This window comes from Ureibacillus chungkukjangi, from assembly GCF_003217295.1.
Classification (GTDB): domain Bacteria; phylum Bacillota; class Bacilli; order Bacillales_A; family Planococcaceae; genus Ureibacillus; species Ureibacillus chungkukjangi.
The window spans coordinates 1-57,671 of the sequence record NZ_QJTJ01000009.1; the positions used below are offsets into that span (position 1 = coordinate 1).

The 57,671-nt window shown below is 37.5% G+C and carries 54 protein-coding genes (1 of these 54 running past the window's edge); 17 read left to right on the top strand and 37 right to left on the bottom strand.

Features of this window, described 5'->3' with window-relative positions; genetic code table 11:
* Window positions 1-136 precede the first annotated feature (136 nt).
* From BJ095_RS08570 to coxB, 4 genes are read right to left on the bottom strand one after another with little or no spacing between them, the layout of a single operon-like run.
* Window positions 137-478 carry a cytochrome C oxidase subunit IV family protein gene (locus BJ095_RS08570; protein WP_107934922.1) on the bottom strand — a complete coding sequence of 114 codons (342 nt, stop codon included), beginning with the start codon at window positions 476-478 and terminating at the stop codon, window positions 137-139.
* Window position 479: 1 nt separating this feature from the next.
* Window positions 480-1,109: a cytochrome (ubi)quinol oxidase subunit III gene (locus BJ095_RS08575; RefSeq protein ID WP_107934923.1), complete on the bottom strand. Its 630-nt coding sequence runs from the start codon at window positions 1,107-1,109 to the stop codon at window positions 480-482.
* Window positions 1,109-3,004 (bottom strand): cytochrome c oxidase subunit I, encoded by a 1,896-nt coding sequence (locus tag BJ095_RS08580; RefSeq protein ID WP_107934924.1) that lies wholly within the window; start codon window positions 3,002-3,004, stop codon window positions 1,109-1,111. Before BJ095_RS08580 ends, BJ095_RS08575 begins: the two co-directional genes overlap by 1 nt.
* A 38-nt stretch (window positions 3,005-3,042) precedes the next feature.
* Window positions 3,043-4,113 (bottom strand): cytochrome c oxidase subunit II, encoded by a 1,071-nt coding sequence (gene coxB / locus BJ095_RS08585; protein WP_107934925.1) that lies wholly within the window; start codon window positions 4,111-4,113, stop codon window positions 3,043-3,045.
* Window positions 4,114-5,352: 1,239 nt separating this feature from the next.
* Between coxB and BJ095_RS08590 the strand changes: the two genes are divergently transcribed.
* Window positions 5,353-6,279 (top strand): COX15/CtaA family protein, encoded by a 927-nt coding sequence (locus tag BJ095_RS08590; RefSeq protein WP_107934926.1) that lies wholly within the window; start codon window positions 5,353-5,355, stop codon window positions 6,277-6,279.
* Between the two features lie 183 nt (window positions 6,280-6,462).
* Here BJ095_RS08590 and pyc read toward each other — a convergent pair whose 3' ends face one another.
* The 3 genes from pyc to BJ095_RS08605 all read right to left on the bottom strand — a co-directional run bounded on the left by pyc (window position 6,463) and on the right by BJ095_RS08605 (window position 11,478).
* Window positions 6,463-9,897 (bottom strand): pyruvate carboxylase, encoded by a 3,435-nt coding sequence (gene pyc, locus BJ095_RS08595; RefSeq protein WP_107934927.1) that lies wholly within the window; start codon window positions 9,895-9,897, stop codon window positions 6,463-6,465.
* A gap of 11 nt (window positions 9,898-9,908) precedes the next feature.
* Window positions 9,909-11,078 (bottom strand): FtsW/RodA/SpoVE family cell cycle protein, encoded by a 1,170-nt coding sequence (locus tag BJ095_RS08600; RefSeq protein WP_107934928.1) that lies wholly within the window; start codon window positions 11,076-11,078, stop codon window positions 9,909-9,911.
* A 118-nt stretch (window positions 11,079-11,196) separates the two neighbouring features.
* A complete protein-coding gene (locus tag BJ095_RS08605; protein ID WP_107934929.1) occupies window positions 11,197-11,478 on the bottom strand; it encodes a YlaN family protein in 282 nt (93 codons plus the stop codon).
* Window positions 11,479-11,655: 177 nt separating this feature from the next.
* Between BJ095_RS08605 and BJ095_RS08610 the strand changes: the two genes are divergently transcribed.
* Both BJ095_RS08610 and BJ095_RS08615 read left to right on the top strand, forming a co-directional pair.
* Window positions 11,656-12,156, top strand: a complete 501-nt coding sequence (locus BJ095_RS08610; RefSeq protein ID WP_107934930.1) for a hypothetical protein — start codon at window positions 11,656-11,658, stop codon at window positions 12,154-12,156.
* Window positions 12,157-12,170: 14 nt separating this feature from the next.
* Window positions 12,171-12,374, top strand: coding sequence for a YlaI family protein (locus tag BJ095_RS08615; RefSeq protein WP_107934931.1), 204 nt, complete (start codon window positions 12,171-12,173; stop codon window positions 12,372-12,374).
* 45 nt (window positions 12,375-12,419) lie between these two features.
* On the opposite strand, the gene BJ095_RS08620 is transcribed toward BJ095_RS08615, so the two are convergent.
* The 6 genes from BJ095_RS08620 to typA all read right to left on the bottom strand — a co-directional run bounded on the left by BJ095_RS08620 (window position 12,420) and on the right by typA (window position 19,089).
* Window positions 12,420-13,214: an ABC transporter permease gene (locus BJ095_RS08620; protein ID WP_107934932.1), complete on the bottom strand. Its 795-nt coding sequence runs from the start codon at window positions 13,212-13,214 to the stop codon at window positions 12,420-12,422.
* A complete protein-coding gene (locus tag BJ095_RS08625) occupies window positions 13,207-13,974 on the bottom strand; it encodes an ABC transporter ATP-binding protein (RefSeq protein WP_107934933.1) in 768 nt (255 codons plus the stop codon). The genes BJ095_RS08620 and BJ095_RS08625 overlap by 8 nt, the downstream gene beginning before the upstream one ends.
* A complete protein-coding gene (locus BJ095_RS08630; RefSeq protein ID WP_107934934.1) occupies window positions 13,975-14,973 on the bottom strand; it encodes an ABC transporter substrate-binding protein in 999 nt (332 codons plus the stop codon).
* Between the two features lie 109 nt (window positions 14,974-15,082).
* The gene (locus BJ095_RS08635; RefSeq protein ID WP_107934935.1) at window positions 15,083-16,336 is read right to left on the bottom strand and encodes a Bcr/CflA family multidrug efflux MFS transporter; all 1,254 of its coding nucleotides are present in this window, start codon (window positions 16,334-16,336) and stop codon (window positions 15,083-15,085) included.
* A 471-nt stretch (window positions 16,337-16,807) separates the two neighbouring features.
* Window positions 16,808-17,113 carry a YlaH-like family protein gene (locus tag BJ095_RS08645; protein ID WP_107935029.1) on the bottom strand — a complete coding sequence of 102 codons (306 nt, stop codon included), beginning with the start codon at window positions 17,111-17,113 and terminating at the stop codon, window positions 16,808-16,810.
* A 134-nt stretch (window positions 17,114-17,247) separates the two neighbouring features.
* Window positions 17,248-19,089 carry a translational GTPase TypA gene (typA, locus tag BJ095_RS08650; protein ID WP_107934936.1) on the bottom strand — a complete coding sequence of 614 codons (1,842 nt, stop codon included), beginning with the start codon at window positions 19,087-19,089 and terminating at the stop codon, window positions 17,248-17,250.
* Between the two features lie 143 nt (window positions 19,090-19,232).
* Here typA and BJ095_RS08655 point away from each other — a divergent pair, with 143 nt between their 5' ends.
* A complete protein-coding gene (locus BJ095_RS08655) occupies window positions 19,233-19,418 on the top strand; it encodes a DUF5325 family protein (RefSeq protein WP_107934937.1) in 186 nt (61 codons plus the stop codon).
* 140 nt (window positions 19,419-19,558) lie between these two features.
* Here BJ095_RS08655 and BJ095_RS08660 read toward each other — a convergent pair whose 3' ends face one another.
* Together BJ095_RS08660 and BJ095_RS08665 are read right to left on the bottom strand one after the other, a co-directional pair.
* Window positions 19,559-20,350, bottom strand: coding sequence for an inositol monophosphatase family protein (locus tag BJ095_RS08660; protein ID WP_107934938.1), 792 nt, complete (start codon window positions 20,348-20,350; stop codon window positions 19,559-19,561).
* Between the two features lie 153 nt (window positions 20,351-20,503).
* Window positions 20,504-20,701, bottom strand: a complete 198-nt coding sequence (locus BJ095_RS08665) for a hypothetical protein (protein ID WP_107934939.1) — start codon at window positions 20,699-20,701, stop codon at window positions 20,504-20,506.
* 120 nt (window positions 20,702-20,821) lie between these two features.
* Here BJ095_RS08665 and BJ095_RS08670 point away from each other — a divergent pair, with 120 nt between their 5' ends.
* Both BJ095_RS08670 and BJ095_RS08675 read left to right on the top strand, forming a co-directional pair.
* The gene (locus BJ095_RS08670) at window positions 20,822-21,448 is read left to right on the top strand and encodes a YktB family protein (protein WP_107934940.1); all 627 of its coding nucleotides are present in this window, start codon (window positions 20,822-20,824) and stop codon (window positions 21,446-21,448) included.
* Between the two features lie 378 nt (window positions 21,449-21,826).
* On the top strand, window positions 21,827-23,065 hold the full coding sequence (locus BJ095_RS08675; protein WP_107934941.1) for an NAD(P)/FAD-dependent oxidoreductase: 1,239 nt from the start codon (window positions 21,827-21,829) through the stop codon (window positions 23,063-23,065).
* A gap of 100 nt (window positions 23,066-23,165) precedes the next feature.
* Here the strand turns inward: BJ095_RS08675 and BJ095_RS08680 are convergent, their stop codons facing one another.
* Window positions 23,166-23,435 carry a UPF0223 family protein gene (locus BJ095_RS08680; RefSeq protein WP_107934942.1) on the bottom strand — a complete coding sequence of 90 codons (270 nt, stop codon included), beginning with the start codon at window positions 23,433-23,435 and terminating at the stop codon, window positions 23,166-23,168.
* Window positions 23,436-23,457: 22 nt separating this feature from the next.
* The gene (locus tag BJ095_RS08685) at window positions 23,458-24,417 is read right to left on the bottom strand and encodes an NAD(P)H-dependent flavin oxidoreductase (protein ID WP_107934943.1); all 960 of its coding nucleotides are present in this window, start codon (window positions 24,415-24,417) and stop codon (window positions 23,458-23,460) included.
* A 143-nt stretch (window positions 24,418-24,560) separates the two neighbouring features.
* Between BJ095_RS08685 and BJ095_RS08690 the strand changes: the two genes are divergently transcribed.
* Window positions 24,561-26,030 carry an aminotransferase class I/II-fold pyridoxal phosphate-dependent enzyme gene (locus BJ095_RS08690; protein WP_107934944.1) on the top strand — a complete coding sequence of 490 codons (1,470 nt, stop codon included), beginning with the start codon at window positions 24,561-24,563 and terminating at the stop codon, window positions 26,028-26,030.
* A gap of 91 nt (window positions 26,031-26,121) precedes the next feature.
* Here the strand turns inward: BJ095_RS08690 and BJ095_RS08695 are convergent, their stop codons facing one another.
* The 6 genes from BJ095_RS08695 to pdhA all read right to left on the bottom strand — a co-directional run bounded on the left by BJ095_RS08695 (window position 26,122) and on the right by pdhA (window position 32,549).
* The gene (locus tag BJ095_RS08695) at window positions 26,122-26,808 is read right to left on the bottom strand and encodes an LrgB family protein (RefSeq protein ID WP_107934945.1); all 687 of its coding nucleotides are present in this window, start codon (window positions 26,806-26,808) and stop codon (window positions 26,122-26,124) included.
* A complete protein-coding gene (locus BJ095_RS08700) occupies window positions 26,774-27,328 on the bottom strand; it encodes a CidA/LrgA family protein (RefSeq protein WP_235867620.1) in 555 nt (184 codons plus the stop codon). Before BJ095_RS08700 ends, BJ095_RS08695 begins: the two co-directional genes overlap by 35 nt.
* 325 nt (window positions 27,329-27,653) lie before the next feature.
* Entirely contained in the window at window positions 27,654-29,066 is a 1,413-nt protein-coding gene (gene lpdA, locus BJ095_RS08705) for a dihydrolipoyl dehydrogenase (protein ID WP_107934946.1), read from the bottom strand.
* Window positions 29,067-29,070: 4 nt separating this feature from the next.
* On the bottom strand, window positions 29,071-30,426 hold the full coding sequence (locus BJ095_RS08710; RefSeq protein WP_107934947.1) for a dihydrolipoamide acetyltransferase family protein: 1,356 nt from the start codon (window positions 30,424-30,426) through the stop codon (window positions 29,071-29,073).
* 29 nt (window positions 30,427-30,455) lie between these two features.
* The gene (locus tag BJ095_RS08715) at window positions 30,456-31,433 is read right to left on the bottom strand and encodes an alpha-ketoacid dehydrogenase subunit beta (protein WP_107934948.1); all 978 of its coding nucleotides are present in this window, start codon (window positions 31,431-31,433) and stop codon (window positions 30,456-30,458) included.
* 3 nt (window positions 31,434-31,436) lie between these two features.
* Window positions 31,437-32,549 carry a pyruvate dehydrogenase (acetyl-transferring) E1 component subunit alpha gene (pdhA, locus tag BJ095_RS08720; protein WP_107934949.1) on the bottom strand — a complete coding sequence of 371 codons (1,113 nt, stop codon included), beginning with the start codon at window positions 32,547-32,549 and terminating at the stop codon, window positions 31,437-31,439.
* A gap of 486 nt (window positions 32,550-33,035) precedes the next feature.
* Between pdhA and def the strand changes: the two genes are divergently transcribed.
* The gene (def, locus tag BJ095_RS08725; protein ID WP_107934950.1) at window positions 33,036-33,593 is read left to right on the top strand and encodes a peptide deformylase; all 558 of its coding nucleotides are present in this window, start codon (window positions 33,036-33,038) and stop codon (window positions 33,591-33,593) included.
* A 231-nt stretch (window positions 33,594-33,824) separates the two neighbouring features.
* On the opposite strand, the gene BJ095_RS08730 is transcribed toward def, so the two are convergent.
* Entirely contained in the window at window positions 33,825-34,595 is a 771-nt protein-coding gene (locus tag BJ095_RS08730) for a Cof-type HAD-IIB family hydrolase (protein WP_107934951.1), read from the bottom strand.
* A 622-nt stretch (window positions 34,596-35,217) separates the two neighbouring features.
* On the opposite strand from BJ095_RS08730, the gene BJ095_RS08735 reads away from it, so the two are divergent.
* Together BJ095_RS08735 and rnjA are read left to right on the top strand one after the other, a co-directional pair.
* Window positions 35,218-35,427 (top strand): DNA-dependent RNA polymerase subunit epsilon, encoded by a 210-nt coding sequence (locus tag BJ095_RS08735; RefSeq protein ID WP_107934952.1) that lies wholly within the window; start codon window positions 35,218-35,220, stop codon window positions 35,425-35,427.
* A 6-nt stretch (window positions 35,428-35,433) separates the two neighbouring features.
* A complete protein-coding gene (gene rnjA / locus BJ095_RS08740) occupies window positions 35,434-37,101 on the top strand; it encodes a ribonuclease J1 (protein WP_107934953.1) in 1,668 nt (555 codons plus the stop codon).
* Between the two features lie 109 nt (window positions 37,102-37,210).
* Here the strand turns inward: rnjA and BJ095_RS08745 are convergent, their stop codons facing one another.
* Together BJ095_RS08745 and BJ095_RS08750 are read right to left on the bottom strand one after the other, a co-directional pair.
* Window positions 37,211-38,779, bottom strand: coding sequence for an IS1182 family transposase (locus BJ095_RS08745; RefSeq protein WP_107934954.1), 1,569 nt, complete (start codon window positions 38,777-38,779; stop codon window positions 37,211-37,213).
* Between the two features lie 377 nt (window positions 38,780-39,156).
* Entirely contained in the window at window positions 39,157-39,816 is a 660-nt protein-coding gene (locus BJ095_RS08750; protein WP_107934955.1) for a potassium channel family protein, read from the bottom strand.
* A gap of 119 nt (window positions 39,817-39,935) precedes the next feature.
* On the opposite strand from BJ095_RS08750, the gene BJ095_RS19010 reads away from it, so the two are divergent.
* The gene (locus BJ095_RS19010) at window positions 39,936-40,097 is read left to right on the top strand and encodes a hypothetical protein (protein ID WP_181418009.1); all 162 of its coding nucleotides are present in this window, start codon (window positions 39,936-39,938) and stop codon (window positions 40,095-40,097) included.
* Window positions 40,098-40,743: 646 nt separating this feature from the next.
* Here BJ095_RS19010 and BJ095_RS08755 read toward each other — a convergent pair.
* Both BJ095_RS08755 and BJ095_RS08760 read right to left on the bottom strand, forming a co-directional pair.
* The gene (locus tag BJ095_RS08755) at window positions 40,744-41,178 is read right to left on the bottom strand and encodes a TlpA family protein disulfide reductase (protein ID WP_107934956.1); all 435 of its coding nucleotides are present in this window, start codon (window positions 41,176-41,178) and stop codon (window positions 40,744-40,746) included.
* A gap of 45 nt (window positions 41,179-41,223) precedes the next feature.
* Entirely contained in the window at window positions 41,224-41,766 is a 543-nt protein-coding gene (locus BJ095_RS08760; RefSeq protein ID WP_107934957.1) for a peroxiredoxin, read from the bottom strand.
* Between the two features lie 232 nt (window positions 41,767-41,998).
* On the opposite strand from BJ095_RS08760, the gene BJ095_RS08765 reads away from it, so the two are divergent.
* From BJ095_RS08765 to BJ095_RS08790, 6 genes are all read left to right on the top strand, one after another.
* Entirely contained in the window at window positions 41,999-42,541 is a 543-nt protein-coding gene (locus tag BJ095_RS08765) for a helix-turn-helix domain-containing protein (RefSeq protein ID WP_107934958.1), read from the top strand.
* A gap of 16 nt (window positions 42,542-42,557) precedes the next feature.
* Window positions 42,558-43,661, top strand: a complete 1,104-nt coding sequence (locus BJ095_RS08770; protein WP_107934959.1) for an ABC transporter ATP-binding protein — start codon at window positions 42,558-42,560, stop codon at window positions 43,659-43,661.
* Entirely contained in the window at window positions 43,651-44,454 is an 804-nt protein-coding gene (locus BJ095_RS08775; RefSeq protein WP_107934960.1) for an ABC transporter permease, read from the top strand. The genes BJ095_RS08770 and BJ095_RS08775 overlap by 11 nt, the downstream gene beginning before the upstream one ends.
* A complete protein-coding gene (locus BJ095_RS08780) occupies window positions 44,454-45,254 on the top strand; it encodes an ABC transporter permease (RefSeq protein ID WP_107934961.1) in 801 nt (266 codons plus the stop codon). Before BJ095_RS08775 ends, BJ095_RS08780 begins: the two co-directional genes overlap by 1 nt.
* Window positions 45,251-46,327 carry an ABC transporter substrate-binding protein gene (locus BJ095_RS08785; protein ID WP_107934962.1) on the top strand — a complete coding sequence of 359 codons (1,077 nt, stop codon included), beginning with the start codon at window positions 45,251-45,253 and terminating at the stop codon, window positions 46,325-46,327. Before BJ095_RS08780 ends, BJ095_RS08785 begins: the two co-directional genes overlap by 4 nt.
* A gap of 167 nt (window positions 46,328-46,494) precedes the next feature.
* The gene (locus tag BJ095_RS08790; protein ID WP_107934963.1) at window positions 46,495-47,700 is read left to right on the top strand and encodes an MFS transporter; all 1,206 of its coding nucleotides are present in this window, start codon (window positions 46,495-46,497) and stop codon (window positions 47,698-47,700) included.
* A 38-nt stretch (window positions 47,701-47,738) separates the two neighbouring features.
* Here the strand turns inward: BJ095_RS08790 and BJ095_RS08795 are convergent, their stop codons facing one another.
* The 9 genes from BJ095_RS08795 to BJ095_RS08835 form a co-directional block, all read right to left on the bottom strand.
* The gene (locus BJ095_RS08795; RefSeq protein ID WP_107934964.1) at window positions 47,739-48,860 is read right to left on the bottom strand and encodes an N-acetyldiaminopimelate deacetylase; all 1,122 of its coding nucleotides are present in this window, start codon (window positions 48,858-48,860) and stop codon (window positions 47,739-47,741) included.
* Window positions 48,861-48,872: 12 nt separating this feature from the next.
* On the bottom strand, window positions 48,873-49,589 hold the full coding sequence (gene dapD, locus BJ095_RS08800; RefSeq protein ID WP_107934965.1) for a 2,3,4,5-tetrahydropyridine-2,6-dicarboxylate N-acetyltransferase: 717 nt from the start codon (window positions 49,587-49,589) through the stop codon (window positions 48,873-48,875).
* Between the two features lie 106 nt (window positions 49,590-49,695).
* A complete protein-coding gene (locus BJ095_RS08805) occupies window positions 49,696-50,586 on the bottom strand; it encodes a LysR family transcriptional regulator (protein WP_107934966.1) in 891 nt (296 codons plus the stop codon).
* A gap of 86 nt (window positions 50,587-50,672) precedes the next feature.
* A complete protein-coding gene (gene cbpB / locus BJ095_RS08810) occupies window positions 50,673-51,116 on the bottom strand; it encodes a cyclic-di-AMP-binding protein CbpB (RefSeq protein WP_107934967.1) in 444 nt (147 codons plus the stop codon).
* Window positions 51,117-51,261: 145 nt separating this feature from the next.
* Complete coding sequence (locus tag BJ095_RS08815) at window positions 51,262-51,501, bottom strand: short-chain dehydrogenase (RefSeq protein WP_107934968.1); 240 nt, start codon at window positions 51,499-51,501, stop codon at window positions 51,262-51,264.
* A 130-nt stretch (window positions 51,502-51,631) separates the two neighbouring features.
* Window positions 51,632-52,399, bottom strand: coding sequence for a 2,4-dienoyl-CoA reductase (gene fadH / locus BJ095_RS08820; RefSeq protein ID WP_107934969.1), 768 nt, complete (start codon window positions 52,397-52,399; stop codon window positions 51,632-51,634).
* A gap of 431 nt (window positions 52,400-52,830) precedes the next feature.
* Entirely contained in the window at window positions 52,831-54,483 is a 1,653-nt protein-coding gene (locus BJ095_RS08825; protein ID WP_235867621.1) for a putative bifunctional diguanylate cyclase/phosphodiesterase, read from the bottom strand.
* Window positions 54,484-54,719: 236 nt separating this feature from the next.
* Window positions 54,720-56,879: an RNA degradosome polyphosphate kinase gene (locus BJ095_RS08830; protein WP_107934971.1), complete on the bottom strand. Its 2,160-nt coding sequence runs from the start codon at window positions 56,877-56,879 to the stop codon at window positions 54,720-54,722.
* Window positions 56,880-56,881: 2 nt separating this feature from the next.
* Window positions 56,882-57,671 carry the 3' portion of a Ppx/GppA family phosphatase gene (locus BJ095_RS08835; RefSeq protein ID WP_107935031.1) on the bottom strand. Its footprint extends 749 nt past the window's final position, so only the last 790 of its 1,539 coding nucleotides appear in the window; its start codon lies beyond the right edge, outside the window; its stop codon occupies window positions 56,882-56,884.

Below are 57,671 nucleotides of genomic sequence, written 5' to 3' on the forward strand. Positions count from 1 at the left end.
CGCCACGGACACCCTTGCTCTTGGCTAACCTCTACTTCTGTCTTCGGGGTTCGGGACTTACACCCTATAGTTCATGCGCATGCCGGGCGCACAAGAAAACAAGCCGCTCAAAAATGAGCGACTTGTTTTTATATTCTTACCACCAAATGATTGTTAAGAACGTTAAGAACATCGTAAATGCGATTACCGCACCAAACCATACAAATGTCGAAATAACACCCATGTGGCTTGCTTTTTTATCATCCATGTGCATGAAAGAATATAATTGTAATACAACTTGAACACCAGCTAAAAGCAGAATAACAGGTTTAATATAATAAGCTGAGAAATCTGCTACTACTACAGCAAATGCTAAGAATGTTAAGAAAATCATAATCGCAAAATTAATTACTTGCTTACGCATGTGAACAGCGTTGTGATGACGGTCATACTCAAACTGTTTTTTTGATTTTGCTTGAACTTGTGTATCGTGTCCCATATTATCCTAACACCCCCATCAAGTAAACTACAGTAAAGATGAATACCCAAATTACATCAATAAAGTGCCAGAAGATAGCAGCAGCATAGTATTTTGGAGCATTGTATAAGCTTAGTCCGCGTCTTGCATTACGAACCATTAAACAGATAATCCAAACTAAACCTACTACTACGTGCAATCCGTGCGTTCCTACTAAAGTAAAGAATGCAGATGAGAACGCAGAATGTGTGTAACCAAAACCAATGTGTACATAGTGATAGAACTCATAAATTTCTAGAGCAAGGAATCCAAGACCTAATAATACAGTAATACCCATCCAGATTTGAACGCCTTTGAAATTATGGTTTTTCAAATGATACATTGCATAAACAGAAGTTAATGATGATGTTAAAAGTAACATTGTCATTATAAATGCTAATGGTAACTCAAATAAGTTAGCAGCAGTGAATTCTGCACCCATACCTGCTGGACCTTTATCTTTTAAAGAAAGGTAAGTAGCAAATACACTGGCGAAAAGCGTAATATCACTACAAATGAAAATCCAAATTCCTACGAATTTATTTTTCCCTTCCATTGTTGCTTGTTCTGGCTTATCTGGCCAAGTTTGTGGGGTGAATTTTGTTTCTTCCATTATTTGTTACCCCCTTTTCCATAAAGCTCTTCTTCAGTTGCAATAACTTCTTCAACGTGTACATGGAAACCATGATCATCCTTCACAGAACGAACTATCATAGCACCAACAGTGATAGCTAAACCAAGAATCAATACTGGAATTGCCCATGGTTTGTCGCCATCTGGGTGATATAAAGCACCAAATGCTGCTACAAAAGTACCGATTGACATGATTAAAGGTAAAATTGAATTGTTAGGCATGTGAATGTCACCAAGTGGCTCTGCATAAATCATACCTTCTTCGTTACCATCATGCTTTTCTAACCAATATGGGTCATACCCACGTACAAGCGGTGTTTGTTTAAAGTTATAGAATGGTACTGGAGTTTTAATCGCCCACTCAAGTGAACGTCCATCTCCCCAGTAGTCGCGGCAATTTAATGGTTTTGATTTAGCACTCAAAATAATATTGATTACTAATAAGATTACACCAATTGCCATTAAGATAGCACCGATTGATGAGATAAAGTTAAATAAATCCCATCCTTGATTTGCTTGGTAAGTGAATACACGACGTGGCATACCCATTAAACCTAAGAAATGTTGAATGAAGAATGTACAGTGGAACCCGATAAAGAAGATCCAGAATGTCCAAACCCCTAATCTTTCGCTTAACGCACGGTTAAACATAATTGGCCAATAGAAGTGCATTGAACCAAAGATCGCTGTAACAATACCACCTACGATTACGTAGTGGAAGTGAGCAACGATAAAGTATGAATCGTGTAATTGATAGTCAAGTGGTGCAGCTGCCTGCATTACACCTGTTACCCCACCTGCTACGAATGATGGAATAAATCCTAATGCATATAGCATAGGTACTGTTACTTTTACTGAACCGCCCCAAATGGTCATAATCCAGTTAAATACCTTCATACCTGTAGGAACGGCAATAGCCATTGTTGCAACGGCAAAGATTGCATTAGCTGTAGCACCAAGTCCAGTTGTGAACATATGGTGGGCCCAAACCATGAATCCTAGGAAACCGATTAAGATTGTAGCGAATACCATTGAAGAGTATCCGAATAAACGTTTACGAGCAAATACCGGAATGATTTCAGAGAATAATCCGAATGCAGGTAAAACTAAGATATATACTTCAGGGTGACCGAAAATCCAGAATAAATGCTCCCAAATTACTGTGTTACCACCCATAGTATGGTCGAAGAAGTTTGCTCCGAACATACGGTCAACTAACATTAAGAATAAACCTACTGTTAATGGAGGGAATGCGAATAAAATTAATGCACTTGAAATTAATGAAGTCCAAGTAAATAATGGCATACGCATAAATGTCATACCAGGTGCACGCATAGTGATAATTGTTACGATAAAGTTAATACCTGAAATTAACGTACCAGCACCAGAAATTTGTAAACCTAATACATAAAAGTCAATACCATGTCCAGGTGAGTATATAGCTAATGACGCATAGTTTGTCCAACCAGCATCAGGTGCTCCACCTAAAAAGAATGATAAGTGTAAGAAGATTGCTCCTAAAAAGAACAACCAAAATCCTAAAGAGTTCAGGAATGGGAATGCAACGTCACGTGCACCAATCTGTAACGGTACGATAGCATTCATAAATCCAAATAGCAATGGTGTTGCTGCTAAGAATAGCATTGTCGTACCATGCATTGTTAATAATTCGTTAAAAGTACCGGCTGAAACAAAATCACTGTTTGGAATCATTAACTGAAGACGCATTAAAAGTGCTTCAAAACCTGCGATTGCAAAGAATAAAGTACCGGCAAATAGATACATTACGCCAAGTTTCTTATGATCGACAGTTGTTAAATAGTCCCATAGTGTTGCTCCGAAGCCCTTTTTATTGGAAACTGCGGCAGAGCTCACAACTTTAACCTCCTTCAAGTGTTACTATCTAGTTCAAATTATTCTTCAATAGACAAGCCCATGATGTAATCTGCAACTGCACTGATTTCTTCATCAGAAAGCTCACCATATTTACCAGTCATTAAGTTACCTGGTTTAATAGTTTCTGGATCATCAATCCATTGCTCTAAGTTTTCTTTCGTATGCTCAAGTACACCAGCAACACGATTACGATCACCAAATGTTGTTAAGTTTGGTCCCATAGCTCCAGTAGTACCTACGCCAGAAACTGCGTGACACATTAAACAGCTGTTAGCAAACGTTTGTTCACCAACGTCAGCTGAATCAGCAGAAGCTGTTTGTCCTTCAGTAGCTTGCATTGCTGCTACCCAATTATCGAAACCATCACGGTCAAGTACTTTAACTTTGAAGTCCATTAAAGCATGTGAAGGACCACAAAGCTCAGCACATTTACCATAGAATACGCCTTGCTCTAAACCTTCTGATTCTTCGTCAAATTGTAAATAGAATTTGTTAACGTTTTCAACGTTAGTATCCATTTTACCACCGACAGCTGGAATCCAGAATGAGTGTTTTACATCAGCAGCTTTTAAGTTAAAGTAAACTTTTTCACCAGTAGGAACAACAAGTTCTTGAGCTGTTACAATACCTTGTTCTGGATATTCAAATTCCCACCAATATAATTTTGCAGTAACATTTACTGTTAATGCAGTTTTGTTTCCTTCTTCATCTACCTCATCCATTGCTCTTACATCTGCAAGTTTATAAGTAGAAATTAAAGTTGGAACCGCAAGGATTAAAAGTAATACGATTGGAATTACTGTCCAAATTACTTCTAAAGTATGACTTCCTTCTACTTGTTTTGGCATGTAGTCTTCGCCTAATTTAGAACGGCGAGCCTTCATAAAAGCATACAAATAAAGAACTGATACTACTATTGTTACTAATGCCATAATTGCAATTGAGAATAATAGTAAATTAAATTGTTCTTTCCCCACTGCACCTGTTGGTTTAAGTGTTGTAATATAATCTTCACCACAGGCAGAAAGGAAAACTGTCATTACAGCTAACAGCGAGAAAAGACGCCATTTTTTAAGCCCTTTCATCATAGCTTATTTAACCCCTCTTTCTTTGTTGTATTTCATGTGTAACCAGGATATTGGTTTTTTAGTTCTATGTGAATCCCTTTTCAAAGAAGAATTCCAAAATGAAAAACACACACATACAAGATATTCTTAAAAATGAAAAAGCAGTTTTTCAAGAATCTCTTTCTGTGCTAAAACTTTTAACCGTCTAGAGCTAGCCAAGCATATTCAGTAGTGTAGCCAAAAATGATACAGCCTGTTCAAAATATTTCTATAAAAGTCACACTATAGACAGCCTTCATATTACCATAGTAATGTTACGTGGTTTCAACTTTTCTACAATAGCATTGGTATATATCCCGTTTGATATTCCTCAGTGCATTTATGATCTTAATGCTACAACTAAATGCTATAAAAAATATTAAATACATTTATTGAATATCAACAGTTATGTAGTAGTAATAAACCACTGTTCCCTCTTACTAATTACTTTAACCTCTTTGAATAGGACATTCGCTAGTTCCCCAAATAGTCACACATGTTGGCAACATGCATTGCCTGACATAACAAAACCTCACCTACAAATCATAAAAGTTAATTGATCTAAATGTCTCACTTTTCGTTTTCGTTGTTGATGAAAAACTGACTTTCTTCTTTTATTTCATACCTTGATAACAAACTGCTATAAAATGTGTTCATCAATCACCTAAATCCCAATTTTTAAAATCAACATGAGACTTAAGTATGAATTAAAAATTTGTAATAAGTGCAAGAAATTCATCTTAAAAAGCAAGTCGTCTTCGTTTTTTACAACTAACACATCAAGTTAAGAACAGGAGATCTGTATTCCTTTCATTTTTGTAAGCATATTTCGCTAACAATAACTATATCGAAATTTGTTCGTGATTTCTAGACATTAAGTTAAATTTCGATGAAGTTTGTCAAAAAGCAGGTTATGTTAACCAAATGTAATATGAACATCTCTATAGTAATGCATTTTACGGGAAGATTTGTGAATGTAATAGCACGAAATTATGAACAATTTGTGAAAACCCCTATGCTTCATGAAACCTTCTACTGTTTCAAGTTGTCTTTTATCTATTTATTCGCTATCATCATAAAAGCAGAGAAGCTTTTTACACTGAATGTAATATTTATTATTTTACCGTAACAGTGTTCGGAAAACATCGAATTTCACCTAATTGGGATAAATCGAGTTCTCCTAAATAAGCGTATTGATAGAAAAAGTAGGTGGCACATAATATGCAAGAAAAACAAAGTAAATTATTGAAGTGGATTGCTTTGGCTACAACAATCGGTATGTTGCTTATTCTTCTTGGTGGAGCCCTTGTTACAAAAACTGAAAGCGGTTTAGGCTGTGGTCGAAACTGGCCAGATTGTAATGGGTCCCTTATTCCAAAAGAAATAACAAAAGAAGTTTTAATAGAATTCTCACATCGTTTTGTTACAGGTTCTGTATCAATTCTTGTCTTAGCTTTAGTGATTGGAACTTGGCGTAAGCTTGGACATATTCGTGAAGTAAAGTTTTTAGGCGTTTTAGCAATTTTTTTCCTTGTAGCTCAAGCATTAATCGGGGCTGCTCAAGTTCTTTGGGGACAAGGTGACTTTATCCTCGCACTTCACTTTGGAATCTCATTAATATCATTTGCCAGTATTTTGCTACTTGCAATGATTGTATTCGAAGTAGATACCAAATTTGATGCCGATAAAGTATTCGTTGGTAAAAAACTAAAATGGCATACAATAGGCGTTTCATTATATTCTTATATCGTTGTTTATACAGGAGCTTTAGTTCGTCATACCCAATCTAGCTTAGTATGTACTGACTGGCCATTATGCAACAACGAAAATCCGTTTGCACTACCAAATAATCTGTATGAATGGGTTCAAATGGGGCACCGATTTGCAGTACTTTTAATTTTTATTTGGGTTACATATATTATGATTCATGCCATTAAGCAATATAAAAACCAGCGTGTAATTTATTGGGGCTGGATAGTAGCATTCCTTATCCTGTTGGCACAAATGACAACTGGTATGCTCATTATTTTCACAAAGCTTAATCTGTTGGTGTCATTACTTCACTCATTATTTATCTCGTGCTTGTTTGGTCTATTATGTTATATGATTTTACTAGTGTCACGCAGCAATTATAATGAGAAAAAATAAACAGTATTAGGTGTAGCGGATTATTCGCTACACTTTTTATTTTGTGTGATAAAGCGTTTTGATGAACGTACAGCCCGCTAAATTCCACTTCGCATTCAAGACTTGTCGAGACCTATTAATTAATTTCTTTCTATAGCACAAGCTAAAAAGGCAACGAGAGTTTCCCCCCGTTGCCCTTTTTGTCTATTCTAATTCAATTAGTAAATCGCCAGTCGAGATAGCATCTCCTGCCATTACGTGTACCTCTTTAACTACTCCATCCTTTGGAGCTTGAACCGTTGTTTCCATTTTCATAGCTTCTGTAATTAATAGGTGGTCTCCACGTTTTACTGGGCTACCTTTAGAAACTACAACTTTAAGAACTGTTCCTGGCATTGTTGCACCAATTTGATTTGGATTGCTTGGATCTGCTTTTAGTGATACATTTCCATCTACTTCTACAGTCATATCCTGGATTACTAATTCACGCGATTGACCGTTTAGCTCGAAGTACATAATACGAGTACCATCATGCTGTGGCTCACCAATTTCAATCAATTTAATAATTAAAGTTTTCCCTTTTTCGATTTCAACCTCGATTTCTTCCCCAAGCTTTAGACCATATAGGAATGTAGGTGTATCTAAAACCGAGATATCTCCAAATAGGTTTTGCGCTGTTACATAGTCTTCAAACACCTTAGGATATAAAGCATATGCCAATACATCCTGGTGTGAAGCAGGTCGACCAATTTTTTCTGTTAGCTCTTTTTCAAGTGCTTCAAAGTTAACCGGCTCCAGTAGCTCACCAGGTCTTACCGTAATTGCTTCACGATCCTTTAAAATTACCTTTTGTAATTCTTGAGGGAAGCCACCTGGAATTTGACCTAAATATCCCTGGAATAATTCAACAACTGAATCTGGGAAGTCAACTGTTAAACCGCGCTCGAAAATATTGTTTTCGTTTAAGTCATTTTGAACCATAAATAATGCCATGTCGCCAACTACCTTTGAAGAAGGCGTTACTTTCACGATATCACCGAATAATAGGTTCACTCGTGCATACATTTTCTTCACTTCATCCCAGCGATCACCTAAACCTACTGCTTTCGCTTGCTGCTGAAGATTACTGTATTGTCCTCCTGGCATTTCATGTACATAAATTTCTGAATGCGGGCTATTCATGCCACTTTCAAAGTCACTATAAAACGTACGAACATCCTGCCAATAAGTCGATAATTCCTCAAGTGCATTAATATCAGCACGAACTTCACGCTTTGTGCCCTTCATAGCATAATACAATGAGTTCGCACTTGGTTGAGAAGTTAAGCCGGACATTGAACCAAGAGCTGTATCAATAATATCTACACCAGCCTCAATTGCTTTAGCATACGTATAGATACCGTTCCCACTAGTATCATGTGTATGAAGATGGATTGGTAGTTCAGTAGCTTCCTTCAATTCAGAAATCAAACGATAAGCTGCTTCTGGTTTTAGTAATCCAGCCATGTCTTTAATTGCTAAAATATGAGCTCCAGCAGCCTCTAATTCTTTTGCCATATCTTTATAGTACTGAACAGAATACTTCGCACGAGAATCATCTAAAATGTCTCCCGTATAGCAAATTGCTGCTTCTGCAATTTTTCCTGTTTGACGCACTTCATCAATCGCAACTTCCATCCCTTTAATCCAGTTTAAGCTATCGAAAATTCTGAAAACATCGACTCCAGAAGAGGCTGATTCTTTGATAAATTCACGAATTAAATTATCTGGATAGTTTTTATAGCCTACTGCATTTGCTCCTCGTAAAAGCATTTGGAATAGCACGTTTGGCATTTGTTCACGTAATTTTTCTAGGCGGGCCCATGGATCTTCTTTTAAGAATCGGTAGGCTACATCAAATGTTGCCCCTCCCCATAATTCAAACGAGAAGAAATCATTTAGCATGCGGGCATTGTAATCTGCAATTTGGTACATATCCTGTGAACGAACACGAGTAGCTAATAATGACTGGTGCGCATCACGGAAGGTTGTATCCGTTAACAATACTTCTTTTTGTTCTTTTACCCATGAAATAAGACCCTCTGCTCCACGCTCATCTAAAATTTGCTTGGTACCTGGCTGGATTTCAGATTTTAAATCAAATTTCGGTTTATTTGGTTGAGCTAAAATCGGCTTAGAACGTTTTTCAACGCCCGGGAATCCATTTAGCGTTACATTCCCAATGTAGTTTAAAACCTTTGTTCCTCTGTCTTTGCGAACAGGGAAGTTAAATAATTCAGGAGTCGTGTCGATAAAGCTAGTATCAAACACTCCTGATATAAAGTTATCGTGAAGTACCACGTTTTCTAAAAATGGAATATTTGTTTTAACGCCACGAATACGGAATTCTCGTAAATTACGGTGCATTTTCGCCGACGCTTCTTTAAATGTCATACCCCATGTTGAAATTTTAACAAGTAAAGAATCGTAATACGGTGTTACTACAGCGCCCTGGAATCCATTTCCAGCATCTAAACGTACGCCAAAGCCACCACTTGAACGGTAAACCATTAGCTTACCAGTATCTGGCATGAAATCGTTTGCTGGATCCTCTGTTGTTACACGTGATTGAATCGCATAACCGAATAGTGGGATTTCGCTTTGTTTTGGAATACCAATTTCCTCTGAATGAATATAATGACCCTCAGCAATTTTAATTTGGGCATGAACGATATCAATTCCCGTAATCATTTCTGTGATTGTATGCTCTACCTGAATTCTAGGGTTTACTTCAATAAAGTAAAACTCATTACCTGAAACTAAAAACTCAACAGTACCTGCATTTATGTACTCTACATTTTTCATCAATTGTACAGCAGCATCACAGATTCGATTTCGAAGCTCATTTGAAATTGAATTTGATGGGGCAATTTCCACTACCTTTTGGTGACGTCTTTGAATCGAGCAATCACGCTCGTAAAGGTGAACAATATTGCCTGAAGTATCTCCCAAAATTTGTACTTCAATATGCTTCGGTTTAATAATTGCTTTTTCTACATACACTTCGTCCGAGCCAAAAGCAGCCTTTGCTTCAGACTTTGCTCGTTCATAGCTAGAAGCCAGCTCATCCTGTGAATGAACAAGTCGCATACCACGACCGCCACCACCTAGTGCAGCCTTAATCATTAATGGATAGCCATGAGTTTCTCCAAATTCTATTACCTCATCGATACTAGAAACGGGACCATCTGTTCCTGGAATAACAGGAATTTTTGCAGCTATCGCTTGCTCTCTTGCTTTTACCTTGTCACCAAACATATCTAAATGCTCGGAAGTAGGACCGATAAAGATAATTCCTTCTTCCTCACAGCGTCTAGCAAATTCAAGATTTTCTGATAAGAAGCCATATCCAGGGTGAATAGCATCAACATTTGCTTGCTTTGCGATTTCAATGATTCCTTCGATATCTAAGTAAGCATCAATCGGTTTTTTACCTTCCCCAACTAGGTAGGACTCATCCGATTTGTAACGATGATATGAACCACTATCTTCCCTTGAGTAAATTGCAACAGTTTTAAGCTTTAATTCGTTACATGCACGAAAAATACGGATTGCAATTTCTCCACGGTTTGCAACTAAAATTTTGTTAATTTTTTTCACAATGATTCCCCCTATAACTTCTTCTCAAGCTTGACATACATGGAAACATTCACTAATATTCCCATCGCAAAAGATAATAATAATATAGATGTTCCGCCATAACTGATAAATGGTAGCGTAACACCGGTTAACGGGATAAGACCCGATAATCCCCCAAGGTTTACAAAAGATTGAACAGCGATCCAGCTGCCGATACCGGCTGCTATCATTCTAGCAAGTGGATCCTTAGTTTTTAGAGCAATAGTTAGCGCTCTAAATATGATAAATCCTAAACCACCTAATACAATTATTACTCCTAAAATCCCTAGCTCTTCAGCGATAATTGCCATGATGAAATCCGTTTGAGGTTCGGGTAAATAGCCTAGCTTTTGAACAGATTGACCTAAGCCAACCCCCTCGAGGCCGCCAGAGCCAATTGCAATATATCCATTAATCACCTGATAACTGGAGCCGCTTTCATATTCAAACGGGTTTAAAAATGATTTAATACGGCCCATCCTGTTTTCAGTAAGGATTTCATTTCCCTTCACTAATATGATTAGGCCAATAAGGGCTGACCCAAATCCTATTATCACTGTGAAGAACTTGATAAACTTCTTAAATTGGATACCGCTAGCTGCAACTACAGCTACCGCTATACCCGATAATATTAATACAGCACCTAAATCGGTTTCTGTCCCAACAAACATAATAATAATCAACCAAACAATTATTGGATATACAATATTATTTGGCTCTAAGTTTTCCATAGGGTTGTTTAAGCTTTTTCTATAAAAAGCACCCGCAAAATACAAGATTATAAATAGTTTAGCAAATTCAGAGGGCTGGAAGTTCATTAGCCCAAATGGGTTAATCCAGCTTTTTGCTCCACCAGCATCTATTCCATCAATTTTTACCCATGCTAGTAAAACAAAAACCATTAAAGTCAATATTTGCATTATTCTTTTGTTACTGAAATGCTTATAGGGGATAAACGCACCTACTATAAATGCAAAAGCCGCAATGCATAAGTTCAACAGCTGCTTTCGATAGAAGTATGTAGGTGTACCATCCTCGTTGACGATACTGACCATAATACTCGAGCTATAAATCATGACAAGTCCAAATAGACATAAGAACAAATAAGTAAAGAACAAAGGATAATCAAAATTCCTCACATAATAATTTAGATATTTTCTCATTTTCAATTCCCCATCTTTGTTAGAAACCATTTAGTACTACTAAACTTAGTTTCCCCATTTGCAGATAAGCTCATCTGTAAAAAAAACTCAAATCGCCAAAATGCGTTTGAGTTTTAAATTATTTGTTTGTATACGCTTCATGTAACAAGGAAAGTTCTTTTTCTAATGTATCTAGAATTTCTTTTCCTCGTTCACGATCGATTAATCCAAGCTTTACGGCAAAATCAATCTCACGTGATAAGCCAAACATTTGAGTATCTAATACTTCTTCATATAAAGGACATGATGGCATTGTTAAATGATCCATTTGAACTTTTATTAAACGTGCAATTTTATCTGCATCCATTAGCAGTAATTCCAAAGCTTGTTCCTGGTAGGAAGCTTGTGATTTCGTATCCATGAGGACGCCCCCATCATTTGAATTTCTTCTATTCTATCTTATTAAAGTTTATCTTTTAGCTGGTAAAAATGCAAGTGTCTACATATGAAAAGGTAACTTTTGATTTATATTTCTTTATTAATTGCTATAAGTAGCGTTATACTAAAATGGATATATAGATTTAGGGGGACTTTTGCAATGGAAAGTATTATACCAGTTAAAGGTGCAGTTAAATATAAAATCACACTAGATCCAACAGTTTGGATTTTTGATGATCGTCGAATAGATTTAAAAACTTTCTTCCTGGAAAAACAAGAGACCGAGGATGAGGATTTAAAATATCTTTTAAATACAGGCAGACATTGGTCTCGTGAAATTATGGAGGGGGCAACATTTCCTCCGACCTTAAAAACAGAAAGAAAATTCGATCGCCAAGGCATGAAGACTGGGACATTTGGAATGGAAATTAAATATTTCCTAAAAAATGCTGAGCTCGAGGAGCATGCTAAGCAAGTTGTATTCGAATTAATGGATGGTCAGGAAGTAGCCTTTTCTATCGAAGAAGCAAATACTATCATCTTTAAATATAGTCAGGATGGCAAACCAATTACTGATGGCGGTCCTGTACACCTATTATTTGCAGATGGATCAAATGTAGATAATCCTATTAAAAATATTGCAGCTATTCGAGTTGACTAATAGGAGGCAATTGTATGCGAGTCAAATGTGTAATTTGTGATTCAATTAACGAGCTTGATGATGATTTACCATTAGCAAAGAAATTACGTAATCGACCGATTCACACATATACGTGTCCAGAATGCTATGGTCGTATTGCCGCAAATACAGAAAAAAGGTTAGCAACTGGAAATTTCCGTTTCTTCCGTACTTCTTCACCAATTGACGAAGAATTCTAGTACAAAAAAATCCTTGAACTTTAAAATGAGTTCAAGGATTTTATTTTATTCACTTTTAATAAGCTTCTTTTCGAGCAGTTCAACTAGCTGATACATGATTGTAGCGAAAACCGCAATTATCAGTAGTGACATCAGAACTAGGTTGAAGTTAAATACTTGGAAGCCGTAGATGATTAAATATCCAAGCCCTTTCGACGATACCAAGAACTCCCCTACTATAACCCCGACCCAAGATAAGCCGACGTTCACTTTTAAGGTAGAGATAATCGTTGGAAAAGATGAAGGCAAGATCGCTTCTTTGAACATTTGAGAGCGGGATGCATTAAAGGTTTGCAATACTTTTAGATAATTAGCATCCACATTTCTAAATGCAGTATAGATTACGATTGTAGAAATAATGACAGATATAATAGCCCCCATCGTAATAATAGAGCCCATACCAGGTCCCATCGCCACAATCAAAATCGGTCCAAGAGCTACCTTTGGCATTGAATTTAATATAACTAAATATGGATCTAACACCTTCGATAAAAATGGCGACCACCATAGAATCGCAGCTAATATCGCACCTAGCAAAGTACCGAGTATAAACCCTAATACCGTTTCAAATAGGGTATAGCTGATATGCACCAAAATGGAGCCATCTGCAATATTGTCTATAAGTAAATTCATTACCTTTGAAGGTGAACTAAAGATTAATGGGTCAATCCATCTAAAGCGAGATGCCGTTTCCCATAATCCAAAGAATGCAATAAGGATTAACAGCTGGTAGAATCGAACCCATCTTTTTTCTTTTCTAAGAGATTGAAGAAATTGTTCATGCAGTTTTTGATTATTCAAGGCTTTCAAGCTCCTTCCATATCGTTTGGAAAAGGGAGGAATAGCTTGAATGTGCTCTTGCTTCAAAAGGTGTCAGGGTCCTTAATTCCTCAGGAACAAGGAAGGTTTGATGCAGCTTGCCGGGACGTGCCGAGAAAAGAAAAATCCGATCACTCATGGCAATGGCTTCACCAATATCATGAGTAACCAGAACCGCTGTTTTTCCATATTCTTTTAGCTTGTTGGACACTAGATCCTCGAGCTTTAATTTTGATTGGTAATCGAGAGCTGAAAAAGGCTCATCTAGCAAAAGAATCTTCGGATCCACTGCAAGGGTTCTAGCTAGTGCTACCCTTTGTCGCATCCCACCTGATAGCTCTCTTGGATACTTTTTTTCCACAGGTGGTAAGCCGACATCACTCAAAAGACTGGAGGCTACATTTGTGAAGCTTTTTTTCTCCTGCTTTAAGAGCTTCAAGCCAAGCGTGATATTCTCTTCGATTGTTTTCCATGGGAACAGATAATCCTGCTGCAGCATATAGCCAATCGACAAATCCTTATTTCCATAAACCTCTTGATTTTCAATGTGTACTGAGCCTGAAGTTGGTTCAAAAAGACCAGCAATGATGGAAAGAAGGGTTGTTTTACCACAGCCACTAGGCCCGATAAAGGAAACAAATTCTCCTTTATCTATTGTTAGATTAATATCCTGTAGGGCCTCAGTTGCTGCTTCTTTAGAAAAATACGTATGGTGGACGTTGCTGACACTTAGAAAAGACATCTACTCCACGACCTTCTCCGCAAACGTCGTATCTACTAATTCGTTATAATCCATACGTTTTGGTAATTCGCCAGCCTCATCCATAATATCTTGCAGGTTGTTCCACTCTTCTTCATCTAAGATAGGGTCCTTTGCAAAGGATTCCTGCTCACGATAACGTTCTACTACAGTAGCAATCAACTCAACATCTGTATCTTCAAAGAATGGCTGAAGTGCTTCTGCCACTTCCATTGCTGAGGCTTCGTATACGAAATCCTGAGCTTTCTTCAATGCTCTTGTAAACTTCTCGATTGTTTCTGGATCTTCTTTCATAAAGCTATCCTTCGCCATAAATACCGTATACGGCAAATGACCAGACTCAGTACCAAAGGAAGCTACAATGTGACCTAACCCTTCCGCTTCAAAAACACTTGCAGTTGGTTCGAATAATTGAACATAATCTCCAGTGCCTGAAGCAAAGGCTGTAGATATATTGGCAAAATCAATATTTTGAATTAACTCTAAATCCGCGTGTGGATCAATGCCATTCTTCTTCAACACAAATTCTCCAGCCATTTGTGGCATTCCACCCTTACGCTGACCGAGGAATGTAGATCCTTTTAGCATATCCCAAGAAAAGTCTTCAATTTCTTCTCGAGCCACTAAGAAAGTACCGTCTGTCTGAGTTAACTGTGCAAAGTTTTTAATCGGATCATTGGCCCCTTGAGCAGACACATAAATTGAAGTTTCCGAGCCGACTAGTGCAATATCAATTCCACCAGATAACAAAGCCGTCATTGTTTTGTCTCCACCAGCGATTGTAGATAATTCTATGTTTAACCCCTCTTCTTCAAAGAAGCCCTGAGTAATAGCTACATATTGAGGTGCGTAGAAAATGGAGCGAGTAACCTCGCCAATTTTTACCGTTTGAAGCTCATCTGAATCATTACACGCTGCTATAAGAAGGACCGACAGACTTGCTATAATAACCAAAAGACTAGACTTCACCCATTTTTTCAATGCTCCAACCTCCCCTTTTCGTACTATTCGTACTTGTTTATCAAGAGTAGATTATGCCATTTGGGAAAAATGTGTGAATACCTAGAAATCCAAAAAATACATCGTCCTTTTAGTTAGTTTTCTTATCTAAGAATAAACCTTTGTCTGGCGCTATCACTAACACAAAATAGATTAGTAGAGCACAAAATGTACTTATAGCAATAACAAGCCCCATTGGAATAGCTGTGAGACTTCCTCCGAGCCCTACAAGAGGTGTAGCAATCGCTCCAAGGCCCATCTGCGCTAAACCGATAAAGGCAGAGGCACTTCCCGCATTCTTCCCTTGTCTTTGCATCGCTAAAGATGTACTGGCAGGCGCAACTAACCCTACACTTGAAACAACAAAGAATAATGGTATTAATATCCCGATTAGTCCTAAATCAAGCTGGATCATTATAAATAGAGCCAAGCCTGCTAAAAAAGCTTGCGACAAACCGAAGATAAGCAGCTTCTTCTCCCCTACTGTTCGGCTAAGTCTTGAAGAAATCTGGGAAGCTGTAACAATACCAATACTATTGATAGCAAAAACTAGACCAAAAGCCTGTGGAGAAATACCGTAAATATCCTGTAATACAAAGGGTGACCCAGATATATATGCAAACATTCCAGTAAAAACAAAGCCAGATGCCAAACAATAGCCCATGAATACTCGATCCTTCAGCATCATTCCCATGGAGGAAACAGTTTGTTTTATTCCACCAGTTTGTCGTTTTTCAAAAGGTAAGCTTTCTGTTAGTTTAAAAATGACGCCAAGTAAAATTCCAGCACCGATAATACTTAAAATCACAAAAATCCCTTGCCAGCTAGTAAACCTCAGTACTTGCCCACCAACAGTAGGTGCAATAATTGGTGCAATACTGTTTACGAGCATTAGAAGTGCAAAAAACTTTGTCATTTCATAACCCGTATAGTAATCCCGTACAATTGCTCGAGATATGACGATACCTGTTGCACCTGCTAGCCCCTGTATCAACCTCAGCAAGCATAATACAACGATTGAAGATGTAAAGGCACATAAAATAGAAGCAACGATAAATACAGTCATCCCTATGATTAATGGTTTTCGGCGTCCATAGCCATCACTTAGTGGTCCAGAGATTAACTGTCCTAAAGCAAGACCAAGTAAGCAAAACATTAGACTTAGCTGCACAGCAGATGCGCTAGTATTTAAATCAGAGGCCAAGGTAGGTAAAGCTGGAAGGTACATATCCATAGAGAATGGTGCCAGTGCTGACAGGAATCCCAGCACAAAAATCCTTCCAACTTGCTTTTTCTTTTTAGTGTTTACCTCTATAGGTAGCTGATTTTCCACATTTAAGGTCATTCTCTTTCTTCCCATGCGTTCGTTTTTTATTTTGCTCTGTTACGGTAAATTATTGAATTTTAAGTTGGTATGAGAGAGATTTCATAGCGGTAGAATTTTCGGTAATTTTTAACTGAAAGCCTCTCGAAGCCTATACAAGCAAAAAATTTCCGCTTAATTGCTTAAAATTTATGAAAATCCAAGGATTTAGCCACTTTAAAAGAAATAACTTCCTTTTTACATTATAAAATGAGTTTCTGCCAATTTTGGAGGGATTTCTCCTTTTATTTCCATCGATACTCATACCAACACTAAAGAGGTGACAGAGTCTTTCAACTTTTAGATTACCATTATTTACTATGTATTTCCTATACAAATTACCCTTCAATTTCAGGTGATTCTTAGTTGAAATTTTACCGATAACAAAAAGAGGCGACAGACAAAAGTCGTAAATTTCACAACCCTTGTTGTCAGCCTCTTATTAGCTAAATCCTAAGATGCGGCTCTTTTCTCTTCTCTTTTTTCGCGCCATAAGCGTGTCTTATAAAGAATCAAGATTAAAGCAGCAACTATTAAACCTTCGATCATCGGTAAGAAAAGTGCTAAAAACGTTAAAACCATACATCCAATAAATAGGAATACATAAATAATGATATTTTGTACTAATTTTAAATCATTTTTAGCGAACCCAAGCTTATAAACAATTGCAGATAAGATAAAAATCAAGAAAAATGTTACGTATCCAGCAACAGTATAGTTTGGTAAGCTTTCATAAAGATATCGAGTGATACCTGACATACGTCCAAATACAAAGGCCGTTTCACCCGTAGTAGTAGGTGCGGATGCTTGAATATAATTTAGTGTCCCAAACAAGTTCAACTTATACAACACCTTTCAAAATTCCAGCAAACAAAAAACGAAAAACTTAACTATTACTCAGCGAATTTTTTCTTTTTCGCTTGTTTTTCACGTTCGTTTTTATCTAGAACTTGTTTACGTAAACGGATAGATTCAGGTGTTACTTCTAAGTACTCATCTTCATCTAAGAATTCTAGTGCTTCTTCAAGCGTTAAAATACGAGGACGTTTAATAACGTTCGTTGCATCTTTTGTTGCTGAACGTACATTTGTTTTTTGTTTCATTTTTGTAATGTTAACCGTAATATCGTTGTCACGGTTGTTTTCACCAACGATCATACCTTCGTAAATTTCAGTACCTGGTTCAACAAATAGTGTACCACGGTCTTCAATTTGCATCATTCCATAAGTAGTTGCTTTTCCTGTTTCCATAGAAACAAGTGCACCTTGGTGACGCCCACCTACACGGCCTGCAACTACTGGCTGATAAGAATCAAACGTATGGTTAATGATACCGAAACCTTTTGTTAATGACATGAATTCAGTTGTATAACCGATTAATCCACGAGCTGGAACCATGAAGATTAAACGAACTTGTCCGTTTCCTTCATTGATCATATCCAACATTTCACCTTTACGGTTACCAAGAGATTCGATAATTGAACCAACGCTGTCTTCAGGAACATCGATTTGTACGCGTTCAATTGGTTCTGATTTTACGCCATCAATTTCACGAATGATTACTTGTGGTTTAGACACTTGTAATTCATAGCCTTCACGACGCATGTTTTCGATTAAGATCGATAAGTGAAGCTCACCACGACCTGATACGATCCAAGCATCTGGTGAATCTGTATCTTCTACACGTAGAGATACGTCTGTTTGTAATTGAGAACGAAGACGCTCTTCAATTTTTCTTGAAGTAATCCATTTTCCTTCGCGACCTGCGAATGGAGAGTTATTTACTAAGAAAGTCATTTGTAAAGTAGGCTCGTCGATACGTAATGGTGTTAACGCCTCTTGGTGCTCTACTGGACAAACTGTTTCACCAACGTTGATTTCTTCCATACCCGATACGGCAATTAAATCACCAGAGTATGCTTCTTGGATTTCTTCGCGTTTTAAACCGAAGAAACCAAAGATTTTAGTTACACGGAAGTTTTTCACAGAGCCATCAAGTTTCATAAGTGCTACTTGTTGACCTACATGGATTTTCCCGCGGAATACACGACCAATACCAATACGTCCAACGAAGTCATTATAGTCAAGTAATGCTACTTGGAATTGTAATGGCTCTTCAGTTGTATCTTGTGGTGCTGGGATATGCTCGATAATTGATTCAAATAATGATTTCATATTTTCTTCTTGTTTAGATGGGTCTGAATCTAAAGAAGCAGTACCATTTACACCAGAAGCAAATACTACAGGGAATTCTAATTGATCTTCGTCAGCACCTAATTCGATAAGTAAGTCAACTACTTCGTCAACTACCTCGTCAGGACGAGCTGAATCTTTATCCACTTTGTTTACTACAACAATTGGTGTTAATTTTTGTTCTAATGCTTTTTTCAATACAAAGCGTGTTTGAGGCATACAACCTTCATATGCATCAACTACTAGTAAAACGCCATCTACCATTTTTAAGATACGTTCTACTTCTCCACCGAAATCAGCATGTCCAGGTGTATCAAGGATATTAATTCTTGTACCTTCATAGTTTACAGCTGTATTTTTAGCAAGGATTGTAATCCCGCGTTCACGTTCGATATCATTTGAGTCCATTGCACGTTCTTCTACATGTTCATTTGTACGAAAAGTTCCTGATTGCTTTAACAATTGGTCTACTAATGTTGTTTTCCCATGGTCAACGTGGGCGATAATTGCGATATTGCGTATATCTTCGCGTAACTTTGTCATTATTCCACTCCATATTCTTTTTTCATATGATTAACTGTGTTATTATAGCACAAGAAGTTCATATTGTCTTTTCATGTTTTTTTACAATTCGACAATATTGTAGATTATTCCATTATACATACATACTAAGGAGGCATATTTCCATGAATAAAGCGAAAGCTGTCATGTTTATTTTTGCGGTCGCTGCGATGTTATCCATGATTTCTATCGGGTATGCAATTGCAGCAAAAACAGTACTCGGAGCGATTGCAGGTCTTGTCGCATTATGCGCTGTAATGTTCATCGGGTTCAAGATGAAACGTAAATTCCGTGAACAAAATCTATTATAAAGCAATACATTTAGACTGCCACATGTAAATGAATTAATTCATATGTAAAACACGATTTTGTTGAAGTTTTTTAACAAATCGTGTTTTTTTCTAAATAAAAAGTAGAAAACAAATGCTGAATTTGCCTTCTACTCTTGATTTTATTTTTCTTCGATATAATTTTTTAAAATTTCTTGGTGGATGGATGGGTTCGCGATGATGAAAGTATCCTGTGCTAATAAGCTAGAAGGCTCCCCTTTTAAATTTGTCGCAATTGCCCCTACTTCTTTAGCAATTATTGTTCCTCCACCAATATCCCAAGGAGACAGCCTCATGGAAATATAAGCATCTAATTTGCCGCTGACCACAAAGGCAATTTCCATCGCAGCTGACCCATAGGATCTTGTTCCTCTTACTTTATGAACCAATTCAATCATCTTCTCGTGGTTTACACGTCTATTCGGTGCAATCCAGCTAGCGTTTATTCCAATGACAGCTTCCTCTAAAGGCAGGGGATTTAGCCTCCTTAATGGGGAATCATTATACCATGCACCCTCCCCTTCGATAGCATAAAACAAATCCTCTCTCATCACATCTAATATGTACCCAAGCTTTCCTATACCGTCTACAAAAAAACCGATTGTAATCATGAAATGGCGATGCTGCTTCACGAAATTCATAGTTCCATCGATTGGGTCGATAATCCAAACTGAACCATCTAAAGATTCAATTCCTTCCCCCATTCCTTCTTCTCCTAAAATTTTATGGTTAGGATTAAAGGCTTTGATTTTATCGATAAAAAACAATTCCGTTTCTCGATCTATATTAGTCACTAGATCATTCGCATCTGCTTTTGTCTCAACCTTAATATCATAAGAGAAGGCATCCCTAATTCTCTTTCCTGCTTCAAAAATAATATCCTTGGCAAACTGGTCTATTTCACGTAAATCCACTTAACCCCCACCTATCCCTATTCATCGTTACTAGGTGTTATCTATATAAGAGACACCCAATTATTCGAAAAATTCTTTATTTATCCATTAGTATAACAAAAATCACTTGCAGTCAAAATGAATGCAAGTGATTTTTATAAAAATATTAACTTGTTACACATATGCGTGGAGACCATCTAATTCATCCTGTATTTCCTTTAAACGTTTTTTACTTTTCTCCATTTCGTTTTCATCCTTATCTTGCATTGCAATATATAAGGAGGCAAGCTCATAATCGAGCTCAAGACGTAAAACGTGTTCATATTGCTTTTCAATATCAACTTTACGTATAATTTTAATCATCTGTTTCATAGTAAATCACTTCCCTTTCATATTTATAAAAATTTTAGTCTCATGAAATGGTTTGTTACAAAATTTTTCCCAAAAAGCAGATAAAATAAACATGTAAATCAAAGAGGGGGCACAAATATAATGAACAAAATTAAATGGACAAACAAAGACTTCGAGGTTTTCGAAATCGATGGTTTAGAACAGCGAATGGAAGCTCTAACTACTGTTGTTCGCCCGAAGTTCCAAGAATTAGGTGACATGTTTTCAAGTTACTTTAGCGCTAAAACGGGTGATGAATTCTTTCCTCATGTTGCGAAGCATGCTAGAAGAACAATCAATCCACCTAAAGATTCATGGGTAGCATTTGCTCCTTATAAGCGTGGATATAAATCTCTTCCTCATTTTCAAATTGGGCTTTGGAATACACATTTATTCATTATTGTGGCAATTATTTATGAAGCACCGCAAAAATCTGAAATGGCAGATCGTTTATTAAATGCTAAAGAGCTATTTGATAAGCTTCCTGACTCATTTATCCTTTCCGGTGATCATATGTCACAAGACTCAATTTCTCTAAAAACAGGGCGTGAAAAACAGCTGGAAGAATTATTAATTCGATTAAGAGATGTTAAAAAAGGTGAGTTCCTTGTCGGTCGTCACATTTCCCGAGAAGAGGCAATCAATCTTTCATCGGAACAATTCTTACAACTAACTGAAGAAACATTTGAAGCATTAATGCCAATTTATAACACTATAATTGGAAAGTAGCTACTTTTAAAGGCAAAGGTTAGAATCTAACTTTTGCCTTTAAAAAACGCTTATATACGACTTCTCAGCTAAATCCTGATTTAAGTAATTTAAAGCAATTTCTAGAGAAGTTCGTGTTTTGCTTTTGGTGTGTTGTATAATTAATATGCACAAGATACTGACAAACATTACATATTTCAACTAATTCTTTTTAAATTTTTTAAGCTGCTTATTAATAAGCCTGCAAATCTGCACTGTAGAAAATATGCTTCTTAAATCCACTTATATCCCCCTTTTTCTTTAGTAAAAAAAATCCCAAAAAATTCAAGATGATTTAAATGAAAAATATACGGGTAAAGTCCTAGGACATTATTCTACATATTTAAGGGGTGTTTTGAATTGAATCTTTATAATGGAACCTTATATTGGCCAACAACACTTACTACTCAATTTAGTGTAAAAACTGCAAAACAAGCAAAAAAGCTATATGACGCTGTTATCATCGGAGGCGGAATGTCTGGCTGTTTAACTGCCTATAAGCTTATGAAGCAGGGCTTATCCGTCGCTATATTGGAAGGTAAGAAATTTGGACAAGGAAGCACAGCGGCAAATACCGGTTTACTGCAATATTCAAGCGATATTATGCTATCAGAGCTTATCCAACAAATCGGTGAAAAGGAAGCAGTACAGTTTTATAAATTATGTTTTGAGGCCTTGGACGATATAGAGAGCATAGTAAATGAATTGCCTGATGAGGTGGATTTTGTACGTAGACCAAGTATCTATTATGCTAGCGATAATGCAGATGTAAAAAAACTGCGCAAGGAATATGAAACACTGTATAAAAACAATTTCCCATGTGAATTTTGGGACGAGCCAACACTAGAATCCTATATGCATTTTAATAAGCCAGCTGCCATCATTACTTATCAGGATGCAGAAATAAACCCATTAAAATTTATCACTAGCTTATTGAATTATTTACAGGATAATGGTGTTGATTTATTTGAAAATACAACCGTATGTAATACATCCTATGAAAATCAGATAGTTCAGCTTAAAACCTCCAGCCTTTCCTTCAGGGCTAAAGATGTCATATATACAATTGGCTATGAAAAAAAGCAAAATGCCAAAAAAGAAGAGACGAAATTTAATAGGTCCTATGTTATGGTAACAAAACCAATCCAATCTGATTCTAATTGGCATAACAAAGCATTGATTTGGGAAACAAAGAGACCATATCTGTATTTACGCACTACTGCTGAAGGAGCTATCATGGTAGGTGGAATGGATGAAAATATATCAGAGGCTCCAATAGATGAAAAGGTAATTGAGGACTGTGCAGAGAAGTTATTAAAGCAAACGAAGGCATTATTCCCTCACTTAGATTTAGAGATTGATTATTGCTATGCCGCCACCTTTGCAGAAACGAAGGATCAATTGCCATTTATCGGTACTCATCCGACAAAGCCTCACCATTATTATCTGCTTGGTTATGGCGGAAACGGAACTGTATACAGTACACTTGGTTCTAAAATAATATGTGACTTAATAACTGAAAAAGAAAACGATGCTGCAGATATGCTCTCTCTCAAAAGAAAGGACATTCAAAGCAAGCCATTTTCATCAATAGCATAAGCACATATTTATAATACTTATTATTAGAATCTCCTACATTAAAAAGAGGGTAATCGCACAGAATGTTTATTAACGTTCTATGGAATCACCCTCTTTTAATTTACATTTTAATAATTTTGCCGTCTTCTTGTTCCTTCGTCAGCTTTACAACTCTGTAGCTTACATAGCCACTTGCTTCCTCAAACTCGCGAAATACTGTTTTTTCCTCAGCCTGGGAAGGCACTATTTCTTTAAATCGACGATATCTCGAAAGCATATCTTCTCTTTTAATTCCTTTTTCATAGGCTTGTTCAACGCCCTCAAAAAAGCGAATAACATCTACAATTTCTACTGTTGACCAATCTGTTGAAAATGGATATGAATATTCCATAGAAAGACCCTACTTTCTTCATTTAATGTCCCCATTTTACTCTGATTTCTTCTGCTTGTACAACCATTCGGCTAATAAGCTCCTGTACTGTAGGCACATCTTGTATCATCCCAGCTACTTGTCCTGCCCACCCAAAACCGTTCTGCCCATCACCTTCATATATAAATCTCTTATTGGCCTCTCCACTTATATACTCCTTTAAGGCCTCATAGGTTGGAGAAGCTTTTTCAATCTCTATTATTTTATCTGTAAAATTATTTTTTAGGCAGCGTGCTGGTGCTCCAATCGAACGCTTTATAATAGTAGTATCTGACTCAGTACTATTTAATAAGCTTTCAATGTATGCACGAGATGCATGGACACATTCCTTCGTTGCTATAAAGCGTGTTCCCATTTCAATTCCTTCTGCCCCTAATGCATGCGCTGCCATCCACCCTCTACCGTCACCAATGCCTCCTGAAGCAATTACAGGAATGGAGACACTATCTACTACCTGAGGAACAAGCACCATTGTTCCTACATCATCACGGCCTAAGTGACCCCCACCTTCTTGACCAACAACCATTACAGCATCCGCCCCAAGCTCTTCAGCCTTTTTAGCTTGTCTTCTCGCTGCCACCAATACTAATTTTTTAATGCTTGTCCCCTTTAATAAATCAAAAATCGGTGCTGGATTTCCTCCTGTCATGGAAATGACCGGCACATTTTCATCTATTGCAACCTTCACCATTTCCTCATAGCCTTTACCATGCATACCAATAGCAAAGTTTACACCAAATGGCCGATCTGTTTTTTCACGCACCTTATATATCTCCTCTTTAAGCAATAGAGGAGACTTTAAGCTCATTGCAGTTATTTGACCTAAACCTCCAGCATTCGATACAGCTGCTGCTAATTCTGAGTAGGCTAAATAGGCTAATCCCCCTTGAATAATTGGATATTTGATTTCTAGTAACCTTGAAATTCTTGTATCCCAATTCAATTCTTCATCCCCCTTTTTCTTTCTTATAATTAACTACTTCTTTTTAATAGAAAAAAATCCTTTAATTTTTGTAGTCACGAAGTACAATAGATGCTATAATTCTTTTTGTTTTCAAAATTATATAAAGCGAGGTGGTACCTGCGTTGTCACAGTTAGAGACTCCATTGTTCGACGTATTACTCAAGCATCGAAATAGACATCCAATACAATTTCATATTCCAGGACATAAAAAAGGTCAAGGGATGGATCCAGCATTTCGTGAGTTCGTCGGCGACAACGTTTTATCAATTGATTTAATCAATATTGCTCCACTAGATGACTTACATTCACCAAAAGGCGCGATTAAAGAAGCACAAAGCTTAGCAGCTGAAGCCTTTGGTGCTGACCATACATTCTTTTCCGTTCAAGGTACTAGTGGCGCCATCATGACGATGATTTTATCCGTCGTTGGTCCAGGTGATAAAATATTGGTACCTCGGAATGTTCATAAATCAACTATGTCTGCGATTGTTCTATCCGGTGCCATTCCTATTTTTATCCATCCTGAGGTTGATGAAGAATATGGAATAGCACATGGTATTTCGGCAGAATCAGTTGAAAAAGCATTAAAAACCTATCCAGATGCAAAGGCAATGTTAGTAATAAATCCTACTTATTTTGGCTTTGCAACTGATTTAAAGCGTATTGTTGATATTGTACATGCACATAATATCCCTGTTATCGTTGATGAAGCGCATGGCGTACACATTAAATTCCATGATGAGCTACCTTTATCAGCAATGCAGGCTGGTGCAGATATGGCTGCAACTAGTGTTCATAAGCTTGGCGGATCTATGACACAAAGCTCAGTTTTGAATGTACGTGAAGGTCTTGTTACGGTAAATCGAGTACAATCTGTTTTATCGATGTTAACAACAACTTCAACTTCATATCCAATCTTAGCTTCTTTAGACTGTGCTAGACGTCAATTAGCTGTACACGGGTATGATTTAATAGATGAGGCCATTCGCCTGTCTAAGGACGCGAGAAAACGCATAAATAAGATTCCTCATCTTAAAGTTGCAGGAAGAGAAAAACTTCATTCATCAGCAACATATGATATGGATCCAACAAAAATCCTTATTAGTGTAAAAGATTTAGGAATTACAGGTCACCAGGCTGAGGAATGGCTCCGTCACAACGCCAATATCGAAGTCGAATTATCTGACCTTTACAACATCCTTTGTCTAATTACATTAGGTGACACAAAAAAGGAAATAAACTTACTTGTCAATGCATTGCAAAGAATGTCGCAAACCTTTGAATCGGAGGCTACTCAAAGAGAGACAATTGTTAATGTTCCAGATATACCAGCATTGGCAATGACTCCACGCGATGCATTTTATGCCAGTACAGAAGTAATGCCTATAGAAAAATCTGTTGGGTATATTTGCGCAGAGTTTATCATGGTATACCCGCCAGGAATCCCGATTTTCATTCCCGGGGAAATAATTACCGAGGATAATATTGAATATATTAAAATGAATATTGAAGCTGGGTTACCTGTTCAAGGACCAGAAGATTTATCACTTAAAACAATCCGCGTCATTAAAGAACGTATGCCTATCATTTAAAGCTTTAAATTTCTACAATATAAAACACGATTCTCCATTACTAACTGATGGAAAATCGTGTTTTTTTACTCTATTTGGCCAGCTTTTTACATTAAATAAACAGAAATACAAAGATTGGACAAATCACAGCACCAATTACAGCGCTTAGTCCCATAGATAATGAGCCAATCGACAAATCCTCTTCCCCATAATCCTTTAGCTTGGAAACCCCTACACCATGGCTTGCACTTCCCATTGAAATCCCTCTTCCAATTGATGAAGTGACCTTTGAATATTTGTAAACAGCAGGTCCAAATAATGCTCCTGTAAACCCTGCCACCATAACAAATACAGCAGTTAAAGGTGCAATACCACCTATCGTTTCACTTACCTGCATCGCAACAGGTGTTGTTAAGGATTTAGGAAGTAAAGTTAAGATCAAATTCGTTTCCATTTTCATGATTTTCAACATGATATATACACTCAATAATCCACTTAGCATGGCTATAAAAATACCAGATAGAATCGTATATTTAAATTTCATTATTAATCGCCTTTGGTTATATAGTGGATAAGCTAAAGCCACAACGGCTGGTCCTAATAAGTGCTGAATGTATTTCCCACCCTCCATATAGTCGGAAAATGGAATATGAAAAACTAATAATGCTGCAACTAACACAAGTGTCGTCGTTAATATTGGCAATAAAACAGGATATGGATACCTCTTATGAAGCTGATACATCAATAGAAATAGCACCACTGTACTAACGATGAAGATGACTGCCTTCAAGTATTTCATCCTCCTTCGTCTTCTCATTTTGCTGAGGTTCTTTTAGTGAAGCTGATGGATTTAAGACATGCGAGTCCTTCTCCTCAACTGAATCTAGCTCTGTCTGCATAACCGCAACTGCTTCTTTTTTTTCGATCATGGCTAATTCTTTTTTCTCAATCATTTCACTTAGCTTGCTCGATATTAAGATAGCAAATAATGTACTGACAAAAACTGTGCTAAGAAGAAGAATGCCTTCAAGTGAAAGTAGCTCTGGATAATCAATGATTCCAACAATCGCAGGAATGAAAAATAACGTCATAAAGGCAATTAAAAAACCTGCCCCCTCACGAATATATTCAACCTTAACCCACTTCATTTTCAAGCAAACAGCTAAAAGCACTAACCCCAATATACTTGCAGGCAGTGGCAACCCCGTAACCTTGACAATTAAAACGCCAATATAATAAAAAACATAGAGTATCAATATTTGAGCAATGGTTCTTATAATTCTCATCAGGGCATCCGTAAGCCTTAAACTCAATTTCATTTCGAGTCCCCCCTATTTATCGTAATTTTACGCCTATTCAAAACGACTGTCTACGTATCTAGCAAAAAATAGGAAGAGTTTCTTATAGAAAACTAAAGTGTAGAGTGGTAGTAGGCTTCACTAGAGGTATGTGAGTTGCTATTAATTCATAGCGAGCTACCTACCAGGAGCAACTATATTATTTAATATGTAATTTGGCGTAGTATGGAAATCTTTTAATATCCACTAGCAGGCTCTTACACGCAACTTACATTATCTTCACTCTCTATCCCCACTACATTAAAAAAGGCCCTCACACATAAGTGCAAGGGCCTCTAAATAGATATTATTTTGAAATGATATGGATTGGGTTGCCTAGTAATACTTCAGCAGTTTCCATTGTGATTTCACCTAAAGTTGGGTGAGGGTGGATTGTTAAAGCTACGTCTTCAGCAGTCATGCCGCCTTCGATCGCTAAGCAAAGCTCAGAAATCATATCAGATGCACCAGCACCGATAATTTGAGCTCCAACTAGTAAGCCATCTTCTTTACGAGCTACTAATTTAACGAATCCTTCAGTTTGGTTTAATGCTAATGCACGACCGTTAGCTGCGAATGGGAACTTCGCAACCTTCACTTCTAGGCCTTCAGCTTTAGCAGACTCTTCGCTGTAACCAACAGTAGCCATTTCTGGATCTGTGAAGCATACAGCTGGGATTGCTAGGTAGTCAACAACTGATTTTTCACCAGCGATTGCTTCAGCAGCAACTTTACCTTCGTAAGATGCTTTGTGAGCAAGTTGTGGACCATCAACGATATCACCGATTGCATAGATGTTTGGAATATTTGTGCGACATTGTTTGTCGACTTTGATTATACCGCGCTCAGCAAATTCGATACCGATTTGCTCTAAACCGATTTCATCTGTGTTTGGACGACGACCTACAGTTACTAATACGTAGTCAGCTTCAACTTTTTTCTCTTCTCCGCCTACTTCGTAAGAAACGATTACGCCATTTTCGTTTTCTTCCACACCTTTAGCAGATGCGCCTACTTCGATTGTAACGCCTTTTTTCTTAAGACCTTTTTTAACGATAGCAGTCATTTGTTTTTCGAAGCCAGCTAAGATATCTTTTCCGCCTTCAATGATTGTTACTTCAGTACCGAAGTTTGCAAATGCAGAACCTAATTCCGTACCGATGTATCCACCGCCGATAACAACTAATTTCTTAGGTAATTCTTTTAAGTTAAGAGCACCTGTAGAGTTTAGTACGCGATCTGTATATTTGAAAGTCGGAATTTCAACAGGACGAGATCCAGTTGCTAAAATTGCATTTTTGAATGTATATGTTTGAGCAGAATCTCCATTGATAATACGCACTGTATTTGCATCAGAGAAATATGCTTCACCTTGAACGATTTCTACATTGTTGCCTTTTAAAAGACCTTCAACACCGCCAGTTAATTTTTTAACTACGCCGTTTTTGAAGTTCTGTACTTTTTCAAAGTCAAGCTTCACTTCAGAAGCGAAAACACCCATGTCCTCTGAATGCTGTGCTTGTTCAAAACGGTGACCAACTGAAATTAACGCTTTAGAAGGAATACATCCAACATTAAGGCAAACGCCACCTATTACATTTTTTTCTACAATTGTAACTTTTTGACCAGTTTGAGCTGCACGAATTGCTGCTACATAACCACCAGGTCCGCTACCTACTACTAAAGTGTCAATTTCGATTGCGAAATCTCCTACTACCATATTATTACGCCTCCATTAATAAAAGTTCCGGGTCACTTAACAAACGTTTTAAATGATTTAAAGCATTTTGTGCTGTGGCTCCGTCGATCATTCGATGATCAAAGCTCAATGATAATGCTAACACAGGTGCGCCTACAATTTCACCATTTTTTATCACAGGTTTCTCAGAAATTCTTCCAATACCTAAAATTGCCACCTCAGGATGGTTAATAACTGGTGTAAACCATTGACCTCCAGCAGATCCAATATTCGTAATTGAGCATGAACCGCCTTTCATTTCATTAGGTGATAGACGACCTTCACGGGCTCTTGTTGCTAAGTCATTGATTTCTCCAGAAATAGTGAAGATTGATTTACGATCTGCATGCTTTACTACAGGTACAAGTAATCCTTTTTCAGTATCTGCTGCAATTCCAATGTTGAAATAATGCTTTTGAATAATTTCATTTGTTGCATCATCGAATGAACGGTTGAACTCAGGGTACTCACGTAATGTAGAAACTAAAGCTTTCACTACATAAGGTAAATAAGTTAACTTGATACCTTTTTCTGACGCGATATCCTTGAATTTTTTACGGTGTGCCACTAATGCAGTTACATCTACTTCGTCCATTAATGTAACGTGTGGAGCCGTTTGTTTCGAATGAACCATCGCCTTAGCAATTGCTTTTCGAATTCCAGAAATTTTCTCGCGTGTTTCTGGGAATTCGCCCTCAAGGTTAACAGGAGCTGGTACAGCAGCCTTTTCTTCAACAGCACTCTCTTCAACCACTGCCGTATCTTCGACAGCTTCAGGTGTAGAGGCTTTCGCTCCGCCAGACAAGAAGCTTTCAATATCTTCTTTTAGGATACGGCCATTTTTACCCGTTCCACTTACTTGCTGAATATTGACATCTTTTGATCTTGCGTATTTACGAACTGATGGCATTGCAATGATTCGTTTATCATTATCTGTAGAATCTGGTGAAATATCCACAGCTGGGTCTTCTTTAGAATCTCCCTTAACTGGCGCTTTTTCAACTTTATCGCCATCCTCGGCAGTTCCTTGAACCTGTGCACTAGTTGTAGAAGTTGTTTCTTCTTTATGATGATCGTCACCTTTGAATTGAAGGTTTTCGTAGCCAGGTGCATCAATTCGAATGATTACATCTCCTACTACTGCTACAGACCCTTCCTCAATAAGAATTTCCTGAATAGTTCCTTCTACTGGTGAAGGCATTTCTACAACAGCTTTATCATTTTGAATCTCACAAAGTACGTCATCTTCTTGAATTTTATCGCCAGGTTTCACAAACCATTTTACGATTTCCCCTTCATGTATACCTTCTCCAATATCAGGCATGCGGAATTCAAACGCCATATTTTTTCACCCTTTCCTTCGACAAATGATTAGAATGTTAATACTTTTTTCGCAGTTTCCAGGATATCCTTATAGTTAGGCAGCCAAATGTTTTCTGCTTGTGGGAATGGATAAATTGTATCCGGTGCTGCTACACGTAAAACCGGTGCCTCTAAGCTTAAAATTGCACGTTCTGTAATTTCAGCTACTACATTTGCTGCGATACCAGCTTGCTTTTGTGCTTCTTGAACAACGATTGCACGATTTGTTTTTTCAACAGACGCAATAATTGTTTCAATATCTAATGGTTGGACTGTACGTAAATCCACTACCTCTACTGAGTATCCTTCTTTTTCAAGCTCAGCTGCTGCTTTTAAGCTTTCGTGAACCATTAAGCCGTATGCAAAGATCGATAAATCTTTCCCTTCACGCTTCACGTCCGCTTTGCCTAGTGGAACTGTGTATGATTCTTCAGGTACTTCTTCTTTTACAGAGCGATATAACTTTAAGTGCTCTAAGAAAATAACCGGATCATTATCGCGAATTGATGAAATTAATAGACCCTTCGCATCATATGGCGTTGATGGAATAACTACTTTTAAGCCTGGTTGTTGAGCCATTAAGCCTTCTAAGCTATCAGAGTGCATTTCAGGTGTATGAACACCGCCTCCGAATGGAGAACGAATCGTTACAGGCATATTGAAGGTATTGCCAGTACGGTAACGGTAACGAGCTAACTGACCACTAATAGAGTCCATCACCTCATAAACGAAGCCAAAGAACTGGATTTCAGGTACTGAGCGATAGCCAGTTAAAGATAAACCTACTGCTAAACCACCAATACCAGATTCAGCAAGTGGTGTATCGAATACACGGTCTACACCGAATTCTTTTTGAAGACCTTCAGTAGCACGGAATACCCCGCCGTTCACACCTACATCTTCCCCGAACACTAAAACATTTTCATCATCTCTTAGTTCGCAACGGAGTGCATCCGTAATCGCTTGAATCATTGTCATTTGTGCCATAGGTTATTTCGACTCCTTTGCTTTAAAGACTTCATATTGTTCTTGCAAATTGTATGGCTTTTCTTCGTACATATTTGAAATTAAGTCCGTTACTTTTTGTTTAGGTGCCTCATCGGCTTTTTTGATCGCTTCTTTAATTTCTTCTTTTGCACGTTCGATTACTTCTGTTTCTTTTTCTTCATTCCATAAGCCTTTACCTTCTAGGTAAATACGGAATCGAACGATTGGGTCTTTTGCTGCCCATTCACTATCATTATCTGAAGTACGGTAACGAGTCGGATCGTCACCTGACATTGTATGTGGACCATAACGATAACACATTGTTTCGATTAGAGATGGCCCTTCTCCTCTAACTGCGCGATCACGTGCATCCTTAGTTGCAACATAAACCGCAAGGGGATCCATTCCATCAACTAGCACACTTGGAATACCTGCTGCTATCCCTTTTTGTGCAATTGTTTTTGCAGCTGTTTGTACTTCACGTGGTGTTGAAATTGCAAATTGGTTATTTTGTACAATGAAAATTGCTGGAGCCTTAAACGCCCCTGCAAAGTTGATTCCTTCGTAGAAATCCCCTTGAGAAGACCCGCCATCACCAGTATAAGTAACAGCTACATCAGCAGTACCGCGTTTCTTGATACCTAGTGCTACTCCAGCAGTTTGAACGTACTGTGCACCGATAATGATTTGAGGTGGTAAAACATTTACGCCCTCAGGAATTTGGTTACCTACGAAATGACCTCTACTAAATAGGAAAGCTTTCCAAAGTGGCAGACCGTGGTATACGATTTGAGGAACATCACGATAGCCTGGTAATATCCAGTCATTTTTCTCTAAAGCATAGTGTGAAGCTAATTGAGAAGCCTCTTGCCCAGCTGTTGGAGCATAGAAACCAAGTCTTCCTTGGCGGTTCAACGAGATAGAACGTTGATCTAAAATTCGTGTATATACCATACGTGACATTAATTCAACTAGCTCGTCATCTGATAAATTCGGAACAGCAGCCTCGTTGACAATTTTGCCCTCTTCATTTAAAATTTGGAACATTTCAAACTGATTTTCAATTATCTCTAAAGTAGCAGCTGGATCAAATTGTTTTGAATTTTTTTCTCCCATATAGCACCTCTCCTTAAGTTCTGTATTAAAATTAATTCCAAAAACATTAGTACAATATCTTGTTAAATTGAGTATATAAAAATAAATCCATTCGGTCAATCATTGATTTCCGTTTATTTTGCACTTTTTTTCTCACTAAACAACTATTCAACACAACTCAACTGTTATATATTAATCGATAAACTGTATTACAACAGAATTTACCAACTCATGCGCTTATTAGTTTCCTTAAATAACTTTCCTCCAAAAAAATCCTTTATTATTTGTATTCACCTATACTTTTGTCACTAAACTTTTCTAAAGCAAAATAAATCAACATATGATATTTTTTATAATAGATAAAAACATTTTTTGTATTTTGCAAGTATACGCCGATTCCTCTGTATTATGTGCTCATAAAGCCTATTATCAAGAATCCTTGGCCATTCGCAAAGAATACTACTATACTTTAATTACATAGTAATTTAGTGAAAGGAAGTTTATAGAATGATTTTAATGGAAGATATAATTCGTGAGGGTCACCCTACATTAAGAACTAAAGCAGAGGAAGTGAAGTTTCCTCTATCTGAGGATGACCGAGCTCTTGCTCATGACATGTTAGAATACCTTATTAACAGCCAGGATCCTGAAGCTTCACAAAAATACGGTCTTCGTCCTGGAGTTGGTTTAGCAGCAAACCAAGTAAACTCATTAAAAAGAATGTTTGCCCTTCATTTAGAAGACGATAATGGGGAGCAATTAAGCTTTGTAGCCATTAACCCTAAAATCGTTAGTCACTCTGTCGAAAAAACCTATCTTCCCTCTGGAGAAGGCTGTCTTTCGGTTGACCGTTCAATTCCAGGGTTCGTCCCTCGATATGCAAGAATTACTGTTAAGTTCTTCACGGTTGATGGCGAAGAAAAGAAACTACGTCTAAAGGGAATGCCTGCTGTTGCCTTTCAGCATGAATTAGACCATTTAAACGGCATTATGTTTTATGATCACATTAATGAAGCAAACCCGTTCGATCAAGTGCCAAATTCCTTCCCATTGGGTGAAGAATAAAAAACCTATTATGAGGTGTCCAGTCGTGTTTAATAGCTGGGCACTTTTTTCTTTTCGTTCGAGTCTCTTCCAAGAATAGAATCGAAAGAAAAGAGGGGATGTCTCAAAATTACAGACGCCCCCATCATTATTAACAAATTATTTTGTTTATAGTCTAAGCATTTTAAAACATATTACATAGACTAATAAAGAAAAGAATACTTATGAATCGATACTTCCTACTTAAAATAGTTAAATAATATTAAGAAGCTTCATGGCTTTTGCTATACCATCATGATCCACGTGGTCAGTTACAATATCTGCTACTGCCTTTGCCTGTTCTACTCCATTGCCCATAGCGACTGACGTACCAACCTCCTGAAGCATTTCGATATCATTCAAGCCGTCTCCAAAGGCTATTGAGTTTTCAATCGGGATATTGATTTTTTCTAATAATGTTTTAATCCCTCTCGCTTTTGAACCGTCCTTTGGCAAAATGTCGCAGGAATAGGGATGCCATCTAACAAATTTGACCTCGGAAAAAGTTTCTCTATAGAGCTGCTCATCGGATTCTTCGATAAAAATAAGCGTTTGATACACATCATTGTCTTCGTAAAATAGCGGGTTGCTGTACGGGTACGGATATTTTAATGTATTCAAGCTTTGCTCGATAAAGGAATGACCTTCAATAGAAGCAATCATTTCTTTGTCATCGATAAAAACTACCGGGTGATTACGCTGGTGTCCAAAATCGATTATTTTTGCCAAATACTCCTTCGGTACACTGTCAGTATAAATTACTTCACCCTTGTAAACGACGTATTGACCATTAAACGTGACATATGTATCAATTTCTAGCTCCTCTAAAATGCTTTCAATCATAAAAGGCGCTCTACCTGTTGCAATCGCAATTTCATAGCCGTTAGTTCGTGCTGCTTTAATAGCTTCTTTTGTGGATTCCGGGATTATTTTCTCATCATTATAGAGTGTCCCATCCACATCAAAAAATATGATACTTGTCATTTCATAACCCTCTCAACACATATTTATATGTAAACGGAAAATACTTTACATATAGAGAATCGTCAGTATTCTTGTAAGTTAGGAGTGATGCGCCATGTTAAAACGACTCAAAAAGAGAATTTTGAAACGATTAAATGGCATCCTCGGAAAAAAATCAATTGCTTAAGCCCTTCAAAAACGGAGGGCTTTTCTTTATTTTAAGACAGACGCATGATAATATAAAGGAAATGCATCTTTAACAAGGATTATTGACATTTAGCTTCTTTCATAATAGAAGAAACAAACTTTATCCAATTACAAAGATTCAAGGTCGCAATTAAAGGATAAGCATAACTAGATAGTTCCTCCGAGCTTTCTTATAGTGTGCCAATCGAAAATTTTAAATACCTTAGCGGTAGAACAAGACTCTTTAACCAATTGATGGTAAAATGGGTACAAGTGTTTTTTCGTGTTAAGAGAAATTATTGAAAAGAAGTTAAAGCTTTTTGCAAAAACAGTAGCTTTTGATATATCATCTTTTATTAATTATGGAATTTTAACGCTACTCTTTTTATGGCAAGTAGTTCACTTTAAATAATCTATACGATGCACGTAAATGTACGTTAATTAAAGGAGAGAAATCATGATTTACAAAGTTTATTACCAAGAAAACGCTCTAGAGGTACCAGTTCGCGAAAATACTAAAAGTCTTTATTTAGAAGCAGCTTCAGAAAGAGAAGTGCGTAACTATTTAAAAGATCGTAACTTTAACATCGAGTATATCCAATTACTCGAGGGCAATTATTTAGAATATGAAAAAAATAGCCCGAACTTCCATGTGGAGAACGCTTAGATCATTATGAAATTTGTAAAAAATGATCAAGCAGCGGTATTCGCTCTCGGCGGACTGGGCGAAATCGGAAAAAACACCTATGCAGTACAATTCCAGGATGAAATTATCGTAATTGACGCTGGAATTAAATTCCCGGATGACGATTTATTAGGAATCGACTATGTTATACCGGATTACACTTATTTAGTACGTAATGTTGACAAAATCAAAGGCCTATTCATTACCCATGGCCATGAGGATCATATTGGCGGTATTCCTTATTTATTACGCCAATTAAATATCCCTGTGTACGGTGGCAAGCTTGCTTTAGGTTTATTGCGAAATAAATTGGATGAGCATGGTTTACTGCGTACAACAAAGCTTATCGAAATTAAAGAAGACGATGTGATCAAATTCAGAAAAACATCCGTCAGCTTCTTCCGTACAACTCACAGTATTCCTGACGCATATGGAATCGTTGTTAAAACACCTCCTGGCAATATCGTGCACACAGGAGATTTTAAGTTCGACTTCACGCCTGTCGGAGAACCTGCGAACCTAACAAAAATGGCTGAAATCGGCCGTGATGGTGTCCTTTGCTTACTATCTGATAGTACAAATGCAGAGGTTCCAAACTTTACAATGTCCGAACGCAAGGTTGGCGAAAGCATAGATGATATTTTACGTAAGGTTGATGGTCGTATTATTTTTGCGACTTTCGCTTCAAATATCCATCGCCTACAGCAAGTAACAGACGCAGCAGCACAATTTGGCCGTAAAATTGCCGTATTCGGTCGTTCAATGGATAATGCTATTTCGATTGGACGTGAATTAGGCTACATTACAGCACCGAAAGAGACATTTGTTGATGCCCAAACGATTAATCGTTTACCAGCAAACGAAGTACTTATTTTATGTACAGGCTCTCAGGGTGAACCAATGGCTGCATTATCTCGAATTGCAAATGGTACACATAGACAAATTCAAATTCAACCTGGAGATACTGTTGTATTCTCTTCTTCACCAATCCCAGGAAACCAAATGAGTGTTAATAAAATTATTAACCTATTATTCCGTGCGGGTGCAGAAGTAATCCATGGTTCTTTAAACAATATCCATACATCTGGACATGGTTCTCAAGAAGAGCAAAAGCTAATGCTTCGCTTGATGAAGCCAAAGTTCTTTATGCCAATCCATGGTGAGTATCGTATGCTAAAAATGCATACTAAACTAGCAGAGGATTGCGATGTTCTTATTGACAATACCTTTGTAATGGAAAATGGTGAGGTTCTAGCTCTAAGCGCAAATGAAGCTCATGTGGCTGGAAAAATCCCTTCTGGAGATGTTTACATTGACGGAAGTGGTATTGGTGACATCGGTAATATCGTATTACGTGACCGACGCATCCTTTCTGAGGAAGGCTTAGTCATCGTCGTTGTAAGTGTTGATATGAAAAAGCAAAAGCTAGTTGCTGGACCAGACATCATCTCTCGCGGCTTTGTTTACATGCGTGAATCAGGCTCACTTATTAGTGAAGCTCAAAAAATGCTAAACAATCATCTAAATGAAATGGTTCAAGTAAAGTCTACACAGTGGACTGAAATGAAAAACGAAATCACTGACGTTTTAGGACCTTATCTATTTGAGAAAACAAAACGTCGTCCAATGATTTTACCAATCATTATGGAAGTTTAAGCACATAAAAAGGGGCTGGGACAGAATTAGTTCCAGTTCACGCAAAAAGAGAAATTGCACAATGCAATTTCTCTTTTTGCGTTTTATAAAGAAAATATTGGAAGAGGTGTTATCCTCTTACCGCATATTTCCTTAAATTTGTGGCCATTAATGCCAAGCCTATTTCGTTAGTAACCTTCGATTTTCCACGAACTGAAAATCGGCGGAAACACAAATTAGCCTTCAAGAATCCAAAAACTGGTTCCACGTCAATTTTACGTCGACGATAAATGGCAGCCGTTTTTTCTTCTGAAAGCTTCGCTCTTACTTCTTCTTTTTGTTGTTCCCAATTCTCGTTAATCATGAGTCTACGGTTTTTCCCTTCCGCAGCTTTCGTACATTTTGTACGGAAAGGACATCCTGTACATTCCTCACACTCATAGATTTTAAATTCTCGTTGGAAACCTGCTTTATCCGTACGAACAGAATTGTATTGGAATCTTAATCTCTTTTCATTTGGACAAATGTAGACATCGTTTTCTTTCTCATACACCCAATTACTTGTCTTAAAAGGGTCATTTTTATATTTTCGCTTCTGTTCGTTCAAGTATTGATTAAATGTAATGAGTGGAGTTCGTTTGCGTTTGTTAAGAATATCATGGTAATTCTGTTCACTGCCGTATCCGGCATCCGCTACAATATGTTTTGGTAACTCAAAATAATTTTCTTCAATTTGATTAAGAAATGGAATAAGTGTTTTCGTGTCTGTTGGATTTGGAAATACATCATAAGCGAGTGTGTATTGACCTTCAGTAGCGATTTGTACATTATAACCTGGCTTCAATTGACCGTTTTGCATATAGTCATCTTTCATCCGCATGAATGTTGCTTCGTGATCTGTCTTTGAATAACTATTGCGTGTACCAAACACTTCAAAATCCTTTTCATATTTCTGTTTTCTTATAATCCAATCATATACTTGTTTGAGGATTTGCTTTGGTGTTTTTCGTTCGCTACGTAATCTTTTTCGCTCAATGACATCTTCAGAATGTTCTATTTTGCTTGTATAGTCGTCGACTACTTCTTCTAGGTGATGTGCTACTTGAGTTAACTCTTCTATTGATAACTGCTCATCACTTTCACGTTTGATTTCAGGAATAATTTGATGTTCCAATAACTCATCGTAAAGTTTATTTGATTTTTCTACGAGGTTGGTATGATGTTTTTCCACTGATTTTTTCCAAACAAATGTGAACTTATTGGCATTTGCCTCAATCTTTGTGCCATCGATAAAAATCGCTTCTTGATCGATGAGTTTTTCTTCAACTAGCTGACAACGAAATTGTACAAAACATTGGCGAATGAGTTCCTTCATATTGGGATGTACACGAAAACGGTTAATAGTGCGATAACTTGGTTCATATCCTTGGGCAAGCCACATCATACGGATACTGTCTCTTGTCAGATCCTCTATTTTTCTTCCTGAAAAAGTGGATTGTGTGTAACCGCATAAAATTAGCTTTAGCATCATACGTGGATGATATGATGGACAACCAGTATGGTGAATAAAAGGAGCGAAAGCTTCGTTCGGAATGCTTTCGACCAAATGATGGATAGAAAAGGCAATATCATTTTTATGTAACTTTACTTCTAAATCTAGCGGTAATATAATTTGATTCATGTTATAATCTTTAAACATAGGGACACTTCTTTCGTTTGAAATTTGGTTGTAGGATACTTAAATTTTAACAGAGAATGTCCTTTTTTCATGCCTGAAATTATGCAGAGATTTACTTGATATAGAAGAAAAATTAGTTGTTCGGAGTGAAGGCGGCGACTCCCAGGGGACAAGCACGTGGGAGAGACTACAGGCTCGAGCCGTGCCCCCAGGAAAGCGTCCGCCGTAACGGAGAACAACGACTACATAGTAGACACATAATAATAAAGCCGTTCAAACTTTACTCATCGTAAAATTTGAACGGCTTTTGATTTTGAGGCGGGTTTTGTCCCACCCCCTTTTATTTTGGTTTATAGAATGAATATGATATAGAAATGCTGAATTTTTGTTTCAGGCTTTTAGCTCATCATTTTCTTTACGAATCGGTTGATATCCACATCAGCTCCGATTACAAGTAAAATATCGCCTAGCAATATTTTGTCGTCTGCTGCTGGAGAGATGAGAATGGATTCTCCCCTTTTGATTCCGACAATGTTAATACCGTATTTCGCACGAATATCCAAGTCAATTAGTGAAAAGCCTGCGATTCGATCATTCGCTCGAATTTCCATAATGGAATGCTCATCCGATAGCTCCAAATAATCAAGTACATTGCTCGACATCATATTATTCGCAATTCGAATGCCCATATCCCGCTCTGGATGCACCACATGATCCGCCCCAATTTTATGGAGAACCCTTGCATGATAGTCATTGTGGGCCTTCACCGTAATCTGCTCTACCCCAAGGTCCTTAAGAATCAAGGTTGTTAAAATACTTGCTTGAATATTTTCACCAATCGCAATAATTACGTGCTCAAAGTTTCGTAAGCCTAATGACTTAATAACCTCTTCATCTGTTGTATCTGCAATAACTGCTTGTGTGGCAATCTTCGCATATTCATCAACACGCTCTGCTTGTGCATCAATTGCTAATACGTCGGCGCCAAGGCGAATCAATTCCCTAACAATACTCCCACCAAAGCGTCCCAACCCAACTACTACAAATTCTTTTTTCATGCTAAACCTCCGTACAAATTCATCGATGGTATTATTTTAACTTAGTGTCCCTAATTTGTACAAATATCCATTGAAAAAAATGTTAAACGATTTGGAGTGACGAAATTGTAGGATAAGTGTTGAGTTGTGGGTTTCGTATTTATGCATTGAGCCGTTTTGGAGCAGGTGGTGCTTGGAAAAGTAGTAATATCGTTTCTATTGCGACGATTGGGGTAGTTCTGCCATTTGAATCGGAGCTATATCCCTCGCTTTGCTACGTTTCGGGCGGGTCCAGCTTCTGAATCGGAGCTATATCCCTCGCTTTGCTATGATCGGCGCGGGTCTAGCTTTGGGATCGGAGCTATATCCCTCGCTTTGCTATGATCGGCGCGGGTCTAGCTTTGGGATCGGAGCTATATCCCTCGCTTTGCTACAATCGGGGCGGGTCCAGCTTTTGAATCGGAGCTATATCCCTCGCTTTACTACGTTTCGCGCGGGTCTAGCTTTGGGATCGGAGCTATATCACTCGCTTTGCTACGATCCGCGCGGGTCCGGCTTTGGGATTGTAGTAATATCGCTCGCTTTGCTACGATCGGGGCGGGTCCGGCTTTGGGATAGGAGCTATATCCCTCGCTTTGCTACGATTGGCGCGGATCCAGCTTCCGGATCGGAGCTATATCCCTCGCTTTACTACGTTTCGCGCGGGTCTAGCTTTTGGATTGGAGCAATATCGTACACTTTACGACTGTGTAGAGCGGTTCTCCTTTGGCATCGTAGCAATAACGCTCCCTTTGCGACTCCACGGAGCGCCTCCCCTTCTCAATCACATTAATCGCCCCCCAGCTACACAAGAATACCCACTTATAATTATAGCTTCTGCTAATCTCTCCTCCTTCCTCTAAATATAAAAAGCATAGACTCAAAACTTTGGAGTCTATACTTTCCTTGTCATAATATCTTAAGCAATCGCTTTTCTAACATCTTCATGCCACTTCCACCAGCTTGATAGTGGCGAAGTATACCCTTTTTATCAAATACAAAATAGGAAGGAACATATTGATTGTTGAAGGCGTCGTTTAACTTCATTTTGTTATCTATAAAGATAGGCTGTGTGATTTTATATTTGCGGGCTACTTTTTTAATGGTAGTGATATCCATATCCTCATTTGATCTTGGCATATGCACTGCTAAAAAATTCACTTGATCGCTATACTTTTCTCTGAACTTACCGAATTCTGGTAAGGACTCTTTGCAATCATAGCAACTAACTGACCAGAAATGAATAATCGTTGGCCTTTCCCCTATTAGATCTTCGCGCCTTACTTTCCCATTTAACCAATCCGTCTCACCCTGTATGTCAGGCATTGGGGACCGTAATCTCATTTAAACTTCCTCCTTAAAAGAAATAAGGCTCCTTCTATTTCGGAGTTATAGTGTATCATCACCCGGACGCCAGCTTGCCGGACAAAGGCGACCTGTTTGAAGTGCTTGAAGAACACGCAGCACCTCTTCTGTGTCACGTCCAATATTATTGTGGTGTACTACGTGATATTGAAGCTCTCCTTCAGGGTTTATGATGAACAATCCTCTTAGAGCAACTCCCTCTTCTTCAACTAATACTCCATACTTTTTCGCCACCTGGTGGTTAGGGTCTGCTGCCAACGGGTATTGAAGTTGACCAAGCCCATTTTTTGTGCGCTCTGTATTGATCCAAGCTAAATGCGTATAAATGGTGTCTGTGGAAACACCGATAACAGTGGCATCAAGCTCCTCAAAGTCATCATAGTAATCGGACATTTCCGTGATTTCAGTAGGACATACAAAGGTAAAATCCATCGGGTAAAAAAATAGAACCGTCCACTTCTCTAGCTTTATATTTTCTTCCAAGGCTACTTTTCCAAAAGTCTTATCAGGCATGACCGCATCCATTTCAAATTTCGGAGCCGGTTTACCTACTTGTAAATCTATCATTTTAAACTTCCCCCAATTGGTAGAAATAACTTTGTCGTATTGTTTTTGGCTAGTTGAAGAAACTATACTCTAGAAAAAAAGGGCATTTTTCTAGGGAAATATTTCAAAATCATCTATTGAAATGCCTATCCGTTTCTGTATAATAGTATCGTAATAGTAAACATTAAGTTATTTAAAAGTAAACTTTCATACTTTAAGTTTATGTATATTAAACAAACAAGGAGTTATTCAGGTGCAAATTGGTGCGAAAATAAAAGCATTGCGACTTAAAAAAGGACTGACACAGGAAGAATTAGGTGAAAGAACTGATTTAACAAAAGGGTATATTTCTCAGCTAGAACGCGACTTAAATTCGCCATCAATTGAAACATTATTTTCTCTTTTAGAAGTATTAGGCACAACCCCAAAGGATTTCTTTGATGACTCATTGCAGGAACAAAAAGTAATCTATAACGTAGATGACCAAACCTCATTTTTTGATGAAGATAAAAAGTATAAGATTCAGTGGTTAATTCCTACCTCCAATGAAAAGGAAATGGAACCTGTACTTATTACACTTCAGAAGGACGGCGAGTATAAGCAGTTCGAGCCTTCATTAGCTGAGACATTTATCTATGTGCTAAAAGGACGAGTGCGAGTAGTTTTAGGCAATAACGAATATATAGCTTGTGAAGGAAATGCTGTCTATTATGAGGCAGCCACAAATCATCAAATCTTCAACGCACACAATGGCAAAACTCAAATTTTGCTCGTTGCCACAGAATCTTATTTATAGTTTAGGAGGCTAGACAATGAACGATACAATTATTCGGTTTGATAATGTTTCAAAATCCTATGATGATGGAACCGTTGTATTGAAAAATATTAATTTTGAGCTTGAAAGAGGAAAATTCTATACACTATTAGGACCCTCTGGATGCGGGAAAACAACTATTCTCCGCATTATCGCCGGATTTACAAATCCAACTGAGGGCGGAATTTATTTTAACGATAAAAAAATAAACCAAATTCCTGCACATGAGCGTCAGGTAAATACTGTTTTCCAGGACTATGCACTCTTCCCTCATTTAAACGTTTTCGAAAATGTTGCTTTTGGTCTGCGTATTAAAAAACTGAAGGAAAAGGAAATTCAGGAACGTGTATTAGAGGCTTTAAAATTTGTAAACCTAGCTGGCTTTAGCACTCGTGAAATTTCTGAGATGTCTGGTGGTCAACGCCAACGTGTAGCAATCGCCCGCGCAATTGTAAATGATCCAGAGGTAATTCTATTGGATGAGCCTTTATCTGCCCTAGATTTAAAGCTGCGTTCAGAAATGCAGTATGAGCTTCGCGAGCTGCAGCAGCGGTTAGGAAAAACCTTCGTCTTTGTAACACATGACCAAGAGGAAGCCTTAGCAATGTCTGATGAAATTTTCGTTATCAATGATGGTGAAATTCAGCAATCTGGAACGCCAGTAGATATTTATGACGAGCCGATCAACCGCTTTGTGGCAGACTTTATCGGTGAATCCAATATCGTTACAGGTGTTATGATTGAGGACTTCAAGGTTCAATTTGCCGGCAAAACCTTTGAATGTGTAGACCAAGGTATGAGACCGAACGAGAAAATCGACATCGTGATTCGTCCAGAGGATTTGGAAATTACAACTGTTGATAAAGGAAAGCTTATTGTTACTGTTGATACACAATTATTCCGTGGAGTTCACTATGAGCTATCCACTTATGATACCGATGGCAATGAATGGCTCGTTCATTCACTTAAAAAGGCCGATGTAGGCGCACAAATTGGCTTAGATTTTGACCCTGAAAGTATTCATGTAATGCGTCTAAACGAAACGGAAGAAGAATTCGACAAACGTTTAGAGTCTTATGGAGACGAAGAAAATGTTCAGTAAGGCTTCAAAGGGCTCGCTATTTCCCTACTATATTTGGATAGCATTATTTGTCATCGCGCCAATCGTTTTAATTGTTTATTATTCAATGCTAGATTTAAACGGGAATTTCACACTAGCAAACTACACTGCGTTCTTTTCGAGCGTTTATTTAAAAATGACGTTAACAAGCTTTTGGTATGCGTTTTTAATTACATTTTTTACGTTACTTATCGCCTATCCGACAGCGTTTCTTTTAACGAAAACAAAGCATAAGCATTTATGGTTAATGCTAATTATTATTCCTTCCTGGATTAACTTATTATTAAAAACCTATGCATTTATCGGGATTTTCGGATTATATGGTCCCATTAATGCATTTTTAGAGGTATTTGGACTGGAGGAGCAGCAAATACTCTTTACCGATTTTAGCTTCATATTTGTTTCTGTTTATATTTTTATTCCATTTATGATTATTCCGATTTTTAACTCGCTGGATAAATTGAACCCGACACTAGTGTATGCAGCACGAGATTTAGGTGCCTCAAGTTTCACTACTTTCCGTCGCGTTATTTTTCCTTTAACAATTGACGGCGTGAAATCTGGCATTCAGGTTACTTTTATACCAGCCCTATCATTATTCATGATTACACGATTAATAGCTGGGAACCAAGTAATTACATTAGGTACGGCTATTGAGCAGCAATTCCTTGTCTCACAAAACTGGGGCATGGGGTCTACTATCGCTGTATTCTTAATCATTATCATGGTTATTATTATGCTCCTTACAGGTCAGAAAAAAGGAGGCCGTGCTTAATGAAGAAATTATCAACTGCCTCAAAAGTCTATTTATTACTTGTTTTTGTTGTGTTATATGCACCGATTTTTTACCTAATCTTTTATTCCTTTAATAGCGGTGGCTCTATGAATAACTTCGAATCCTTCACGTTTGAGCATTACGAAGCCGTATTTGGAGATTCAAGACTGTTAGTTATCCTTATTAATACAGTCATCATTGCCCTATTATCAGGATTGATTGCTACAATTATTGGTACATTAGGTGCCATTGGAATAGTCTCCATTAAAGATAAAAAGATGCGAAACACCTTACTGTCTTTAAACAATGTACTAATTGTAAGTCCTGATGTTGTTATTGGAGCTAGCTTCCTTATTTTATTTACGATGATTGGTGTAAAATTAGGGTTTATGTCTGTTTTAGTTTCACATGTAGCCTTTAGTATTCCAATTGTTGTTTTAATGGTTTTACCAAAGCTTTTAGAAATGAACACATCCTTAATTGATGCAGCCCGCGATTTAGGTGCATCTAGAAGAGACGTGCTTACACGCGTAATTCTGCCCTATATTCAGCCGGGAATTTTCGCAGGGTTCTTCTTAGCATTAACATATTCATTAGATGATTTCGCTGTTACATTTTTCGTTACAGGAAACGGCTTTTCTACCCTATCCATTGAAATTTACTCAATGGCCAGAACAGGGATTTCTTTAACAGTTAACGCAATTTCTGGACTTGTCTTCTTTGTTACAGTGTTAGTGGTAGTCGGCTACTACTTCGTTACAAATCGCACAAAACGCGCAGGTCAGGAGGTACAACGATGAAATCACTCGTTCAAGCTACTGTTGCAATCATAGTTGTCTGTGCTCTCCTATTCTTTGTAGCAGATCGATTAGAATCAGCTGGTTCTGCCGGTAGTAAAGATACGATTACTGTCTATAACTGGGGCGAATATATCGATCCCGAACTAATTGATCAATTCACAGAGGAAACAGGCATCAAAGTCATATACGAAACCTTCGACTCAAACGAAGCCATGATGACCAAGGTCGAACAAGGCGGTTCTGCTTATGATATAGCTGTTCCATCTGAATATATGGTTGAGATGATGAAGGAAAAGAACTTACTTTTACCGATTGATCACTCTAAGCTGCCGAATTTACAAAATATCGATCCTTACTTTCTTGACTTAGCTTTTGACCCTGGAAACGAGTTTACTATTCCCTACTTCTGGGGAACAGTTGGTATTGTTTATAATCCAAGCTTAGTTGCAGATCATTTAGACTTTACATCCTGGGAGGATCTTTGGGATCCATCGCTTAAGGATAAAGTATTTTTAGTTGATGGTGCACGTGAAGTAATTGGGATGGGCCTTAACTCATTAGGTGAATCACTTAATGCAAAAGACGATGCCCTTCTTCGCCAAGCAACTGATAAGCTAATCACTCTATCGCCAAATATTAAGGCCATTATCGGGGATGAAATTACACCACTGATGATCAACGACGAAGCAACGGTTGCCCTTACTTGGTCTGGGCAGGCAGCTGATATGATGTGGGAAAATGAAGAGCTAGATTTTGCTGTTCCTGAGGAAGGCTCTAATTTATGGTTTGATAGTTTCGTTATTCCAAAAACAGCAGCGAATATAGATGGTGCCCATGCCTTTATCAATTTCATGCTAGATGCGGAAGTGTCTGCACAGAACAATGATTATGTTGGCTACTCTACTCCTAATGCTGCTGCTATGGAATTAATGGATCCAGAGGTAATAGAAGATGAACGCTTCTACCCTGACGAAGAACTTAGAGATAATCTAGAGGTTTACGAAAATCTAGGCCTTCAATGGATTGGTAAGTATAATGAATATTTCTTGGAATTTAAAATGAGTATACGATAACCTTGTTTTTTTAGCCGATGACATTCTTTAAGAATCTCATCGGCTTTTCTTTCGAATTTCAGCCTAAAGCCACTAGTTAAATCTAGTTAATCAATATACAATATGATAAGCTTTTATATACGAAATAATTTCTTTATGGGGGATATTTAAGGGGAAGGTGGACTGCAATGTCACAGAAAAAGAAGAAATTAGCCTTATCGATTTTGATGCTTAACATGTTTATAACCATGGGTGGTGTAGGGATTGTTATTCCCGTATTGCCTACCTACCTTCAGATTTTCGGGGTTGGCGGAGAAGTATACGGTACTTTAATTGCAATATTTGCATTTGCACAGTTCTTATTTTCCCCTCTTGCCGGAGGTTTATCAGATCGCTATGGCCGTAAATTATTTATCATCGGTGGACTGATTGTTTATGGAATTTCACAGATTATATTTGGGTTAGCTACGGATGTATGGGTTTTATATCTTGGTCGTTTTTTAAGTGGGTTCGGAGCTGCCTTTATCATGACTACTGTCATGGCTTATGTGGCAGATATCACAACAATTGAAGAACGCGGAAAAGGGATGGGCTTAATCGGAGCTGCTATTTCTCTTGGATTTATGATAGGACCTGGTTTGGGTGGATTTTTAGCAACTGTTAATATACATTTCCCATTCTTTTTAGCAGGTGGCGTATCTTTAATAGCTGCACTTCTTTCCTTTATTGTTTTACCAAATGTTAAACCGCATTTGAATGAGGCTACAAAACATGTACCTCGAGAAAAACTTTTAAAGCAATTAGTTCGTTCAGTTAAAACACCTTATTTTGTTATTTTAATTGTTGTATTTACATTTAACTTTGGAATTTCAAACTTCCAGTCGACATTATCGATGTTTTTAACTTATAAATTTGATTATACCGCTACATATATCGCTATTGTTATTACGGTTGGTGGATTTGCTGGTGTAGTTCTACAAATGTTTATTATCGATAAATTATTTAGACGCTTCGGTGAGATGAAGGTTATTTTAGTGAACCTATTAGTTGCAGCCATTACAATGGTTTTAATGATTTTTGTAAGTGGTTTCTTCGTTATCCTAACAATTGCCACTCTATTCCAAGTTGCAGGAGTATTTATTCGCCCAGCCGTAAACACATTGATTTCCAAATTTGCTGGTAACGAGCAAGGCTATGCAGCGGGAATGAATAATGCTTACATGAGCTTAGGTAACATGATTGGCCCAGCACTTGCCGGTGTACTATTAGAATGGCATTTATCTATACCATTTGCATTTGGTGCAGTTATATTATTAGGCTGCTTCGGATTAGCCCTGGGTTGGACACAAAAAAAAGCGCCACACCTAATGCATCCAACAGTCGAAGGAAAATAAAAATGGAAATGTCCCTTCTACAGGGCATTTCCATTTTTTTATGATACGCTGCGAATAAATTGCTCCACGAATTTCGTATTAAAGGCTAATAGCTCTTCATCCGGGTTAATTTTCGCATGATGTAAACCATATTCACAATTAGCACCTGTCCAAAACATCGCGCCTGGTATTCCTTTTAGGAAGTAACCAAAATCTTCACCAGTCATTGCTGCTGGACATTCATATGCAGTTGCTCCTTCAAATTCTTGCGCAAAATCTAATAGCTTTTTGGCAGCTTCAGCGTCATTATTAACCTCATAATACATAGCGCCATAATCAATGTGAATTTCGCATTCAAAGGAGGCTTCAATGCCTGAGCAAATTGCTTCAATTCGCTTTTTCACATCAGCCATCGCCTCGGCATTAAGTGTACGAATTGTTCCTTCCAATCTTGCATTTTCCGCAATGATATTTTGAACTGTTCCAGAAGTCAGCTTGCCGACTGTCACTACAGCGCTATCCATTGGATTTACATTACGACTGACAATCGTTTGTAATTGTAGGATTAAATTTGCCGCAGCAACTGTCATATCCCTCGTTTTATGAGGATATGCAGCATGTCCACCCAATCCTTTCAAATCGATAAAAAGCTCGGATGTATTGGCAAATAATAAACCAGCACGTGTTGCCACCGTTCCTACAGGGTATTCAGGGGCAACATGCAATGCATACATTTCAGTTGGTAAAAGATCTGGGCGTTCTGCTCTTAACCAATTGACCATTGGTTCAGCACCACCTGGTCCTTCCTCTGCCGGCTGGAAGTACACGATTACATTTTGTATTGGCTGTGTATTCGCTAATGCCTCTACTAAGCCAAGAGCGATCGTCATATGGCAATCATGGCCACAAGCATGCATATTCCCTTCATGGGTAGATGAAAAAGGTAGACCTGTTTCCTCAACAATAGGCAACCCATCAATATCTGAACGCCAACCAATTGTTTTAGATGGATTACTGCCTTCAATTTTCACCACAATACCTGTTTTCCAGGTTGTCACACTTAAATGCTCTTGTGGAAATTGAGAGATTTTATCTAACAGATACTTTTGAGTCTTGAATTCTTTGAATCCTAACTCAGGTATTTGATGTAGCTCTCTACGAATTTGAATAAGTGTATCCATCCTAACACCTTCTTAAATATTTCTTAGAGCATCAATGATTTCAGTTTTTGACTTTGTTTTTTCATCTAATGTTTTTAAAACACGTGCAGGAACTCCACCTACAACTGTGTATGGTTCAACATCGCTAATTACGATAGCACCTGCTGCTACAACAGCACCTTGACCTACACGTACACCTTCTAAAACTACAGCGTTAGCACCAATTACTACGTCATCTTCAATGATAACTGGAGTTGCTGAAGGTGGCTCGATTACACCTGCAAGAACAGTTCCTGCTCCAATGTGGCAGCTTTTACCAACAGTTGCACGACCGCCTAATACAGCTCCCATATCGATCATTGTTTTTTCGCCGATTTCTGCACCGATATTAATAATAGAACCCATCATAATAACCGCGTTATCACCAATAGTTACTTGGTCACGAATAATTGCACCTGGCTCAATACGTGCATTTTGATATTTTAAATCTAGTAAAGGTACACCAGAATTACGACGATCATTTTCAATTACATAGTCAGCAATTTGGCTACCATGCTCTTTTAAGCTCGCTTCGATTTCGCTCCACTCACCGAAAACTACTGCGCTATTTCCTTCACCGAAAACCTTAGAATTTTCTCCATATGATAAAGAAGCAACACCTTCACCTTTTACATACACTTTCACCGGTGTTACCTTTTTAGAATCTGAAATAAATTGAATAATTTCTTGTGCATTTAATTTGTTAGTCATTGTTAAATCTCCTTATCTATGTAAAATTAACTCACATATTTGATTGTACTAAATTTTCTAATAAATAGCACGTATAATTGACTGGTTTCTATTAAGTAATTATACATTACTTCGTATAATCATAAAGACAACTTGCATGCTGTGTTACGACATTCATAAAGGCAGAAACCTGTCTTAACTCAAAGGAGGAGTCATAGCCTATCAACCAAGTATCCCGAGTTAAGCCTGTATCTTTTTCATTTTGAGTTAATGGGATTTTATTAACCTCTTCTTCCCCATTTAAAGTAATGGAAGGTAAAATTGCATAACCTATACCGTTCATGGCCATTTGTTTACATGTTTCAATTTGATCTACAATGATTTGCCTTTTCGGATTGGAGGAGAAATGACGCTGCCACCAAAGCTGAATCTCCTGGTAATAGTTTGAATCACTTTTAAATTGAATAAAGGGTCTATCCGTTGTCAAAATATCATCTATATTTTCAATTTCCTTATCTACGAGGTACATCATATCTCTAAATAAATGAACTTTTTTCCCCTTCCATTCAACCTGACCACGCACAATTCCAACGTGTGCCTCACCCTCATATAATGCTTTGACAATTTCAGAGCTCCATCCTGTAATAAGTGAAATTTTGGCATCAGGGTAAATTGTGACAAACTCCTTTAAAACTTTAGGAAGCCAATTTTGCCCCACGATTGAAGCACAGGCAATTTTCAATGTACCATGTACTTTCTCATTTAATGCTTGGATTGTATCAAAAATTTGTTCTTTTCTACTAATGGTTTCAGTTGCATATTGAATGACAAGTTCTCCAGCAGGTGTTGGCGTCAGTCCTTTTTGCGAGCGAATAAATAGCTGGGCACCCCAATCCTTTTCTATGGATTGCAGTCTTTGGGAGAGTGCTGGCTGAGTCAGGAATAATCGCTCCGCCGCTTTTCTCATATTCTTCTCTTCTGCTAGAATTTTAATAATTTCTGCCTCTGTTGCAGTCATTTAACTCTCCCCCTTATTTTTCTTAAGTGTAAAAAACGACAAAACCCATTTGCGGATTTTGTCGAGTTTTTTAACAATCTATTCTATTAATCTTCTACTTGATAAATATATTTTTTTAACTGCTTTAAAATTACACGACGCGTTAAAATGCCGACAAATGTTCCCTCATCGTCAACAACACATAAAAAGGCATGGTTAATGACTAAATCCAATGCTTTTTGGAACGTATCAGTAATTTTTAAAAACGTAACATCCCGGTCCATGCAATCATCAACTTTGATATTTCCTAATTTTTCATATTCAATTCGTTCTAAACCCAGGATGGATTCTGTTATCATTTTACTGCTTAAAAGTCCATGTAAACGATACTTGATATCCAATACTGGTACAGAAGAATAACCTGTTTTTGTTAAGACGAGTAAAGCATGTTCTGCACTATTGCCAATTTGTACATGGGCAACTTTTTCCGATGAAATGATAAAGTCACTAATTGGCGTCTCTAATAATGCTCTTGTATTTGTTGAAATCATGACCTTCTACTCCTTTGCCTGTCAATAACTTTTGTAACAGGAAAACTACAATCTCCTTATATCATATCACAATTTGTTCACAATTGACCATGATATAAGCCGGTATTTTTGAGTAGAAGGATGATTTCAAAAAAATTTTCACATACTAATATCCATAAATTGACCAATAATAAAAGATAATTATTCCAGTAAATAAACCGAAAATAAGATACATAATTATGATCGGGTTCATCGCCACTGGATGGTCTCTGACAATTTTGCTAATCGGTACGTCCGCAGCTGATTCACGGTGTTTAACCTTTTTCATAACACCAGCGGTTAGAAAGTACGAGATAGCAACAATGATGATGCCAGTAATAATAGTGGGCACAGTCCACATTCCCATAATTACACCTCCTTTTTTTCATATAAAGAAAGTGTAATTAGTATGCAACTAACCCTCATAGGTATTCTGTTTTATAGTGAAATGCCAAGATTTACTTAAGGATTTTTGTTCTAATTATTTGGAGAAAAAATCAAAACGGATATGGGTTTAACCATTGTCCACCATCAAGTGTCACACATTCCCCATTCATATAAGAAGCCTTGTTGGACATAATAAATGTAGCAAGTTCTGCAATTTCCTCCGGTGTTCCAAGTCGCTTTAATGGTACCGAATTCAACGTTCGTTTAGCCTGTTCCTCCGACTCCCAAAGCTTGCCCGCTCCACCTGTTCTTTCAATCGGACCTGGGGCGATTGCATTAACTCGAATGCCATATTGATTTCCCCATTCTACAGCTAAAGTACGTGTCAATGATAAAACACCAGCTTTCGCTGCAGCAGAATGTACGACACCAGCACCAGCACCCCATGCATAAGTCGCCACCATATTCACGATTTTTCCTTTGATTCCATTTTCAATCCAGTACTTTCCAACCTCAGATGAACAATAGAACGTTCCATTTAAAACAATGTCGATAACTGCTTTCCATCCATTAGGCGAAAGCTTTTCAGCCGCCACAATAAAGTTACCTGCTGCGTTATTTACTAGTCCATCAATTTTCCCGAATTTCTCTACTGTAAACTGAACCATAGCCTTCACATGCTCAACTTCACGTACATCCATCTGGAAAATTTCAATACTATCTCCAAAAGCTGCGATTTCTTCCTTCGCATTTTGTAAGCGCTCTCTATCACGACCAGTAATTACCACATTTGCCCCTTCTTTGACAAACTGCTTTGCCATAGCCAGTCCCATCCCACTAGAACCACCAGTAACAATAATTGTCTCACTCTTCAACATGAAAATTCCCCCTACCCCTTAATGAATGTTCATTCACTTTTCATCTTACTATAAATTTACAACTCTGTCACTTTAGTTTTCAGAATTTAAAGATAAGTGATTTTGTGAATGTGGTGTTGGAAGAAGTTGATCGTAGCTAGCTGAAGTGACAATTACAAATGGGATTGGGAGTTTAATAGGGTTATTGTCCACGAGGGGGGCGTGGACTGAGTATCTTAGGTTTGTTTATTGGGGGTGGATTTTGGTAGCTTTTATTTAACTTTTGGTATATATGGTGAATTATTTTATCTTATGTTCCCAGTGATGCTGTTTTTGGATGTTTTGGGGAACTGACACACTTTCTCCCTTCCCGATAACGCTGCTTAGGCTGGTTTCGGGGCATGCACAAAAAAACCAACAAATTCTACTTACATAAAATTTGCTGGCTGCTTTTATTTTACTAGATATTTTTCTACTATTTCTGCTACAGGAAGAGGTTTGTTGTATAGGTAGCCCTGTCCTTTTTTACATTGATGCAGCTTCAGGAAGTTTTCTTGCGAGATTTCCTCTACCCCTTCTGCGATTACATCCATTTCTAGGTTTTGAGAAAGGGCAATAATGGCTTTTACGATCGCTTCATTTTTATCATCCTTATTCAAATCGGCGATAAAGGATTGGTCGATTTTGATGATGTCAATTGGGTATTTTTTCAGATAACTTAAAGATGAATAGCCTGTCCCAAAATCGTCCACAGAAACGAAGACACCTAATGCTTTGAGGTTTTTTAAGATGCTTTCCGTTTCATCGACATTTACCATTGAGCTTTCCGTAATCTCCAGTTCAATGTAACGTGGCTCAACATTGTATTTTAGAATGATTCGTTTAACCTTCTCGGCAAAGTTTTCTTGTTTGAATTGCTTTGGTGAGATATTGACAGCAATTCGAACAGGTCTGTACCCCTTTGACTTCCATTCCTGCTGGTATCTGCAAACCTGATTTAAAACCCACTCGCCAATTTGGATAATCAAGCCTGAAGATTCCGCAATTGGGATAAATTGTGATGGAGGCACGAAGCCAAACTTTGGATTATTCCATCTTATTAATGCTTCAAAGCTATCAATTTCATATGTATCAAAATCAATTTGTGGCTGCAAATGTATCGATAGTTCATTAAACTCGATTGCTCTTCTTAAATGAGCTTCCATTAGCACTTCATTTTGGAAGGTATGACTCATTTCCTCACGATAAAATCGGAAATGTGCACGACCATGTTTTTTTACATAGAATAAGGCCTGTTCCGCCTGGTGTAATAAAGTCTCTAAATCACGGCAATCATCTGCTGCAATTGTTGAAATGCCTATAGAGCATGTCACAAAGTACTCATGTACATCTATCAAAAATGGCTCCTTAAGCTGCTCGTAAATTCTATTAACTACAAGCTCTACCTCTTCACGAAGGGTATGGCGTACTAGAAATACAAACTCATCTCCACTATAGTGGAAAAGCTCACACGACTTACTGCCAACCAGATAAAAGCGTTCACTGATTTTTTTGATCATCTCATCCGCTTTTTGCTTACCTAGTGATTCATTGTATTTTTTAAAACGATCTAAATCCACTAGTAAAAAAGAAATTTGACGAGAATCATTATAATTTTGATAATGCTCAGACCATTTAATATTTAAAGCTCTTTTATTTAATAGACCTGTATTTTCATTTTGAAATGTATAAAGACTATAGGAATTCTTGTCCTCATTTACTTTCTTCAAAATTAACGCATAATATTTTTCCTTGTTATTAACAATTGGTTGAATATAAATTGAAACTTGCTTTGAAGGATTCTCTATGGAAATAAATTCGACTTCTTCCTTTGGATATTGGAGCAATTCCACCAAGTTCGGCCAGTTTAACCATTGAAAAAACGCACTTGCATCCATTCCTTTAAAAAATGGTACAGGAGAAAGAATTTGAGCATTTGAGTTAATCATCTCTACAGTAAATTTTCCTTCATTCTGTGCTTTTAAAATGACAACAGAATCAAATGGATTTAGTTTCATGATATCTTGCAGGTAGTTTTCAAACTCCATTGTTGGAAAAGTAATCATATTATCCTCCATTAGATAAAGACGTGATGCAAAAATAAATATAGTTATATTATAACACTATAATCCATTAAATATCGATATTTCCATCTAATTGTAGGACAAATGTACAACTAAATCAACTTTTCGTTAAATTTTTATTTTTAAATAAGGAAAAATGCCCATAAAAATCATCTCTCACCTTGTAATAGATGAGAGATATCATTTTCCTAATATAATAAGACCTGCCTATTTTCAGCTTACTCTTCAACTACAACGGTACTCATTGCCTCAAGTAAAAACTGCTCCTGCGAATTAATTCTTTTATCTGTATCATTTAATTTTTTAAAGTAATACTTTCCTGTTGAATCTTGAATACGCGCCTTTACATTGTCGGCTATCTGAGTCTGTAATATATTCATGACTCTATCTTTAATGTCATTCGAATAAAGCGGGAATAATATCTCCACACGTTTAATCATATTGCGTGTCATTAAGTCGGCTGAGGATAAATAAATATTATCCTCTCCATTGTGGTGGAACCAGTAGATACGCGTGTGCTCCAAAAAACGTCCCACAATACTTGTCACGGTAATGTTTTCACTTATTCCTGGAACTCCTGCACGCAAGCAGCAAATCCCTCGAATAACAAGTTCAACCTTGACGCCATTAATAGAGGCTTCATAGAACTTCATGATAAGATCTTTATCGGTTAAGGAGTTCATTTTTGCACGGATGAATCCATTCCCAAATTTTTTATGGTAGCGAATTTCTTTATCTACTAATTCAATAAATTCATCACGAATATCAAAGGGTGCTACGACTAAATGGTGGAATTTTGGTTTTTCTGTATAGCCACTCAAATAATTAAAGAAGTTTGTTGCATCAATTCCGAATTCCTTCACTGATGTAATAATCCCCATATCGGTGTAAAACTTAGCAGTGGCATCATTGTAGTTCCCTGTTCCCAGATGAACAAAACGTTCAATCTTACCGTTATTTTGGCGAACTACTAATGTAATTTTAGAATGTGTTTTTAAATTGTTCATCCCATAAATTACAAGACATCCAGATTGCTCTAGCTCTTTTGCCCAATGTACATTATTTTCTTCGTCAAATCGCGCCTTTAACTCAACTAGAACCGTTACCTGCTTCCCGTTTTCTGCTGCTTGCTTTAAAGCATTGATAATTGGTGAGTTGCCGCTTACACGATATAATGTTTGTTTAATCGCTAAGACTGAGGGATCGGTTGCAGCTTCAGTTACAAAATCCACGATTGGTTCAAAGGATTCATAAGGATGATGGAAAAAAATATCCTGAGTTAAAGCCTTCTCAAAGATATTTTCATTAGATGCTAGATCCCTTGGTCGTAAAGGTATAAAGCTCTCATACTCTAAATATTCCCGACCAATAGAAATCTTCTTCACAAAGCTAAATAGGAATGTTAGATCCAATGGCCCATCAATTTTAAATACGTCGGATTCTTGAATCTCAAACTCTTCTAGTAAATAGTCCAGGACTTCATCGCTCATTTCACCGTCACGTACCTCTAAACGGCTTCCAACGCCCCATTTTCGCTTTTTCAATTCCTTTTCTATCTCAACAAGTAAATCTCGTGCACCCTCCTCATGAATCGTTAAGTCGGCATTACGAGTTAATCGGAAGGCTTGAGTTGATTTCACATTGTATCCATAGAATAGCTTATCAAGATGAGAGGTAATCACATCCTCTAAAAAGACAAAAACCTTCTCGCCTTTTTCACTTGGTACTTCTATAAAACGGTCTAAAACGGAAGGAACCTGTACAATTGCTACTTTTTCGTTATGCTCACTATACATATGTTCTTCAAGCATCACGAGCAGATTTAAAGTTTTACCTATTAAAGTAGGAAAAGGACGATAAGCATCAACTGCTACTGGCGTAAGAACTGGAAAAATCGTTTCTTCAAACATCTCATTTACAAACTGTTTTTGTTGTTCATTTAATGCTTTAATGTCACGGACATATACTTTTTCCTTTGGCAGCAAATCGTGTACAAGATATTGGAAGACTTCCATTTGTCTACGAACTAGCGCCTGTGTCTTTTGAGCAATTTTTTCTAGCTGTTCCTTAGGAGTAAGGCCAGACTTATTTTCAGGCTTATGAAAGCCTGCTCTTACCTGATCCTGTAAGCCCGCTACTCGAACCATAAAAAATTCATCTAAATTCGAGCTGAAAATGGCTAAAAACTTTAATCGCTCTAGTAAAGGGTTCGCTGAATCTTCTGCTTCCTCTAATACACGTTCATTAAATGCTAACCAGCTTAGCTCGCGGTTATTGTAGTATTGTGGCTTTGAAATTTCTTCTAACATATACTCGTAATCAATCATCTCTTCATTCTCTTTCTCTCCGTAAGAGTCTAACTGAAATTCAGTAGTCATCTCTAGTCACCCTTTTTATAAAAATGAATTTGTACAGGTTTTTTAACTATCCGTTCTATATGTTTTTTTTGACGCTCACATTGATAAATTTCCGCCATTGGAATGTGCTGTGCCTTAACATTGATTTGAACGACGTCATCTATTTCTTCAAATTCAACAGATTCCACAATATTTCGCTTGGAAACGTTGAGTGCGTAAATAAATTTCAGCATAGCTCCAAAGTCTCTTAGCATTTTTAGCTCATCTCTTGGTATCCATGTAATAAAGGGAGCTGCAAACCTTCTAAAATAATCTTTATTTTTATAGGAAGCAACTAAGGCCAGTTTTACTCGATCCACGTGATTCATTCCTGCAATGGATTGGTTTGCAAGTAAATAAAATGTATGGCGATTGGAGGAATCCTGTTCAATATATTCACCGATCGCAAATACTTGAGCCGCCCTTTTCAGCAATTTCAGTTGCTCTTCATTGTAATTACATACATTTAATCGACAGCACTCTCTATAAAACTGCTCTGTAATAGCTCGAAGGAAGATACGTTCATCCTCTGAACGTCCATATTCAAAGGTAATTCTACGAGCATATCCTTCAAAGACATTATATTTATCAAATGCTCGGTTATTATTTTGAAGTACTTGATTATAGATTAAGCCCTCTCGCAGACCTTTCTTGCTTATTTGAAAGGTCTTTGCCTCTACCATCACCATGAGCTCCCTGAATACCTCCAAAGCGATTCCTATAATATCAGCACGGTCTGATGAGAGCCCGTCCAATTGCTTGAGCTGCTCAAAG

What these genes read in the sequence shown, in the direction of transcription:
- cbpB (WP_107934967.1), bottom strand. Translation starts at nt 51,116, where the DNA reads ATGATTTCAACAAATACAAGAGCATTATTAGAGACGCCAATTAGTGAC.
- BJ095_RS08815 (WP_107934968.1), bottom strand. Translation starts at nt 51,501, where the DNA reads ATGGGAATGTGGACTGTGCCCACTATTATTACTGGCATCATCATTGTT.
- BJ095_RS08670 (WP_107934940.1), top strand. Translation starts at nt 20,822, where the DNA reads ATGAACAAAATTAAATGGACAAACAAAGACTTCGAGGTTTTCGAAATC.
- BJ095_RS08710 (WP_107934947.1), bottom strand. Translation starts at nt 30,426, where the DNA reads ATGGCGTTTGAATTCCGCATGCCTGATATTGGAGAAGGTATACATGAA.
- BJ095_RS08575 (WP_107934923.1), bottom strand. Translation starts at nt 1,109, where the DNA reads ATGGAAGAAACAAAATTCACCCCACAAACTTGGCCAGATAAGCCAGAA.
- BJ095_RS08615 (WP_107934931.1), top strand. Translation starts at nt 12,171, where the DNA reads ATGCGAGTCAAATGTGTAATTTGTGATTCAATTAACGAGCTTGATGAT.
- BJ095_RS08665 (WP_107934939.1), bottom strand. Translation starts at nt 20,701, where the DNA reads ATGAAACAGATGATTAAAATTATACGTAAAGTTGATATTGAAAAGCAA.
- BJ095_RS08805 (WP_107934966.1), bottom strand. Translation starts at nt 50,586, where the DNA reads ATGACTGCAACAGAGGCAGAAATTATTAAAATTCTAGCAGAAGAGAAG.
- coxB (WP_107934925.1), bottom strand. Translation starts at nt 4,113, where the DNA reads ATGATGAAAGGGCTTAAAAAATGGCGTCTTTTCTCGCTGTTAGCTGTA.
- BJ095_RS08635 (WP_107934935.1), bottom strand. Translation starts at nt 16,336, where the DNA reads ATGACCTTAAATGTGGAAAATCAGCTACCTATAGAGGTAAACACTAAA.
- typA (WP_107934936.1), bottom strand. Translation starts at nt 19,089, where the DNA reads ATGACAAAGTTACGCGAAGATATACGCAATATCGCAATTATCGCCCAC.
- BJ095_RS08755 (WP_107934956.1), bottom strand. Translation starts at nt 41,178, where the DNA reads ATGAGATTACGGTCCCCAATGCCTGACATACAGGGTGAGACGGATTGG.
- BJ095_RS08625 (WP_107934933.1), bottom strand. Translation starts at nt 13,974, where the DNA reads ATGTCTTTTCTAAGTGTCAGCAACGTCCACCATACGTATTTTTCTAAA.
- BJ095_RS08775 (WP_107934960.1), top strand. Translation starts at nt 43,651, where the DNA reads ATGTTCAGTAAGGCTTCAAAGGGCTCGCTATTTCCCTACTATATTTGG.
- def (WP_107934950.1), top strand. Translation starts at nt 33,036, where the DNA reads ATGATTTTAATGGAAGATATAATTCGTGAGGGTCACCCTACATTAAGA.
- pdhA (WP_107934949.1), bottom strand. Translation starts at nt 32,549, where the DNA reads ATGGGAGAAAAAAATTCAAAACAATTTGATCCAGCTGCTACTTTAGAG.
- BJ095_RS08610 (WP_107934930.1), top strand. Translation starts at nt 11,656, where the DNA reads ATGGAAAGTATTATACCAGTTAAAGGTGCAGTTAAATATAAAATCACA.
- BJ095_RS08735 (WP_107934952.1), top strand. Translation starts at nt 35,218, where the DNA reads ATGATTTACAAAGTTTATTACCAAGAAAACGCTCTAGAGGTACCAGTT.
- BJ095_RS08780 (WP_107934961.1), top strand. Translation starts at nt 44,454, where the DNA reads ATGAAGAAATTATCAACTGCCTCAAAAGTCTATTTATTACTTGTTTTT.
- BJ095_RS08655 (WP_107934937.1), top strand. Translation starts at nt 19,233, where the DNA reads ATGAATAAAGCGAAAGCTGTCATGTTTATTTTTGCGGTCGCTGCGATG.
- BJ095_RS08770 (WP_107934959.1), top strand. Translation starts at nt 42,558, where the DNA reads ATGAACGATACAATTATTCGGTTTGATAATGTTTCAAAATCCTATGAT.
- BJ095_RS08750 (WP_107934955.1), bottom strand. Translation starts at nt 39,816, where the DNA reads ATGAAAAAAGAATTTGTAGTAGTTGGGTTGGGACGCTTTGGTGGGAGT.
- BJ095_RS08760 (WP_107934957.1), bottom strand. Translation starts at nt 41,766, where the DNA reads ATGATAGATTTACAAGTAGGTAAACCGGCTCCGAAATTTGAAATGGAT.
- BJ095_RS08830 (WP_107934971.1), bottom strand. Translation starts at nt 56,879, where the DNA reads ATGACTACTGAATTTCAGTTAGACTCTTACGGAGAGAAAGAGAATGAA.
- BJ095_RS08785 (WP_107934962.1), top strand. Translation starts at nt 45,251, where the DNA reads ATGAAATCACTCGTTCAAGCTACTGTTGCAATCATAGTTGTCTGTGCT.
- BJ095_RS08715 (WP_107934948.1), bottom strand. Translation starts at nt 31,433, where the DNA reads ATGGCACAAATGACAATGATTCAAGCGATTACGGATGCACTCCGTTGC.
- rnjA (WP_107934953.1), top strand. Translation starts at nt 35,434, where the DNA reads ATGAAATTTGTAAAAAATGATCAAGCAGCGGTATTCGCTCTCGGCGGA.
- BJ095_RS08570 (WP_107934922.1), bottom strand. Translation starts at nt 478, where the DNA reads ATGGGACACGATACACAAGTTCAAGCAAAATCAAAAAAACAGTTTGAG.
- BJ095_RS08795 (WP_107934964.1), bottom strand. Translation starts at nt 48,860, where the DNA reads ATGGATACACTTATTCAAATTCGTAGAGAGCTACATCAAATACCTGAG.
- BJ095_RS08730 (WP_107934951.1), bottom strand. Translation starts at nt 34,595, where the DNA reads ATGACAAGTATCATATTTTTTGATGTGGATGGGACACTCTATAATGAT.
- BJ095_RS08700 (WP_235867620.1), bottom strand. Translation starts at nt 27,328, where the DNA reads ATGAAATTGAGTTTAAGGCTTACGGATGCCCTGATGAGAATTATAAGA.
- BJ095_RS08825 (WP_235867621.1), bottom strand. Translation starts at nt 54,483, where the DNA reads ATGATTACTTTTCCAACAATGGAGTTTGAAAACTACCTGCAAGATATC.
- BJ095_RS08605 (WP_107934929.1), bottom strand. Translation starts at nt 11,478, where the DNA reads ATGGATACGAAATCACAAGCTTCCTACCAGGAACAAGCTTTGGAATTA.
- BJ095_RS08790 (WP_107934963.1), top strand. Translation starts at nt 46,495, where the DNA reads ATGTCACAGAAAAAGAAGAAATTAGCCTTATCGATTTTGATGCTTAAC.
- dapD (WP_107934965.1), bottom strand. Translation starts at nt 49,589, where the DNA reads ATGACTAACAAATTAAATGCACAAGAAATTATTCAATTTATTTCAGAT.
- BJ095_RS08745 (WP_107934954.1), bottom strand. Translation starts at nt 38,779, where the DNA reads ATGTTTAAAGATTATAACATGAATCAAATTATATTACCGCTAGATTTA.
- BJ095_RS08680 (WP_107934942.1), bottom strand. Translation starts at nt 23,435, where the DNA reads ATGGAATATTCATATCCATTTTCAACAGATTGGTCAACAGTAGAAATT.
- lpdA (WP_107934946.1), bottom strand. Translation starts at nt 29,066, where the DNA reads ATGGTAGTAGGAGATTTCGCAATCGAAATTGACACTTTAGTAGTAGGT.
- BJ095_RS08590 (WP_107934926.1), top strand. Translation starts at nt 5,353, where the DNA reads ATGCAAGAAAAACAAAGTAAATTATTGAAGTGGATTGCTTTGGCTACA.
- fadH (WP_107934969.1), bottom strand. Translation starts at nt 52,399, where the DNA reads ATGTTGAAGAGTGAGACAATTATTGTTACTGGTGGTTCTAGTGGGATG.
- BJ095_RS08645 (WP_107935029.1), bottom strand. Translation starts at nt 17,113, where the DNA reads ATGTCAGGTATCACTCGATATCTTTATGAAAGCTTACCAAACTATACT.
- BJ095_RS08600 (WP_107934928.1), bottom strand. Translation starts at nt 11,078, where the DNA reads ATGAGAAAATATCTAAATTATTATGTGAGGAATTTTGATTATCCTTTG.
- BJ095_RS08695 (WP_107934945.1), bottom strand. Translation starts at nt 26,808, where the DNA reads ATGAAATACTTGAAGGCAGTCATCTTCATCGTTAGTACAGTGGTGCTA.